We start from the raw sequence: 55468 nt of genomic DNA, 5'->3' as shown, positions 1-55468 counted from the left end.
TAAATTCGCAGCGTTGGCGTATCAGGAACAACGGTGAGCACACCATTGACCATGCTCCACCGAATATCGGTTTGCGCGGCAATTCGCTCTAAGATTTGTGGCAGCGTTTGATTAATCGCATTCAACGTCACCACGCCACTCACCGCCGGATGCACGTCAATATTGATGCGTGCATCTCGCGCTAAGGCAAACAATAAATCGTGTACGCCCAGCTGGCTGACCACCACGCTGTAAACCTCGAGTTGCTGGCGCGCATTGGGCTTGGGCAAAATCGGAATCGATGGCACCAGCTGCGGAATCGCGGCGATAGGCTCTGAAGCGACTGGGCTCGTTTGACTGATATGCCCAGTGGTTTGCAAACCGTTGGATGTTGAGCAAGCACTGCCAAATAACAAGAAACATCCCGCGATGCACAAAGCCTTTTTCATACTCAATTCTTTTTGTTAACTTACCTCAAGCTAGCATAGCTTTTAAAAATTGAAAGTTTCAGCGGCAGGCTTGTCAATCTAGTCGCGTAGCAACAACATTTCACCGCGCAACACACCGATCGTTTGGACTTTACTTTTACGCTGCGGATGCGCATGTTCAAGCCGCTGTGCCATGGCTTGCGCTTTGTTTATATCCGGATAAAGTCCAGCCAAAACGCCCCATGCCAAGCTGCCATTGAGTAAAGTCGGATACACCAACACCCGATTAGCGCCCAGATGGACTTCTAAATCACTCACTAACTGCTCTAAACGCAATAACTGATTTTGCGGCACTTTTGAAACCAAAATCGTCACGCTACTGGCATCCGCAGCGATCAATTTTTTATTTGAACGCATCACCCTTTCATTGAGCAATACCGGTGCGGTGGCGACACGCGCTTTGATTTCAGCGTTTTCACTGAGCGAAGCGAGCTTTGCCGATGTAGGCCACAGCAGTGGTGCGTTAATTTGCGATGCATTAGGATAAAAATGCCAAAATAGCAGCGACAAAGCCCCGATCAACAGTATTGCAAGCCATCGCCAAATCGGGCTAAAGCAAGTCCACGATGCAGACGGATCTTGCAATACGCTTTGCACATGCTTGGCCTCTACACGAACGGCATGATCGGTGCATGCCGCAAGCAGCGCCTGATCTGCAATCAAATTAATCTGCCGACTGAGCCCATGCGCCGCCTTAGCAATCAATTGCACTGCCGCCGCGCTAAACAAGGTTTCCCCTTGATAACCCGCTGCGGATAATCGACAAGCCAAATATTCAGTGACATCTTCTGTCGTGAATAAAGGCAAAACCAAGTTGTGACTGACTCGTTGCCGCAGCGAGCTAAACGCTGTATTCACCGACTGCTGCTCGAACTCTGGCCGCGCAAACAGTACCATTTGTAATAAGGGGCGCGATCTAACCGCCAAATCACTCAGTAAGCGCAATAGCTCAAACGATTCAAGCGGCATCGCATGCGCCGCATCCAGCAATAACACCACGCGTCGACCGGCGGCATGCCGACGGATCAGCTCAGTTTCGATTTGATCCATGACTTGATCGCAACTGCTTGCGTTGCGGTGGATCTGTAATTGCGCCGCAATCGTGATTAAAAACTCATGCTCAAGCGCAGCTTGATGGGACAAAAATATCGCATCAACCCGGCTCGATAGCCGTGCGAGCAACATTCGGCACAAGAGCGTTTTACCCGCACCGATTTCAGCGATCACTTGAATCAAGCCTTCTCCCGCCTCAATGGCACTCAGTACGGTATTGAGTACGTCGCCACGACCTGCGCCCAAGAAGAAAAAATCGGGATGCGAGGTCAAGCGAAACGGTGGGCTATGCAAACCAAAATACGTTTGATACAAAATGAAACCCCATCACATAAACCGCATTACAGCGGCTAAAAAATAAGATCTTGCCTGTCAAATAGCATAGCTTTTGTTTAAACAAATTGTAAGTATTCGTAAAGAAAGAATCTACGCCAGCAACACTTGCCAAGCATTGAGGGCAGGCAGCCGCAAGAGATACCTCAATTAGTCAGGTGTGAGAAAATTTATACACGGTATAATCGAGCTTTATGATTGAAGATCATACAAGCCAGTCATCAGCGCAATGACGGTGACGCGAGTTCTTTTGCTGCATCGCAGCATCAATAATGACCTCTAGCCTGTATACTTAGAAAGCCCTAAAATCCGTTTTCAATCACTCAGTTAAAATCCATGAACCTGCTTGAATTTCAAAATGTCAGCTTTTCCTATGCTGAAAACCAGATATTGCGCGACGTTTCTTTATCGGTACGCCGTGGTCAACTGGTGGCGATCATGGGCGGATCGGGTTCGGGTAAAACCACGCTGCTCAAATTAATTGGCGGCCAATTACAAGCACAAAAAGGTGCCATCTGGCTCGATGGACAAAATGTTGGCCAACTGAACGAGCACGATCTGTATCAAATGCGGCGTAAATTAGGCATGTTGTTTCAATTTGGGGCGTTATTTACTGATTTATCGGTGTTTGATAACGTGGCTTTTCCGCTGCGCGAGCGCACTCAATTGCCTGAATCGATGATTCAAGATTTGGTGCTGATGAAGCTCGAAGCGGTCGGTTTACGCGGCGCGGCGCAGCAAATGCCGTATGAATTATCCGGCGGCATGGCCAGACGCGTGGCTTTGGCGCGCGCCATTGCTTTAGACCCTGCGGTGATGCTGTATGACGAGCCGTTTACCGGTTTAGACCCAATTTCTTTGGCCACGGTGGGTAAGTTAATTCGTGAACTCAATGATGCCCTCGGTACGGCGTCGATTGTGGTGACGCATGATGTGGCCGAATCGCTGGCGATTGTCGATTACGTGTACTTCTTAGCCGATGGCTGCGTGGTGGCCGAAGGCACACCAGCAGAAGTCAAAGCGTCAACGCATCCCTTTGTGCAGCAATTTATCAATGCACGCCCCGATGGCCCTTTGCCATTTCATAAACCCGCTGCGCCGTATGCTGAACAACTGGGCTTGTCATGATCACGGCGCACACACAATCGCCGCGCAATGGCGGCAGGAGGTAGGGCTTGCTGTTTCATTTTTTTAGTCGTCTTGGCGCGCCACTGACCAACGTCTTGATTAAGCTAGGTTTTGCTTGCCGATTTTTAATCGCGATTTTGCGCCATTCTGCAAGCTGTCTGTTGCGCCCGCAATTGACGATGCGTGAAATTTGGTTTGCTGGTGTGTTATCGGTATTAATTATTTCGGTGTCGGGGCTATTTGTCGGCATGGTGTTGGCGTTACAAGGCTATGACACGCTACAACGCTTTGGCGCATCGAGCTCACTCGGAATTTTAGTGGCGTTATCTTTAGTTCGCGAATTGGGTCCGGTGGTTGCCGCGCTGCTTTTTGCTAGCCGCGCAGGCAGTGCCATCACCGCTGAAATTGGTTTAATGAAAACCACCGAGCAATTGTCAGCCATGGAAATGATGGCGGTTAATCCGATTGCCCGCGTAGTTGCGCCGCGCTTTTGGGGTGGCGTGATTTCAATGCCTTTACTGGCAGCGATCTTTAGCGCCATGGGGATTTTTGGCGGTTACTTGGTCGGCGTGCACTTATTGGGCTTGGACGACGGTAGTTTTTGGTCACAAATGCAAGGGGCGGTCGATTTTCGCCTTGATGTAATGAATGGCATCATCAAAAGTATTTTCTTTGGTTTTGCCGTTTCTTTAATCGCCGTTTTTGAAGGCTACGATGCACCGCCCACCGCAGAAGGTGTGTCGCGGGCAACGACGCGTACGGTAGTGACGAGTTCTTTAGTTATTTTGGCGCTGGACTTTATTTTGACCGCGTTTATGTTCCGAGGGGTTTAATAGTGAAACGAGGCATGATTGATTTTTGGGTGGGTTTGTTTGCCGCAGCCGGCATTGCCGCCCTGTTGTTTTTAGCGTTACAAGTCAGTAGCTCCAGCAGTTTACCCGCGACATCGAGCTATGAATTAAGCGCTGACTTTGAAAACATCGGCGGGCTCAAACCGCGCGCACCGATTAAAAGCGCCGGGGTAGTCGTTGGTCGCGTCAGCAGCATTAGCTTTGATAACGAGCGCTATGTCGCCAAAGTCGAAATGGCGATGGATAGCCGTTACCATTTTAGTAAAGACAGCTCGGCAGAGATTCTGACTTCAGGTCTATTGGGCGAGCAATATATCGGCATCACCCCAGGCGCAGACGAGAAAAACCTCGTCAATGGCGATCGTTTTAAAGTCACTTCTTCGGCCATTGTGCTGGAACAACTCATTAGTCGCTTTTTATTTAGCCAAGGCGACAAAGCCACCAACTCGGAGCAATAAAGTATGAATTCTTTTTTGAGTAAATTATTACTTCTTACCACATTAAGTTTTACCACTGCAGTCAGCGTTGCTAACGACACCCCAGAACAAATCGTGCGTAGCACCAGCAAAGACGTGCTCGATATCATTAAAAAAAATGACAAAGACAATAGCAAAATGCGCGATTTAGTCGATCAACGCCTATCGCCATTGGCCGACTACAATCGGATGACGTCGCTGGCGGTGGGTCGTTACTGGAAAAGCGCGACGCCCGCGCAGCAAGACGCGATTAGCAAAGAATTTCGCACCATGATGATTCGCACCTATTTGTCGGCGCTCACTTTATATAAAAACGCACAAATCAATGTGCGTGGTACGCGTGCTGGCAACGACGCTAGCGAGCAAACCGTGCGTACCGAAGTGAGCTTGCCGGGGCAAAAACCCATTCCGCTGGATTTTAGCTTTGAAAAAATTGGCAGCGAATGGAAGGTGTTTGATATCAGCGTTGAGGGCATTAGCTTTATCAATAATCATCGCAACCAATTTGGCGCAGTGATTCGCAAAGATGGCATTGATGGTTTGATTAAATCGCTCAGCGAAAAAAATAACACTTCACGTCAAAGCAAATGAAGACCGAAATCCGTATCGGCGCTCAATTAAACTTTGCGAGTAGCCCTGCCGCGCTCAATCTGCTCGACGCCTCGCTATCGCAAGCCGAGCTCACGCTCGATTTTAGCGATGTAACGCAAGTCGATTCGAGCGCCGTGGCCTTGCTGCTTGAATGGCAGCGCCGCGCCAACGCGGCACAATGCCAATTACGGCTAATTCATTTACCTGAAAATCTACTACAACTCATTGCCGTTTATGGCTTAAGTCATTTTTTTTATCATGCGACGTAAAGCAAATCGGGCTGAAAAAAAATGACTTCTATACTTTATCCATCTACCCGCTTTTTTGAGTCTGCCATGCTACGCCGCCTGATTGCTGTACCTTTATTGATGCTCGGCGCTTGTGCTACGCCGCAAAATAATTACGACCCACTCGAACCGATCAATCGCCCCATTTATCAAATGAATAAAGCGGTAGACGATGCGGTATTGCGCCCAGTGGCCAAAGGTTATGTGCGCTTTGTGCCGCCACCGCTGCGTAAAGGCGTGGATAACTTCTTTGAAAATATCGATGATTTATTCAGCATTCCCGCCGCCCTATTACAAGGCAAAGCCACGCCAGCGTCGAAAAGCTTTGGCCGCGTTTTGGTCAATTCAACCGTGGGCCTGGGCGGCCTCATTGATTGGGCCAGTGATTTACCGATTGAAAAACAAAATGAAGATCTAGGCCAAACCCTCGGTTATTGGGGTCTGCCTACTGGGCCTTATTTGATGGTGCCATTTTATGGCCCGACCACCTTGCGCGATAGCGTAGAGCCTTTGTCGCGCTTTATCTGGGGGCCGATTGACTACGCCGATGATTTAGCCGGGCAAATCGCTTATTACAGCGTCTACATCGTCAACGCCCGCGCGCAAATTTTGCCTTTAGACAAAATCATCGACGAGCAAGTGGATCCCTACGCGTTTATCCGCGACAGCTATTTACAGCGCCGTTGGTTTAAAATTCACGATGGCAACCCACCGTTTCCTTTACCCATGGGCTCTGCGGACGACTTAGACGCTGATGCAGGCCCTGAAAAAGCACTGAATGCCAGCGCCCCAACTGCAGTCACTCCGGAAACCCCATGAGCGCGATTATTTTTGATCGAGTCAGTAAACAATTTGGCGACTTTACCGCGCTGAACGACATTAGTTTTCGCGTTGAAGAAGGCGATTTTTTCGCCCTACTTGGCCCCAATGGCGCGGGCAAAACCACGCTGATTTCTATTCTTGCTGGCCTGAGTAAAGCCAGCCAAGGGCACACCAGCGTCATGGGCTACGACGTCAGCAGCGATTACCGTCAAGCGCGGCGTGCCGTCGGTATCGTGCCGCAAGAATTGGTGTTTGATCCTTTTTTTACCGTGCGCGAAACCTTGCAATTTCAATCGGGTTATTTTGGCTTAAAAAATAACAACGCTTGGATTGACGATATTCTCGAAAACCTCGGCCTAACGAGTAAAGCCGACGCCAATATGCGCGCCCTATCTGGGGGTATGAAGCGCCGCGTCATGGTAGCTCAAGCCTTGGTGCATAAACCCCCTGTTATCGTGCTTGATGAACCGACCGCAGGGGTCGATGTCGAGTTACGGCAAACATTGTGGGCCTTTATTCGCAGCCTGAATCAAGCTGGCCACACCATTGTGCTCACCACACACTACCTTGAAGAAGCGCAAACGCTGTGCAATCGCATCGCCATGCTCAAGCAAGGCCGCCTACTGGCCCTAGAAAACAAAGAGCAAATCATGAGCCGAGGCGCCGCGCGCACCGCACTGATCAAGCTCACTGCCGGACAATGGCCGGCGGCTTTGCAGTCGCTGTTACTGCGCGAGCGCGACAATGGCTTTGAAATCAAACTGGCGGACTGCAATGCACTGGAGCATATTTTAATGACCTTGCGCCAAGCAGGTCTCACGCTCAAAGACATTGAGATTGCCCAAGCTGATTTAGAAGACATTTTCGTTCAAATGATGAGTGCTTAACCGCGCACCACCGCCCCCTTACCGCATCACCTTAGGCAACGACAATGACCGGCTTTTACACGCTGTTTTATAAAGAAATATTACGTTTTTGGAAGGTTGGCTTTCAAACCGTCGCCGCGCCGATTTTAACGGCCTTGATGTATTTACTGGTGTTTTCACAAGTCTTAGCCGATCGCGTTCAGCCTTTAGCAGGCGTGAGCTATACCGCGTTTTTGATTCCCGGTTTAATGATGATGAGCATGCTGCAAAATGCTTTTGCCAATACCAGCTCGAGTATTATTCAATCCAAAATCACCGGCAGCATGGTGTTTGTTTTGCTACCACCGTTGTCGCACTTTGAGTTTTTCTCGGCCTATACGCTGGCCGCGATTGTACGTGGGCTGGTAGTCGGTCTAGGGGTATCGCTCACGGCACTAATATTTGACTTGCCTAGCCTTAAATACCCCCTATGGATTTTAACTTTTGCGCTATTAGGCTGCGGCATTATGGCAGTATTGGGCATGATTGCTGGGATTTGGGCCGAAAAATTTGATCAGCTGGCCGCGTTTCAAAACTTTTTGATTATGCCGCTGACTTTTTTATCTGGCGTGTTTTACTCGATTCATAGCTTGCCGCCATTTTGGCAGCACGTTTCGCACTTTAATCCGGTTTTTTATATGATTGACGGCTTTCGCTACGGATTTTTTGGTCAAAGTGATGTCAATCCCTGGCTTTCTTTGTCCGTAGTCGGATTTAGTTTACTTATTCTCGCCGCAATGGCCTTCTCCTTGATAAAATCGGGATACAAAATTCGCCGCTAACTTTTTACTCCAGCGATAATTTCATCGCCTAGAGTCGATTTGACCCCCTAAAGAGCATCATGACGCCAGAACAAGTACAAGCCCTTATTGCCCAAATCCTACCTTGCGAACAGCTCGATGTTGAAGGCGATGGTCATCATTTTTATGCCACGATTGTCTCAAGCCGCTTTGAAGGTTTGGGTTTATTGGCGCGGCATCGCTTAATCAACGACGGCCTAAAAGCCCATATCGACTCAGGCGAGCTGCACGCAATTTCAATGCGCGCGACCCTCACACCGGCTGAAATGGCCAAACGTTAATGGCCAACCCCGATAAACGTTTTGATTTATCGGCCATTGATGACGCCAAAGCCGTTATTGAACAAGCCAAAATCGACGCCAAAAAACCCCAAGATCGCCGTAGCATGGGCCGTTTAGTTGCACTGAGCAATTTGCCATGGCTAATGGGTATTGTTGCTTGGGTGTGGTGGACTTGGTTTAAATAAAACTTCACCGTCGCCAAGCCACTGCCAGCCAGCATGCGATCTCGCATTCGATGCTGCGTAAGCCATGCGCCGACGGATTTCATTGCCTATTTCGTTTTTAGAGAATTGATACATCATGGACAAATTAAGAATTATTGGTGGTCACCCACTGGCCGGTGAAATTACTATTTCTGGCGCAAAAAACGCCGCACTGCCAATTTTATGCGCCTGTTTACTGACTGCTGATACATTGCGCTTGACCAATGTGCCGCAATTGGCTGATGTGAAAACCACGCAAAAATTACTGCAAGGCATGGGCGTTCGCGTGATGACCGATAACGTCCATGAGTACGAGCTCACTGCCGCAGAACTGACTAGCCTCACTGCGCCGTATGAATTGGTTAAAACCATGCGCGCTTCAATTTTGGTCCTTGGCCCAACGTTGGCTCGCTTTGGTGAAGCGCAAGTGTCATTACCCGGCGGTTGCGCCATTGGCGCACGCCCTGTTGATCAGCACATCAAAGGCCTTGAAGCCATGGGCGCTGAGATCACCATTGAGCATGGCTACGTCAAAGCCAAAGGCCGCCTCAAAGGTGCGCGCATTGTATGCGATATGGTCACCGTCACCGGCACCGAAAACTTATTGATGGCGGCCACGCTAGCTGATGGGATTACCGTGATCGAAAATGCGGCACGTGAACCCGAAGTCGTTGATTTGGCGGAATGCCTGATCAAAATGGGCGCCAAAATCACCGGCCACGGTACCGACACCATTACCATTGAAGGCGTTGCCAGCTTGCATGGCGCAGAACACGCCATCATCGCCGACCGAATTGAAACCGGCACCTTCTTAGTCGCTGCCGCCGCCGCGCAAGGCAAAATTTTACTCAAAAATACCCGCGCTGATATTCTCGACGCCGTTCTGGATAAATTACGCGAAGCAGGCGCTTATATCGAAGCCGGTGAAACGTGGATTTCACTCGAAATGAAACACCGCGCTCGCGCAGTGAATTTACGCACGCTGCCGTATCCGGCCTTCCCAACCGATATGCAAGCGCAGTTTATGATGCTCAATTGTATTGCTGAAGGCACCGGCGTGGTGACTGAAACGATTTTTGAAAATCGCTTTATGCACGCCCCGGAATTGGTCCGGATGGGCGCAAAAATTAATACCGAAGGCAATACTGCCATCATCACCGGCGTTGAAAAACTCTCTGGTGCCGTGGTGATGGCCACTGATTTACGCGCTTCAGCCAGCTTAGTGATCGCCGGTTTGATTGCCGAAGGCGAAACCATTGTCGATCGCATCTACCATCTTGATCGCGGCTATGAGCATATTGAAACCAAACTCGCTGGCATTGGCGCAAGTATTGAGCGATTCCATTAATGTTCAATATCAACCCCAAGCCGGCAGGACAAGACAGCGACGGCAAAGTCAAACCACCGACGCAGGCAGAAAAAACCAGCGCCGTGATTTTGCATTTGTCCGGGCTATCTTGGTTACCGATTATGCCGCTGCAAGTGTTGGCACTGATCATTCCTTTTTTAGGTTTGCAATTTGCCCGCGCGCACTCGGAATTTGTTGAACAACACGCGGTGCAAGTGTGTAATTTTCAAATGCTAATGGCGTGTTTTTATGTCTTGGCGCTGATTGCAACTTTGTTCTTTAAAACGCCCATTTTTATTTGGTGGGTTGCCATTGGTGCGTCTTTGTTTTCGGTGTGGGAAGCGGCCAAAGCGATGAACGGTTGGCCTGCCAAATACCCTGCCGGCCTCAAACTATTTAAATAAAACCGTGGCGCTTGCGCCACTGCTGGAACCCTAATGATTACGATCGCGCTATCGAAAGGCCGTATTTTTGAAGAAACGCTACCGCTATTGGCTGCGGCAGGAATTGTGCCCAGTGAAGCCCCCGAAAGCACCCGCAAGCTGATCATCGGCACCAACCAAGCCGATGTGCAGCTGATTATCGTTCGTGCTTCCGATGTGCCAACTTATGTGCAATACGGCGCGGCCGATTTAGGCGTTGCCGGTAAAGATGTGTTGATCGAGCATGGCGGCCAAGGTTTGTATCAGCCACTGGATTTAGAAATCGCCAAATGCAGCCTGATGGTGGCAGTGCAAAATGGCTTTGATTATGCTGAAGCGGTGAAACAAGGCGCGCGTTTACGCATTGCCACCAAATACACCGAGCAGGCTAAAGAGCATTTTGCCAGCAAAGGCGTGCATATCGATTTAATCAAACTGTATGGTTCAATGGAATTAGCGCCCTTAGTCGGCTTGGCCGACGCCATTGTCGATCTGGTTTCGACCGGCAGTACGCTCAAAGCCAATGATTTAGTAGCGGTTGAGCATATTCGTGATATTTCAAGTCGTTTGGTCATTAATCAATCGGCACTCAAACTCAAGCAGGCGCGAATTCAACCCATGCTCGACGCGTTTACGACAACGGTTAATAGCCGGAAAAACTAAGCACGATGCCGTGGCGAAATTGGATTAGTTGGCGCAAAGCGCCATTTTATGCGCTGGCCATGATGTTTTGCTGGCCATGGCTATTGCAACTTTTCACCTTTACTCATATTAATGAGCGGCTGATTGTTTTTATCGTTGCCATTTACGCCAATTATTTTTACTTTATTTTTAGTATTGCCAAAGGGCAGCGCCTAAGCGATGGCGTGACCCCAGCGCATGCGGTTTGGTTGTTTGTCTTAAGCAATATCATTTTGGCCATGGTGTTTGCGATTGGTTGGCATCATTTTGCTGTATTTGGTCCACCGCTGCACTGCCTCAAAGCGCCAACTTTACTGCAAGCGATTTATTTCTCTGCCGAAATTTTTTCTACCGTCGGTTTTGGCGATTTACTGCCGTGCTCTGACCAAGGACAAATGTTATTTATTGCCGAGTCGCTGATTGGAACCACGCATTTTGGCGTATTTATGACGCTCATCTTTAGTCGGGTGATTTTTCCGCAGTCCAAACCCAAAACGCCGCGTAAGCCCAAAATCGACCCCACAACCGAACTCAGTCACGATCACGCGGTCAGTCAAACTGACCACCCCACTACTTCGAATTTATGAGGCCTTGCGAGATGAAACCCTCAACTGCATCCAATACCAAAACCCCGTTTATTTCCAAAATTATTTTTAATAGCCGCTGGCTACAACTGCCGATTTACTTAGGACTGATCATCGTACAGGGCGTGTATGCCTATAAGTTTTTAGCCGCTCTTTTTAATATGCTGATGAATTTAACCTCATTGAGCGAAACCCAAATTATGCTCGCCGTATTGGGTTTAATCGACGTGGTGATGATCGCCAATTTATTGCTCATGGTCACCGTTGGCGGCTATGAAACCTTTGTTTCTCGACTGCATATTGATAGTGATCCAGACCAACCCGAATGGCTAAATCACGTGAATGCCACGGTACTTAAAGTCAAACTCTCGATGGCGATTATCAGCATTTCGTCGATCCACCTATTGCAGACCTTTATCAACGCGGCACAAACCTCAGAGGCCACGATGAAATGGCAAGTGATTATTCATTTGTCTTTCCTGGTGTCTGCTGCGGCGCTCGCTTACACCGATAAACTGCTGCATTCGGTATCTAACCCGCACTAAACACCGCACCGCATACCCCGCGTCGTCCATCAATGACGGCGCGGGGTATGCGGCATCGAGCACGGCATCAAAAACAAACCACCACAGCCAAAGCGCCTTCAATCACGCCAATATTGAGTCTGGCGCTTACATGACAATTCGCTGGATCGCTGCCGATAGCAGGATAAGTCAGGGTATAATCAAGGCCATTCTTTCTTGCTTTGGGTCTACGCCATGATTCGCCGTTTTGATTCTACCTCGAACGATTTCCACGCCGAGCTCACCGCACTACTGGCTTTTGAAACGTCGCAAGACCCGCAAGTCGACCTTCGCGTTGCCGCCATTTTGGCCGATGTAAAACAGCGTGGCGACGCCGCAGTGATTGACTACACCAATCAGTTTGACGGCACAGCAGCACAATCGATGGCCGATTTGGAGCTAAGCCAAGAAGAACTCAAAGCCGCGTTTGAACGCCTGCCACAAGAGCAAGCCGCCGCATTACAAGCCGCTGCCGCGCGCGTGCGCAGCTTTCATGAAAAACAAAAAATGGCATCATGGTCGTATGAAGACGAAGACGGCACACTGCTCGGCCAGCAAGTGACCGCGCTCGATCGCGTGGGTATTTATGTTCCCGGCGGCAAAGCAACTTATCCATCTTCAGTTCTGATGAATGCCATTCCAGCCCACGTTGCTGGCGTTCAAGAAATCATCATGGTAGTGCCAACACCGCGTGGTGAGCGCAATGATATGGTGCTCGGTGCGGCGTATGTGGCCGGTGTGAGCCGTGCCTTTACCATTGGTGGCGCGCAAGCCGTTGGCGCATTGGCATTTGGCACGCAAACTGTGCCGCAAGTCGACAAAATCACCGGACCCGGCAATGCCTACGTGGCGGCCGCCAAACGCGCCGTATTTGGTATCGTTGGCATTGATATGGTGGCCGGCCCATCCGAAATTTTAGTGATTGCCGACGGCACAACGCCTGCCGATTGGGTGGCGATGGATTTGTTTAGCCAAGCCGAACACGATGAAATCGCGCAATCGATTCTGCTCTGTACCAACGCTGCTTACTTGGCCGAAGTTGAAGCCAGCATCGCTAAATTGCTACCAAACCAGCCGCGCAAAGACATTATCAGCGCATCACTGGCCAATCGCGGCGCGCTGATTTTGGTGAAAGACTTGGCTCAAGCCTGCGAAATCAGCAATTACATCGCACCAGAGCATTTGGAATTATCCGTCGCCGACCCTGATGCGCTATTGCCAAAAATCCGCCACGCAGGGGCGATTTTTATGGGGCAATTCACTTCAGAAAGCTTGGGCGATTATTGCGCAGGACCCAACCATGTGTTGCCAACCGCCCGCAGCGCGCGTTTTTCCAGCCCACTCGGGGTGTATGACTTCCAAAAGCGCTCGTCGATCATTAAAGTCTCTGCAGCTGGCGCCCAAAAACTCGGCAAAATCGCCAGCGTTTTGGCGCACGGTGAAGGGCTAACTGCGCATGCCAATGCCGCTGAACTGCGCTTTAAAGCCTAAAACAAACAGCCCCACAATCACGATTGCGGGGCTGTTGTATGGCAACTATAAAACAACAAGGTATTGCCATGTAAACCAATATAGGCATAGCCTACAATCATATACCCTAAATAAGCAATTCACTCAGACCGCTTAAATTGGGTGAAATATTCGGCACCATCGCCGCATTTAAATGCAGCAAAATAAAATTCACTCGACGCGCTAAATCATCGGCCAATTCAAACTGCCCCGTACTGCGGGCATAACGCTCAGCCTGTTCGCTTAAACGCATTTCTAAATGCCGTAAACCATCCGTTTTGGCAATCAACAAGCCACGCTGAATCATGGCCAGCGCCGATAAAGGCTGCCCTTTTTTCGCTATTAATTGCGCAGATAAAGCCAATAAATTGGCCTCAGCCCAATGATATGGCGTGCTAGCAACAATGGCTAAACCATCAGCAATCAAGCCTTCAGCAGTGATTAAATCCCCGGTTTCTAGTTTAATTTCAGCCAAGCGATATGAGCTTGTCGCCGCATAATGCGGTAAATTTTGCTGTAAACACTGATGTAAAGCGTCGCGTAATAATGCGGTCGCCGCCGCAATTTCACCGATTTTTTTTAAACTAACCGCCCAATTAATTTGAGCCTTCACCAATAAAAACACATCAGCATGGTCCGCCAATAGGCCATGGGCAAGACGCTGCATTTGCTCGGCCAAAACATAGTCACCACCAGCATCGCAAATCTGCCCCAAACCAATCAGCGCCAAGCTGCGCGTTTTTAAAAACGCGGCTTGTTTGCCACATAAAACAGCGCATTGCTGCCAATGTTCCAGCGCCTGGGGATAACACGCTTGCGAGTAATAGCAACGGCCGATTTGTTCGAGGATCTCTGGCATGCGCTGCGTTTGCTTAAATTCTTCGGCATACACCAGCGCCTCTGTTAAACAACGAATTGCTTGGTTTAAGTCGCCGAGCTGGTCTTCAATTTGTGAGAGCAATACCGCGCAATCAATCAAACAAGGCGCATCAAATACCGCTCTTGCTTCATCCAACAAAACCAGGCACTGCGAGCGCGCGCCAACCGGCTCAAGGAACATCGATTGCGCAACCGCCAACACCCGCTGTTGACGCATCACTTGCTCAGTTAATTGCAGCTCAATCACAGAATGGACTCACCTATTGTTTAGAACGAAAAATCAGATCGGCAGCACACGATATGACAATATCGTCATCAACAAATCCCCACTTCCCGGGTGATGAACGCATTGATGACTGACTTGCTATCGTCATCAATGGCCCAATACTTGAGCGCGCTCGAAAGATAAATGACATCAAAATAAAATATCGCGCCAGATTGAGTATTGCGTTTCAACCGTCGCTTTCCAACTATGAGAAAGAAAGCGCGTGGCATCAGTAACGATTCGGCGGATTCTGATAGAATAGTGCAACATCATTTTGGTCTGCGCATTTCTGCTCAATGCCCTTGTCCATTGCCAATCTCGAGAACAAATTCATGCGCCAAGTAACAGTTAGCCGCAATACCTTAGAAACTCAAATCACCATCACCCTCAATTTAGATGGCACTGGGATCAGCAAATTTGATACCGGCGTGCCTTTTTTTGAGCATATGCTCGACCAAGTCGCTCGCCACGGCCTATTTGACATCGAAATCAAAGCCGTTGGTGATTTGCATATTGACGCCCATCACACGGTTGAAGATGTTGGTATTACCTTGGGGCAAGCCTTTGCTCAAGCCGTTGGCGATAAAAAAGGCATTGTGCGCTACGGCCATAGCTATGTACCACTGGATGAAGCGCTCTCGCGCGTGGTCGTCGATTTATCGGGTCGCCCCTGTTTGGAATACGATTGCGAATACACTCGCGCAATGATTGGCGGTTTTGATGTCGATTTATTTGGTGAATTCTTCCGTGGTTTTGTCAACCATGCCGCAATCAGCTTACACATCGACAATCTCAAGGGCAAAAATGCCCATCACCAAGCTGAAACGATTTTCAAAGCACTGGGTCGCGCTTTGCGTATGGCCGTTGAGCACGACCCCCGCATGGCAGGCATCACGCCATCGACCAAGGGCACGCTAGTCGGCTAATTTGGCTAAAAACATTAACCACAGAGACACAGAGGCGCAGAGACAAACCAAGACGACCAATGAACACTCAATCGTTTTTGTTTTTCCACTACTCCCTCTGTGTCTCTGTGCCTCTGTGGTGAAATATTTAAAATGAAAATAGCAATCGTAGATTACGGCATGGGCAATTTGCATTCGGTGACCAAAGCATTGGAATTTGTCGCACAAGCCGATGCCGAAATCATCCTCACCGCCGACCCTGCTGTGGTGGCCAGTGCAGATAAAGTGGTCTTTCCTGGCCAAGGCGCCATGCCCGATTGTCTGCGCGAACTTGAGGCGAGCGGCTTAAAGCAAGCCGTACTGGATGCTGCGGCGAGCAAGCCTTTTTTAGGTATTTGCGTGGGTGCTCAGTTATTGTTTGAACATAGCGAAGAAGGCGATATGGATTGCCTTGGCGTATTTAAAGGCCAAGTCATTAAGTTCAAGCCCGAAAACATGCACGATGAGCAAGGCCAAAAACTCAAAGTGCCGCATATGGGCTGGAATGAAACATTCATTGTGCAAGATCATCCGCTATGGGCTGGCATTGCTGACAAAGAGCGCTTTTACTTCGTTCACAGCTATCATTTTGCACCGACCGAGCCGCACGACACCATCATTGAAACCGGCTACCCTAATCGCTTTGCTGTCGCCATCGCCAAAGACAATATCTTTGCAATCCAATGCCACCCCGAAAAAAGCCACACTGCGGGGCTGCAATTATTAAGAAATTTTGTGCATTGGGATGGTAAGCAATAAGCTAAGTTGATCTGCTGTTTTAAATCGCTTCGCTCAGTGCGGTTGGTTTTAACCTATACTGCTTACTTGGCTTTGACCTATTAACGACTCTTTTACTTTTACACGCTAACATCATGCTGATTATTCCTGCAATTGATTTAAAAGATGGCCAGTGCGTACGCCTGCGCCAAGGTGAAATGAACGATGCCACCGTATTTTCTGACGATCCAGCAAGCTTCGTCAGTCATTGGCTCGATCAAGGTGCGCGTCGGATGCATTTAGTCGATTTAAACGGTGCGTTTGCGGGTAAGCCAAAAAATTTGGCGGCAGTAAAAAAAATCCTCGCGGCAATCAATGGCGAAGTGCCAGTGCAATTGGGCGGCGGTATTCGCTCGCTGGAAACCATCGAAATGTATCTCGATGCCGGGATTGATTACGTCATTATTGGTACTGCCGCGATCAAACAACCGGGGTTTTTACACGAAGCGTGTGATGCTTTTCCGGGGCAAATCATCGTCGGTCTAGATGCCAAAGACGGCATGGTGGCCACCGATGGTTGGGCCAAAATCACCGATCACAATGTGATTGATCTGGCCAAACGCTTTGAAGGCTATGGCGTTGAAAGCATTATTTACACCGATATCGGCCGCGATGGCATGTTGTCTGGCGTGAATATCGAAGCCACGGTCAAATTAGCCCAAGCGTTAACCATCCCTGTGATTGCCTCTGGCGGCCTGACTAATTTGGACGATGTGCGTAAATTATGTGAAGTCGCTGATGAAGGCATTGAAGGCGTCATCACTGGCCGCGCCATTTATGAAGGCACCATCGATTTTGCCAAGGCACAAGATTTAGCGGATGAGCTTTCCGCCTAAATCATCAGCGAGGGCGCATGGAAAAACCAGACTGGTTCAATTGGGCAAGCGATGAGAGAAAAACGGGCGAATGGATACGCACGAATAATCCCGAATGGTTCGCCCAAATGTGCCAGATTTTGTTTGAACATGACCCGATGACAATTTCGCTGATTAGCGAGCCGGAAGGTTACGCCCCAGAAGTCGGCAGTATTCTGCGCAGTCTACCGCAGTGCTTGAACGTCGATGACGTTCAACAACTTCTTTTTAATGTTTTCACCCAATGGTTTACGCCAGAATTTGCTGGCAGCCGCAGCCAATACGCTGAAGCGGCCGCTGCCATTTGGGAAAACTGGAAACAGCAACAACTCGATTAATCTGCGGTGCCTCACCGCACGGAAATAAAATGCCTTTAGCCAAACGTATTATTCCCTGCCTTGATGTCACCGCTGGCCGTGTCGTCAAAGGTGTCAACTTCCTCGAACTACGTGATGCCGGAGACCCTGTCGAAATTGCGCGCCGTTATGACGCACAAGGCGCAGACGAGCTGACCTTTCTCGACATTACCGCCTCGAGCGATAACCGCGATTTAATTTTGCATGTGATTGAAGCGGTCGCTTCACAAGTTTTTATTCCGCTCACCGTTGGCGGTGGCGTTCGCGTACCTGACGACGTGCGTCGTTTACTTAACGCCGGCGCCGATAAAGTCAGCATCAATACCACCGCGGTGACCAATCCCGAAGTGGTCGAACAAGCTGCGAGTCGTTTTGGTAGCCAAGCCATTGTGGTGGCCATTGATGCTAAAGCCACCGATGCCACCAATAGCCGTTGGGAAGTCTTTACCCACGGCGGCCGCCGCGCAACTGGGCTTGATGCGGTGGAATGGGCGCTGAAAATGCAGCAGCTTGGCGCAGGTGAAATTTTACTCACCAGCATGGATAGAGATGGCACCAAGATCGGTTTTAATCTGCCACTGACGCGCGCCGTATCCGATGCAGTCAATATTCCGGTCATCGCCTCAGGTGGCGTGGGTAATTTGCAGCATTTGGTCGATGGCGTAAAGCAAGGCCATGCCGATGCCGTGTTGGCGGCGAGCATCTTCCATTTTGGCGAGTATTCAGTCCGAGACGCTAAGCTGGCGATGCAGGCTGCGGGCATTGAGGTGCGTTTATGAGCCACCCACTTTGGCTGGATGAAATCCAGTGGGATGACAAAGGTCTAGTGCCAGTCATCGCCCAAGATGAAACATCTGGACGCATCATGATGTTTGCATATGCCAATAGAGAGGCCGTTGCGCTTACTGCTGAGCGACATACCGCCCATTATTGGACTCGATCACGACAAAAGTTATGGCACAAAGGCGAAGAATCCGGGCATTTTCAACACGTATCCGCCATTGAGCTCGATTGCGATGGCGATGTCTTAATTTATAAAATTCGCCAAGAAGGCGGCATTGCCTGCCATACCGGCCGAGAAAGCTGCTTTTTCCGCACTTTGCAAAATGGCCAATGGATTGTTTCCGAAGCGGTTTTAAAAGATCCAAAGTCGATTTATGGTGCGAATCATCAACATTAAAAAATCTCACACCGTTACAATTGCCACGAACTTGTAACGTAAGCGCAATATAATCCCTCATGTTTGCTGTTTGGAGCTCGCTATGGTTTCCGCTGAAATTCTTGAACGTTTATCGACTACGCTGGCTGAGCGTCGTTTAGCCGATCCAACTTCGTCTTACGTTGCCAAGCTGTATCACAAAGGCACCGATGAAATTCTCAAGAAAATCGGCGAAGAAGCAGTCGAAACCATTATGGCGGCCAAAGATGGCGACAAACTGCATTTGGTGCGAGAAGTGGCTGATTTATGGTTTCACACTATGGTTTTGCTGGCGCATCAAGGCTTAAGCCATGAAGATGTACTGGCCGAATTAGCTAGACGTGAAGGCATATCGGGGATTGATGAAAAAGCGGCACGCAAATAAGTCCTCGTGCAAGCGTTAGATCACAAAACCGCGATGCACGAAAACTTTTGCTGATCTACTTAGGTCTAATGGGAAGCGCAATGAGCGATTGTTTATTTTGTAAGATTGTTGACAAACAGATTCCTGCGAAAATCATTTTTGAAGACGATGATGTCATCGCCTTCAACGATATTCGCCCAGCAGCCCCAGTGCATTTTTTAGTCATTCCCAAGCGGCATATTGACTCTTTGCTTGCTTGTACCGAGCAAGATCAAGTGTTATTGGGTCAACTTTTGGCACGAGTACCGCAAATCGCGCGTGAGCAAGGCCTACAAGCGGGCTTTAAAACGGCGATCAATACCGGTGAAGCAGGTGGGCAAGAAGTGTATCACTTGCATTTACATGTCTTGGGTACCCCAGAAGAGTCATAGACGCTCAGACGCAGATTAATTACCCTGCATCAATCTATCCACTTGTATTAATACAGAAATTTAGCATTTATCGGCGATCAATCGCCCTCTACTTATCGAGGCATATCATGGGTTCATTTAGTATTTGGCATTGGTTAGTGGTACTGGTCATTATCATCTTGGTTTTTGGCACCAAAAAACTCGGCTCTGTCGGCAAAGATTTGGGTTCCGCCGTCAAAGGCTTTAAAGACGGCTTAAAAGAAGGCGAACAAGCTGAAGTGGATGCCAAAAAACCAGCAGAAAAAGAAGTCGGTCGTGTCATTGATAACGACAAACCTTAAGCGTGCTTAGCACTCAGGTTTTCGCTCTTTTTATTCACTCTGCTTTTTTCTGGTAACGCCTGTGTTTGACATGAGTTTTGGTGAGTTATTAGTCATTAGTGCCGTCACTTTGATCGTGGTGGGGCCTGAACGCATGCCTAAAGTTGCAAGAACGGCCGGCATGCTGCTTGGCCGCTTGCAGCGCTTTATCGCCAATGTAAAATCTGAAATCCACCAAGAAATGCAAATGGGTGAGCTGGCCAAGCTAGAGGCTCAATTGCGCGAAGGGACCGATGATTTACGCAATTCAATTCATCAGCCCTTTGCCGATGCTGCCGCCATGCTAGCCGAAGGCGCGCAAATGCCGCCAACGGGCAGTGACGAGGACAGCCCCCCCATCCATACGCCTGAGCAAGCCATCGAAACACCGCCAGCATTCCCCAATAGCGCCTATCGCGATCGGCGCTAAGCGCGATGAATGACGCATCGTTCATCGCCTTGCTGCTGTGAATTAGACCCACCCCTTGCCGATAGCGAACAAGACATGATCGATAATCTACAGCCTTTATTTAGCCATTTATTAGAGTTACGCACCCGCTTAGTTCGCGGCGTGCTGGTTTTTTTACTTGGCTTTATCGTTGCCTTTGCTTTTTCGGCGCAACTTTACGATTTACTCGTCGCCCCCTTAGCGGCGGTACTCCCCGGCCAAAAGCTGGTCACGATTGGCATTGCCTCGCCATTTATGGTGCAGGTTAAAATCGCCGCCTTAGTCGCATTTGTCATTACCTTGCCGCACACTTTATTTCAAGTCTGGGCTTTTGTTGCGCCCGGCCTTTACCAGCACGAAAAAAAGCTGATTATTCCTTTGATTATCGCCTCCAGCTTATTGTTTGTTCTGGGTATGTCTTTTGCTTATTTTCTGGTATTTGGCGTCGTCTTTAAGTTTATCGTCTCGGTTGTGCCCGCGAGCATGCAATGGCTACCGGATTCAGGTGAATATCTAGATTTTGCCATTGGTATGTTTTTGGCTTTTGGCGTGACTTTTGAAGTACCGATTGCAGTGATTGTATTGGTCAAAATGGGCGTGGTCTCCATCGCAAAATTGCGTGAAATCCGCTCTTATGTCATTGTCGGCGCCTTTGTCATTGCTGCAATCGTCACCCCGCCCGATGTGGTATCGCAATTGATGCTCGCGATTCCGCTGTGTTTGCTCTATGAGCTGGGCGTGTTTATTGCCGCGATGTTATTTCGCCCCAAAGCGGTCGTAGCCGTTTGATTTTTCTCTGAGTTGATTATGCCGATCCAACTGCGCCTATTGCAGACCCTGTTATTTTTATTTGCCGCTGTGCCGTGTGGGATTCCTTTTCGCTGGAATCCCAATCCTGTTTTCCCTTCTGAGTTAGCCGCCTTTGTGTTATGCGTATTGATTACGCTCACATGTGCTTTTATTCCGAGTGATCACAAAGAAAAAATCAATCCACCGTGGACTAGTCTCTTTTGGCTGGCTTTTGCCAGTTTCATTGGGGTGCAAGCGGCCATTATTCAGCCGTATTACGCCACCGAGGTCGTTTATCCGCTGGTTTATGCGCTGGGCGCTGGCATGTTGGCGTGGTCTTTATCACGCGCCATGGCGGTGTATGGGCAAAAAGACATCGTCACCATGTTTGCTTGGGGTTTACTCGCAGGTGCGATTTTTAATTCTGGCCTGGCCGTCCCACAAATCATGCAATTGGTGCAAGAAGGCCCACGGCTAATTTTTGGCAATATCGGCCAAAAAAATATGTACGGGCATTACCTTGCTTGGGGCCTTGCGAGCGCGGCGTATTTAGTCACGCAAAAAAACGAGCTGCCCAAATGGATGTTTTGGATTGTTGCACCGTGGTTGGCGTTGTCGTTGGCATTTTGTGGCTCACGTTCGCCATTTTTGTACGCTATTGCATGGCTACCGGCGGGTTTATTCTTATGGTGGCGCGGTGGCGAAATCGTTCGCCAATTTGGTAAAGCACTGAGTATTGCTGCTGTTTTAATCATTGTGATGCAGTTTTTAGCGCCGCTAGTGAATGAATTACTGCAAGCACTGCTCAAAGCCAAAAATGAAGTGCCAACGGGCTTGGATCGTATTGATTCTAATGGCTCACGCCGCTTGGTGGAATGGGAAAAAGCTGGGTTAGCCTTTTTACAGCATCCATGGCTTGGCCTGGGTTGGGGCGCTTATGGTGCGCAAAGTATTGCGCTGCAAGTTCGGCCTGAATTTGCCATCGTCTCTGAGAGTGTTTTATTTACCCACGCGCATAATTCAGTACTGAATTTACTCGCTGAAACCGGCATTTTTGGTACTGCGATCATCGTCGCGGGGATTACTTGGGCGTTTGCTAATTTATGGCGCAACTGGAATCAACCGGTAGTCGTGTTTGGCGCTTCACTGGCCATTGTGTCGATTTTGCATAGCTTGGTGGAATATCCTCTGTGGTATTTCCACTTTTTAGGCCCCTTTGCCGTCGCCCTGCTCTTTTTGCGCAGCGATGGACCACAATGCCAAGTGCCAGCGATCGCAACGCGAATCAGCTGGACCATCTGGGCGGCAATGGCCTTGACGATTTCAGTGCTCGGCGCGCAGCTGTATCTCAAAATTTACCCGATTATGGATCCAGCCAAAGACGAAAAAATCAACGCGGCGCGAATTCAAACTTTAGAAGGGATGCGTAGCAATCCGTTAATCGACTTTTATGCTGACTTTGGTTTGTCCAATTACATCGTCGCCAGCCAGAGCGAGATGCCTTGGAAGCTCGGCATCTTACGTAATATCAATGCAATTCGCCCTTATCCAGGGCAAATGACCGATCAAGCGGTGATGGAAGCACTCAGTGGTAATCAAGCCCTCGCCCAGCAGCTGATGCGCCAAGCGGCTTTTGCTTACCCAGAAAGCTATGATTATTTCTACGAGACGTTGTTTAAATTTAATGAGCCGGCCGTGCGCGCCTTAGTGAAAGAAGTCGATGCAGGACGCGAGTTTTTTAACCACAACCTCGACTTCAAATTAAAGCGCCCCTTGCCCCCCGAAGACGAAATGCTGAACTAAATGAGTGAAGTCCAAGGCAGATCGCTAGATCTGCCTTTTTTCTAACTAAGCGCAGATCGCTAGATCTGCCCTTTTTATGACTGGCTGCAGATCACAAGATCCGCTTTTTTATGGTGATCCGCAGTGCAATCTGTTGTCTTTTCAGTCTTCACCGCCCGCCTTGCTGTTTATTTCATCAACGCCCCACATCCTTACGGCATAATTTACTGCAATAGCGCATCGACGCTAGGCCGTAACTTAAATCATGGATGAGACAATGTTGATCACCACCATCGCGCTATTGGCATTTATTTTGCTACTGGCCTCTATCGCCTTACGCGGCGTTTATGAATTTGGCCTATCTCTTGGCGACAACGCTGACGAGCACATGGCTTTATTTGCGCCGCGCCCCTTTGCTTTAAGCACCTCTCAACAACGCCATCCAATTTACGCCATTGTGTTACTGGTGCTCGGTGCGCGCTTAGCGACTTGGCTGCTGGCTTGGCTATTGTTTATCTTTCGAGAAAATCAGGTGGTTGGCTTTTTTGACAGCCTCAAAACCATTTGGTGGCGCTGGGATGCGGTGCATTATCTGAATATTGCGGCGCATGGCTATGTCACCGACGCGATGCCAGAAAAGCTCAATCTGGTGTTTTATCCACTCTACCCAGCCTTGGTCGCGCTGATTGGGCTCAGTGGCATACCATTGTTTGCGGCCAGCTTAATTGCGTCATTAGCCGCCTTTTGTGCCGCCACCATCGTGCTCTATCGTTTAGTCGAGCGCGAAAGCCAAAATCCACAGCTGGCTTGGGATTGCTGCAAAATCTTAGTGATTTTCCCGTTCTCGTTCTTTTTTGCCATGCCGTATACCGAGAGCTTATTTTTACTGCTCACCTTGCTGTCATTTTGGTATTTACGTGGAGGGTATTGGCTTCTGGCCGGCTTATTTGCTGCGCTAGCGGGCTTTACCCGCAATCAAGGAATTTTATTGTTGATTCCATTTGCCGTTGAAATCCTATTGCGCTGGCGCAATGGCGAGCTCAACCGCCCTTGGCGCGCACTACTAGGGCTGGCGTTGGTGCCGTTGGGTTTATTGGCTTATTTAGCCATCAACCACGTTGTGACCGGCAATTGGCTGCAGTTTTTAATTTATCAACGGCAAAATTGGTCACAAAGCTTTGGCTTTATGCCCAGCAATGTTGCCAACGCCTTTAGCAACCTGCTGCAAGGCGATTTAAACCTCGCGCTAGGCACTTGGCTGCCCACCGTGCTGTGTTACTTTGCTGCGATTGCCCTGCTGCTCACCTGTGGCCGGCAACTGCCACTGCCGTATTTAGCCTACTCGGCGGTGTATTTATGGGTATCGTATTCGCCAAGCTGGTTACTATCGGGCCCACGCTATTTGATGAGCTTATTTCCGCTAGTGATTGCCACCGGCATGTTGATGCAAAAAAATCGTTATTGGCATCAAGCCATCGAGCTCATCATGCTCTTCGGGCTGGGATTTTTCTTACTGATGTATATCCATTATCAAGTGTATTGATCAGGGCTAGCGAGCTATACCCTGCCAAGATACTAAATCGCCACCGCATCAATAAAAAATTCTCGATTGCCATCACCACCGGCAATCGGACTGGCGAAATAATTGAGCACGCGAAATTGATTCTCCGTTGCGGCGAGGCAAATTTTGCTTTCAACTTGTGGATACAGGCTGTCATCGCGAACGATGCCACCTTTACCCAAGGCCTGTGGGCCTAATTCAAATTGCGGCTTTACCAAAAACAATAATCGACCACCCACCGGTAACACTGAGCGCAATGCCGGCAACACCAAGCTCAGCGAGATAAACGACACATCCCCCACCACTAAATCCAGCGGCGCATCAAGCGCAGAGGCAATCATGGCTAAATTTAAATGCCGCGCATTGACGCCTTCAAACTGCGTCACTCGTTCATCAGCGGCCAAGCGCGGATGCAATTGATCATGCCCCACCTCAATGCCCACCACGCGCCGCGCACCGGACTGCAATAAGCAATCAGTAAAGCCGCCAGTCGAAATGCCGACATCCAGCGCCAAACAGCCGCTGACCTCCAAGCCTGCCGTGGCCAAAGCGCCCGCCAATTTAAGCCCGCCGCGTGATACATAGCGATCCAACTCATCCGGCGTTACGCTGATTTCAGACGCGGGAGAGACCTTGCTCGCCACCTTATGAATCTGCTGACCATCAACCCACACTCGTCCAGCCAAAATCATCGTTTGCGCCGCAGTGCGCGACGTGGCCAAACCCAATTCAAGCAGCCATAAATCAGCACGCATATTGCTTCCAAAAAAAAGATCCGCAGCGCGCCGATTAACGAAGCCACAACGGATGCACTACCAATCAAAACGCCCTCTAAAAAGAGGGCGATCAGCCAACAAACGCAGCGCCAAACGCTGGCCATCCAATCAAATAAACGATTCGTCTGGGCTTAAATAGCGCCATTGGCCGCGCGGTAAATCACCGAGCAAAATCCGGCCAACCCGAATCCGCTGCAAACCCACCACTTCCAAACCCACTAATTCACACATCCGGCGAATTTGGCGTTTTTTACCTTCACGCAAAATAAAGCGCAATTGATCGGTATTTTGCCACCAAACCCGCGCCGGTTTGAGTTTAGCGCCATCGAGCTCAAGGCCGTGATTGAGTAAACGTAAACCATCGGCTTTTAAATGCCCAGAAACACGCACTAGATATTCTTTTTCAACTTGAGAGTTTTCGCCGATCAAGGTTTTAGCCACCACGCCGTCTTGCGTCAACACCAAGAGTCCAACCGAATCAATATCCAAGCGCCCAGCTGGCGCGAGGCCTTGATAATGCACCGGCGAAAACGGAATGCCGCTATTGTCGCCAACCCAATGGTTTTCTGGCTTAAATAACACCACCGCTGGCTCGTAGCCGTCTTCGGCTTGACCGGACACATAACCTACCGGTTTATTAATCAAAATCGTTGCGCGGCCAGCTTGTACTTGAGCGGCAAATTTATGCAGCTCAATCTGCTGACTGGGTAAAATCTTTGTCCCGAGCACATCGACCACTTGGCCATCGACCAAGACCCAGCCACGGGCAATATATTCATCGGCCTCGCGACGCGAGCATAAGCCCAATTCGGCCATGCGTTTGGATAAGCGTAGGGGTTCTTCCATAATTTTTTCTGCTAATAAAGGCCGACAATGCAACATTTTACTGTTTTAATCGTCTAGGCATAAGACCTATTCATCACATCGAGACAAAAGCATGGAATATTATCTAGGCATTAAGCACTTGCACCTGACTTTAATTGGCCTTTCTGGCCTGCTGTTTTTATTGCGCGGCGTTTTAATGCTCAAGCAATCGGCAATGTTGCAACACCCCGTGTTACGCATCACCCCGCATATTATTGACACTGGGCTGCTAATTGCCGGTTTTAGTTTGGCACTGATGGCCGGCATGAAACCGGGTGAACAGCCATGGCTAATGGCCAAGCTGATTGCTTTGGCGCTGTATATTATTTTGGGAACGATTGCGATTAAACGCGGTAAAACCTACCGCACCCGCGTCATCGCCTTTATCGCAGCAATCGCGGTGTTTGTGTATATGATCGTTGTTGCGGTGAGCAAAAATCCGATGATTTGGGCTTAAGTCAAAACGAGAAACCGATTTGGGATTTGGGATTTGGGATTTGGGATTTGGGATTTGGGATTTGGGATTTGGGCAAAAGTAAACGCTGTTACCCAAATCGTTCAGAGACTTAAATCAGCGGCGTTGCTGACGCAGCGTCGCCTGACTCACTCAACCAATGCCCCGACTTACCGCCGATTTTTTCCAGCAGGCGAATATCGTTCATCACCATGCCTTTATCCACCGCTTTACACATATCGTAAATCGTGAGCAGGCCTACGTTAACGGCGGTTAAGGCTTCCATTTCGATGCCGGTTTTGCCGTAGGTTTCGCAAGTGACCATGCAGCGCACCGTCGATTTTTGTCGATCAATATGAAAATCAACACTCACTTTAGTCAGCGGTAAAGGATGGCATAGCGGGATTAAATCGCTGGTTTTTTTCGCCGCCATAATCGCCGCAATTCGCGCCACACCGAGCACATCGCCTTTTTTATTCGTGCCGTCTTCGATAATACGCAAGGTATCGGGCAACATCCGAATCTCGCCTTGCGCCGTGGCAATGCGATGCGTTTCGGCTTTTTTGCCCACGTCGACCATATGCGCGTCGCCCGCGCTATTAAAATGCGTTAAACCACCGGCCACTGGGATAGCTTCAACGCCAGACAAGCGCGCGGCCAAGCCAGCCAAATCGTCGGGGGTATTTAAATTGGGGAAACTGCCTTCTGCAAAAGTTAAACTCACTGCCTGAATACTCTCTAACCAATCCAACATCTTTAAACGACTACTTGATAAATGCTCAACCAAAGACGCAAGCACGCCTTTGCGTAGCAAACAAATCGTCGGGTGAATGCGGCCATCGGCGGTTTTGGCAACCACTGCGGGTGCGCCCGAGCGCGCCATTTCTGCACGTAATTTAAGTAATAAATCTGACGGTAAAAACGGCAAATCACAAGGAACGACCAGCATCATCTCTGCTGGAGATGCCAAAAATGCCGAATGAATCCCAGCCAAAGGCCCGGGATGGCTTGGATAAACATCGCGCAGCACCGCATAACCATAACGCGCATAATCTGGCAAATTGCGATTTGCAGAGATCAACACATGATCTACCGATACCGATTGACGCTGTAAACCCTCTAAGCACCATTCGATCAAAGGGCGGCCCGATAGCTCAACCAAGCCTTTATCGCGCCCGTCCATTCTACGCCCTTCACCACCGGCCAAGATTACCGCATCAACCATCATTATTACCCTTCCCAACGTTGCTTTGCCGTGCTGTCAGATTCGCGCGCATCAACCCAAATGCTGTGGTTGGCAGTCACTTCTTTCTTCCAAAACGGCGCCTCAGTTTTTAAGTAATCCATGATATACGCATTTGACATATAGGCTGAATCCCGATGTGCGCTGGCCGTTAAAACCAACACAATTTGCTCAGCGGGCTGCATCGGCCCTACGCGATGAATCACCGTCACCGCGCCTAAGTCCCAACGGGAACGCGCCTTGAGCACAATGGCATTGAGCGCTTTTTCGGTCATTTTGGGGTAATGCTCTAGCTCTAAAGCAATCAATTCTGGCTGTGGATTCAGATCACGCACGCGGCCAACAAACATCACCACCGCCCCCACCGTGGCATCACCGGCAAGGCGGGCGTACTCGGCGGCGACATCAAAATCCTGCGTTTGCACGCGTATCACATCCTGCATCTGTGTCATATCAGCCCCCCGTCACTGGCGGAAAAATCGCCACCTCAGCGCCATCGCTAATCGCATCGCTCAATTGCGCCATTTCTTGATTGATTGCCACGCGAAACACTTTGCCAGTCGCCAATTCGTCGTGCCAAACACCGCCGCGCGCCGCCAATAGCGCGATTAAATCGGCCACTGTGGCGGGCGTGCTGGGTAATACTTCTTCAGCGAGCCCAAAAACTTCTTTTAAACGAGCAAAATAAACCAAATTAATCATATTTAAACCCCTTAAACCAAGGCCGACAACGGCAAGTACTTCACCATATCACCGGCGCTAATCGTTTGCCCTGCTGCCAAATCCACCAAACCATCGCCCCACACCATCGACGTCAACACGCCCGATCCTTGTCGTGGGAATAACTCGACTTGCCCAGCCGCATTTAAACGCACTCGCAAGAACTCGCGGCGATCGCCGGCTTTTTTCCAATCAAATGCCGCGATCAGCGGCAAACTCACCGGATCAAGCGCCGTTACGCCTTGGCGCGCTAATAAGAACGGACGCACCAGCATTAAAAATGTCACCATGCTCGACACTGGATTACCCGGCAAACCAATAAAATCAGCCTCAGAAATTCGGCCATGGGCAAATGGTTTTCCCGGCTTCATAGCGATTTTCCATAGATCGAGTGAACCTAGGTATTCAACTGCAGCTTTTACATGGTCTTCTTCACCGACCGATACCCCACCAGACGTGATGACCACATCGTTTTGCTCAGCAGCTATCGTGAGTAATTCAATCGTCGCCGCGCTATCATCGCCGACAATGCCAAAATCAGTCACCGCGCAGCCCAAGGTTTGCAGCAAAGTATGCAGCGCATAGCGGTTGGAGTTATAAATCTGCCCCGCCGCCAATGGCTTGCCCGGCTCAACCAGCTCATCCCCAGTACTCAAAAGCGCCACTTTGAGTGGCTGCACCACCGGCAAAGTCGGCCAACCAATCGACGCCGCCAAACCGATCTCTGCCGCACCCAAACGCGTTCCGGCCGTCAACACCACCGATTGCGCGGCAATATCCTCACCGGCGCGGCGAATATTCGCGCCATTTTTCAGTGGCATCGTCACCGTGACTCGGCCATCGTTCACCGTGCAAACCTCTTGCATCGCCACCGCATTAGCACCAGCCGGAATCGGTGCTCCGGTAAAAATCCGCGCCGCCTCACCGACTGCGAGTGCCTGTCCTACTTCTCCTGCCGCAATGCGCTGGCTCAGCAAAAAATCGGCTGGCGGGGAGTTAAAATCGGCGATATTAAGCGCATATCCATCCATCGCGCTGTTATCAAAGCCGGGCACCGCCAACGGCGAAATCACGTCGTGCGCCAAAACTCGGCCATTGGCCGCTAATAAATCCAGATGTTCAAACTCGCGCACTCGGCGCGCTGCGGCCAGTAAGTTCGCCAAGGCAGTCGCAAAATCCAGCATAAAAAACTCCAATTAGTATTAAATTTTAAAACTGCGTTGGCGCTCAGCAGTCAACGTCCACCACGGCTGCGGCGCTTCGCCCGCCATCAATCGCGTCATTGAGATCAACACAGTGCAAGGCTTTGGCCCCATGAGGCATCACTCGTGATGCGCAATTTAAATTCAAATGCCGCGTGATTCGCTTGAAAAAAAAGCATAAATAAACTGCGCCAATGCCGGCACATCGTTCAAATTCAGATGGGGTATTGCCTGCTCAAGCTGGCTGTCTGTGGCAATGGCGACAATACTGGCATGATCTGGATACAACAGCGGCTTGCCATTGGCCTCGCGCCAGATTTCTATTTTGGGGATTTCTTCCGATTTAAAGCCTTCTAACAAGGTCAAATCCGCCGGCGCCAGCCGCGCAATTTGCTCAGCTAGCGTAGGTTCAGCCGCACCGCGTAGTTCGTGCACAATCGCGTAGCGAAACGGCGACACCACCATCACCTCGCCAGCACCAGCCGAGCGAAACCGCGCGCTATCTTTACGCGGCGGCTCTAGCTCCAAATCATGGTGCGAATGCTTAATCACATTCACCCGCCAACCCAGCTGAGCGAGTTCCGGCAGCAATGCTTCAATCAACGTGGTTTTACCCGAACCGGAATAACCAGTAATACCGAGGATGTGGGTCATCTCGCTCACTTTCAGTATTTAAATTTAAAATAATCACCATGCGCTTAGAAACGACAGTTTAACCTAGTCACTTCATTTGCTTCCAAGCATCGTCAGCGGCTATGCGCCGCGGCACTCACTTTTCTTGCTTCGCCAAGAAAAGTAAGCAAAAGAAGGCGACTCGAGACGAACTCGGCTCCGCCGTTCCCTCGCGTGGCGCGAGCCAAACGATCAAACTGTTCGTCTCGCTTCGTGCTCGGTGTTCGTTTTAACGGGACTTTAAGCCCCAGACCAAGCAGCGCGAAACAATCATGAGTATTGCCAGCAAAGCATTGCTGATCAAAGGCTACAATCAAATACATAATAAAAATTGGTAATGTTCAGGTTTGGTGTTGATTGTGCTTAGAGTCTCGCGGCATTCCCTCTCCCTTGATGGGAGAGGGCTAGGGTGAGGGTGATACAACGAAGTGCATTTTAAGCTCAACACCCCCATCCCAGCCTTCCCCCATCAAGGGGGAAGGGGCTGCAGTCGATCTGTTTAAACGCGTGCTATTTAAAATATCAACACCAAATCCAAACAAAACCTAAAAATTAAATCCCGAATCCCGAATCCCGAATCCCGAATCCCGAATCCCGAATCCCGAATCCCGAATCCAACCATGCTATGCCAAGCACATTACGCGACCAAGCACATTAATGGTGGCATCATAGTTTTCCATCCCGTCCAAGCGCACCGAGTGCGGAGCGAGACGAACGGTTTTTCGTTTGGCTCGCGACAATCGAGGGCATCGGGGACCGATGCGCGCTCGGGGCTCCTTTTCTTTCGTCTCTTTCTTTTGGAGAAGCAAAAGAAAGAGACCTGCCGCGCGGCAGCCCGCGCACCCAAACCACCGTGCCGCAGGCACATAAACTAAAAAAACAACTCACACTCTACACATTGAATTCAACAAGCACACTTCTCAAAACATCAAACAAAAAAATCGGACAAGGCCTGCGCCTTATCCGACCTACATACCAGCGTATATCAATACAAGCATTGACTGGCAATGGCCACAGCCCAATACCTAGCCACCCGTTTGCGACATAAAGCGGATAATCTTGCCGGGCTGCTCTTTAAACTCATGTTTTTCGGGTTTTAACTCAATCGCATGCTGCAAGGCGGCGAGGATTTCTTCATCCGTCGCGCCACCGCGCAATAAGGGCGCGAATTCAAATTTTTCTTCCTGCCCCAAACACATATACAAAGTGCCGTCGACCGACAAACGCACTCGATTACACGTGGCACAAAAATGCTGTGAAATTGGCGTGATAAAACCGACTCGGCCAGTGCCGTCTTGCGTTTGCCAGTAGCGTGCTGGTCCGCCGCCCAATTCAGCCACTTCAGGAATCAGGTCAAACTGCGACACCAATTGCTCACGGATTGGATTCAAATCCATATATTGCGCATTGCGGCCGGTGTCGCCCATCGGCATGGCTTCGATTAAGCGCAAAATAAAACCATTTTCGAGGCAAAACGCCACCATACGCTGAATTTCATGCTCGTTCACACCGCGCATGGCGACCATATTGAGCTTGATCGGCGCAAAGCCTGCGGCCTTGCCTGCCATAATTCCGGCCATAATCGCGTCGAAACTATCCCGACCAGTGATGGTATTAATACAGCCTTTATCCAGTGAATCCAGACTAACATTGATGCGCTTAACGCCGGCCGCTTTGAGCGCCACCGCGTGTTTGCCAAGCTGAGTGGCGTTGGTCGATAAAGACAGATCATCCACGCCGGGCAAAGCGGCTAAACGCGCGGCCAATTCTGGCAAATTGCGGCGTAATAAGGGCTCGCCGCCGGTTAAACGCACGCGCGATACCCCCGCTTTGGCAAAGATGGCGACTAAGCGGGTCATTTCATCAAAGTTGAGCCAGTTTTTCGGCTCTTCGTAATCGTCAAAACCCTTGGGCAAGCAGTAATTACAGCGCAAATCGCAGCGATCGGTAACCGATAGCCGCAAATAACGTATGGCACGGCCAAATCGGTCTTGCAAAGCGGTCGAACTCGATAAGGTGGACGTTGACATATTTTTCCTTTTGACTTCAGCAAGGGATTGCACGTAAATCGCACAGCATATTGACTCAGTCGAGCCATGAGCACCGTTCTGACAGTGTAGTCAAAACGGCCATCCACAGCGCAATTTTGCTGAGGTATATGGCTTCATCGGACGGCAGCAAAATTGATAAGGCGATTAGGGTCTGTTGACGTTTGGTTTGCCAACCGCGTTTGCGCGGATTTTGGCCTGAGGCAAGGCACGAAGCGCGCAACGTAGTCATTCTACGCCAGCGCTTTGTAACGCAGCATCAGGCCAAAAGCCGCCAAACCCTGCGGGCTGGGCGCTTTTCGCGGCGACTCAGCGTTGTAGCAAGCTCACATAGAATAACTATGCGTCGCTTACTACGCCTTGATTCGCCGCGAAAAGCACTCCAGCGCGGCGGGAAACCAAACGTCAACAGACCCTAGTGTCTCTACGCCTCTGTGGTGATCGATTTTGACCTGCTTGTGGACAATATTAGCGCAGCATCGGCCCCCAAGCAGGCTGACGAACTTCACCGTTAGGCGACTTCAAGCGTTGTTTGACTTTGCCATCGCTAGATACAATCGCCAATGTGCCACGGCGGCCAATATCAGTTTCGTACAAAATCATCGCGCTATTGGGCGCAAACGACGGAGAGTCGTCCATCGTGCTCGACGTTAGACTATTGCTACGCCGCGTATTCAAATCCATGACAGCAACACGATACCCGTTGTCGCGGGTAATGTAAGTCATATATTTACCATCGGGCGAGACTTTGGCGCTGGCATTGTAAGCGCCAGAAAAAGTCAGCCGCTCGGCGTTGCCGCCATTCAGGTTAGAACGATAAATTTGCGGGCTACCGCCACGATCCGAAGTAAATAGAATGCTCTGACCATCGGTAGTGAACGTCGGTTCCGTATTAATTTCACCGCCTTGGCTAACGCGGCGCGGATTACTGCCATCAACATTCACCAAAAAGATCTGGCTGCCGCCGTCTTTGGTCAACACCACCGCCAATTGACGACCATCGGGCGACCAAGCGGGCGCGGAATTACTGCCTTTAAAATTCGCTGCCGTCCAACGCTTACCGGTCGCCAACTCATGCACATACACCACCGGTTTTTCTAATTCAAACGACACATACGCCAGCTTGCCACCGTCGGGTGACCATTTTGGCGACATAATCGGCATTCTGGATTTCAATACCGTTTGCGCGCCATAGCCATCGGCATCGGCCACTTGCAATTGATAGCTCTTGCCGTTTTTCAACACATACGCAATGCGCGAAGCAAACGCACCTGGGTTGCCGGTGATTTTGGCGTAAATCATATCGGCGATTTGATGACTAATCCGGCGCAATTGATTCGGGCTACCGCGTTTTTCAAACGCAATCAGCTCTTGCTTGCTGGCCACATCAATCAACCAAAATTTAACCAGTATCTGCCCGCCATCATTGAGCAACTGCCCAATCACCGCATATTGCGCGCCACCGGCTTGCAAGGCGGAATAATTCAGCGTCGAAGGGGTATAGGCCTGCAAGCTAGGATCATTAAAGTTCAGCACCTTAAACACCCCACTGGTATTTAAATCACTGCCAATCACTGGCGTGACCGACTGGCGATCGAGCTGCTCATTTTGAAACGGCAAAATCGCAATCGGATACTGCTGGCTACCGACGCCAACGACTTCGATGGTCATGTCCGCTTGCGCCACACTGCTGGCGAGCAAGAGTAAAAAGGCCAAATGACGGAATACACGTTGCAGCACACTCTTCTCCTAAGTCATTACTCTTTGGGGGCAAATTCCCAGCGAATATCACGGTAATCATTAAATGTTGCGCCGGCTGGCGGTTTTGGGAATGGCGCATACAGCTGAATTGCGCGCTTCACCGCTTCATCCCATTTCGGGTCGCCACTGGCTTTGATCAACTCAATTTGGCGAATCTCACCGCTGGGCAATAAATGAATCTTATACGTCACGCGTGGATTTTGATTGCCTGGGGTATAAACAATCTTCTGTTTAATATCTTGCCCCACGCCACGCGCATAACCTTCACCCACACCCGAGCCCTTGCCTTTACCTGCGCCACCCGTAGCACCAACGGTGTCACCAGTGCCACCGACTTTACCGCCGGCTTTGGCGTTCGGATTAGGTTTGCTCTGCGTATCGGCACCTAATAAATTATCAAAACCCAATGCGCTTTCTAATTCGCTTTTTGGTTTTTTCACTTCGGCTTTTTTCGGCGCAGCGCTGGCTTTCGCTGGCGGCGGAACCACCACGCTTGGCTTAGCCGTCGCCACTGGGGTTGGCTGCACGGTAGGCTTGGCGCTCGGTTTAGCGGTCGGCTTAGCACTTGGCGTTGGCGTCGGTTTGGCCGTCGGCGTCGGCGTTGGTTTCACCGTTGGCGTTGGCTTAGCTTTGATTTTTTCCGTCACCACATCCGGCGCTTTGACTGGGTCAATTTGCGGCTCAACTTTGGCCACCACTTTACGCACTGGTTTGGCTTCAACCACCGACTGGCGTACCGGTGCTGGCGGCGGCGCGCCCCATAATTCGACCACTACCGGATCAGGCTGCTTGGTTTTCCATTGCACAGAAAACAGCAATAATCCGAGCAACAGCAAATGCATCGCAATGGCTAAAACCAGCGCCAGGCCTTGATGTTCAGACGGATAATTGGATTGATTTGGCTTCATTACTGCTGTGAGACCTGTAAAGCAACTCGGGGGATTTCAGCCATGCGTAGCGCATCGGTGGTTTGCATCACCGCGTCATAACGAACATTTTTATCTGCAGCGATTACCACAGGACGCTCAGTCCCGGCGGCAGCATCCACTTTGATTTTAATCGCCGCAGCGAGTGCCTTGGCGTCGGGATAAGACGTCACTTCTTGACCGTCTTTGAGCGAAATCGCGCCATCTTTATCAATATCCACCGTCATTGGATTGCCGGTCACTTGCTGGCTCGATTTGCCAGCCGAAGGCAGCTCAACCAAACCCGAGGGCATTCCCGGTGCGGCGACCATAAAGATCACCAACAACACCAACATCACATCAACATACGGCACGACATTAATTTCATTCTTAGCACGGCGAGGGCGACGAGCCATAAGATCAATCCTTAGAATATGGCGGCAATTTAAAGCCACGTCTTAAACCACCAAGACACCGAGGCACGGAGGCACGGAGAAATTCAAAATCGAAGTTGTTTTTCTCTGCGCCTCTGCGCCGCTGTAGTTCAATATTTTTTATACTTAGCGCCCAATTTGGCGTTGCAATACATTGGAGAATTCTTCAATAAACGTATCAAAACGTCCGGCTAAACGATCCACATCATGGGCAAAGCGGTTATACGCCACCACGGCAGGAATCGCGGCAAACAAACCAATCGCTGTAGCCACCAAAGCCTCGGCAATATGCGGTGCTACGGTGGCTAACGTCGCTTGGCCAACATTCCCCAAGCCTTTAAACGCATACATAATGCCCCACACCGTACCAAACAAACCGATATACGGGCTGACTGAACCGACCGAGGCCAAAAACGACGTGTGCTTATCTAAATAATCCAGTTCACGCTGGCAAGACGCCCGCATCGCGCGGCGGGTGCCTTCCATCACATCGGACAGTTCCATGCCCGATTTTTGGCGCAATTTTAAAAACTCGCTAAAACCGGCCATAAAGATTTTTTCCATGCCGATATTGTTGCGGCTGTGTTTCACCTGCTCATACAAGGCATTCAAATCCGAACCGCTCCAAAAGCGGTCTTCAAACTCATCGGTATGTTTTTTGGCGGTACTTAAAGTGAAATGCTTGGTAAAAATATGCCACCACGACATGAACGACAGCGCCAATAACAACACCATCACCATCTGAACGACCAAGCTCGCTTGCAAAACCAAGCTAATAATCGACATATCTTCAACAGGTGCCATGTAGCAAAACTCCAAATAGGACTCAGCAAACTCGAGTCACTGCTCGATTTCGCGTTCAAGGTAGAAAAATTGATTCGCCAACGAAGCGTACAACGCGGCTGCGATACTGCCAGACGGCGCAAACTTGGCATGCGGATGGATTTGGCCAAACGGCCGCGTCGGCAATAGGACGCGGTCACATTGCCAATTGGAGTGGCCAGACCACAAAAAGTTTACTTATTTTACGGGATTTATCATCGGCAAATCGATGAAGTTTTAATGGAATGGCATAAATTGCGTATTATTTACACGAAGATGTCGATCACTCCGTTTTTGGTGCTTCTAATCCAAAATGTAGATAAGCACTTAAAGTCGCCATGCGGCCACGCGGCGTGCGCTGCAAAAAGCCTTGTTGAATTAAATACGGCTCAATCACTTCTTCGATGGTATCGGACGATTCACCAATCGCCGCCGCCACATTGTCCAAGCCCACTGGACCACCGGCAAATTTATCCAAAATCGCGCGTAATACTTTTCTATCCATCACATCCAAACCGGCATGATCGACGTCGAGCATTTGCAGCGCCGCATCCGCCACTTCGCGCGTGACTTTGCCATCGTGTTTCACTTCAGCAAAATCGCGCACTCGCCGCAATAAACGATTGGCAATCCGCGGCGTGCCGCGTGAGCGCCGCGCCACTTCAAACGCGCCCGCTTCGTCCATCTCCACCTGCATCAAGCTAGCCGAACGCGTGACGATGCGGGTTAGCTCTTCAGGCGTATAAAACTCTAAACGCGCCACAATGCCAAAACGATCGCGCAGCGGATTGGTCAACATCCCAGCGCGCGTGGTCGCACCAATCAAGGTAAACGGTGGCAGATCGAGTTTGACTGAGCGCGCCGCAGGGCCTTCACCAATCATAATATCGAGCTGAAAGTCTTCGAGCGCTGGGTAGAGAATTTCTTCTACCACCGGCGAGAGTCGATGGATTTCATCAATAAACAGTACGTCGTGCGGCTCAAGATTGGTCAGCAATGCCGCCAAATCGCCAGCACGTTCCAACACCGGACCCGACGTTTGCCGCAAATTCACCCCCAATTCGCGGGAGATGATATGCGCCAGTGTGGTCTTGCCCAAACCCGGTGGGCCAAACAACAGCACATGATCCAGCGCTTCACCGCGCTTTTTCGCCGCTTCAATAAAAATCTCCAGCTGGCCGCGCGCCTTCATTTGCCCGACGTATTCGTCGAGCAATTTAGGCCGTAAAGCCCGCTCTTGCATGTCTTCATTGCTGGAAATCTTTTGCGCCGCAATCAATCGATCGGGCGGCGGAGCTGAAAACAGCGAGTCAGTTTCGATCATGATTTTTACTTTTAGTTGGGTATCTGAACCCAGCCATTGAAAATCAAAGGCTGCAGCTAAATACCATGCTGCTAAGTGGTATACGACGCCACACTGATTCTACGGGCGACTCAAAACGCCTTAGCCTTTGGCCAACGATTTAAGCGCCATGCGAATGCCAGTAGAAACATCGGCATCCAGCGGCAGCGTTTTCATCGCCATATTGGCTTCGCGCTCGTTGTAACCCAAGGCCAGCAAGGCGTTGAGAATATCACTTCGATCATCCGGCGTGGTCGCAAATGGCAGACCGCCTGGCGTACTGGTTAAGCTGCTGGTCGCCAACTTGCCGCGTAATTCGAGCACCAAACGCTCAGCAGTTTTTTTGCCAATGCCGGGGATAGTCGATAGGCGCTTAATGTCTTCGGCGGCCACCGCGCTGGCTAATTCGTCCGCGCCCATGCCCGATAAAATCGCCAAGGCAATTTTGGCGCCAATGCCCGAGACTTTAATTAAGGTACGAAAGCTGTTGCGCTCGTCTTTACTGGCAAAACCGTAGAGCAATTGCGCGTCTTCGCGCACCAATAAATGCGTAAACAGCGTGGTTTTTTCACCCAAATGCGGCAGCACATAAAATGTGCTCATCGGCACATCCACTTCATAACCAACGCCATTCACGTCAATCACAATATGCGGCGGCTGTTTTTCGAGAATAAGGCCAGTAAGACGTCCGATCATGCGCTGATTTCCTTAAAGTGGAGCAAAAGAGTCGCCGACTCATCGTCACGACAATCGACAACATGTCGGTCTCGGCCGACCCATGAATGCACTCAATTGTAACAGCGAATACCGGACGTTCGTTCACTTTGAAATCAGCGCACCGCAAATAAGCCGCTACGGGCTAAAAATCCTGCCGCGACTTGGCGTAGCGCATGACAAAAACCGCCACAATCAACGTGGCCGCTGCAAAGCCCGCCAGCACATCGCTAAAATAATGCACGCCTAAAACCACACGCGATAGACCACACACCACGGCGAAAAGCAGCGCCAAGCAATAAAAAAGGCTTTGTCGCTCGGGATAACGCTGAGCAAAAATAAACGCCAGCCCCATCGACAGCGACCACGCTGCCATCGAATGGCCACTGGGAAACGAGGGCGAACTGGCGTGCGCCAAATGCAAAATCTCGGGTCGGGGTCTTTGCACCGTGTATTTAATCGCCGCCGCCAAAGCCCAGCACGCGCCCACGCTCAGCGGTAAACCGATGGCGGCCAGCCGATCTGAGCGCCAAAAATACGCCGCCAGCCCCACGGCCAACACCAGCGAACCGCTAAAACTCATCAGCGCAGCCAAGATTTGGCTTAAGCGAACGGGTCCGTTATACAGCGCTTGGCTCATCGCCACGTCGAGGGTATTTAAGTAAGAATGGTCCAGTGACAAGATCAGTAGTAGCAATAGCGCCATACCGCCGATCGCCAGCCATTGAAAACGCCGCACGACCTGGGTGCGAGGATGTTGCCGTAAGCTAAAAGAACGCATTTTTCTTCGATCCAAATTAATTTTGCGCGATTTTAGCTGAAGCCAAAATAACAATACGGGTAATAAGTCATGCCCTTAAAACCAAGCGCCGCCATGCGCCCCCACCACGCCAGCACCAACGGTGAGCAAACTAAGCGCGAGTAAAGCGTAATGCAATCGCTGCAACAAGCGCATCGTTGCCGCTGGATCAAGCTGCGCTTTGCGCTTTAACCAACGATGGATTAGCCACGGCTCGAGCACAAACAACATCAACGTGAAGATACCCCACGTAACAATCATCGCCCACAGCCACCAGGTATCGGCCAAGCGCGACCAAGTATCGCTGAGATACAACATCGCCAAGCCCGAAATCAGCACAATTTGCGTACTGAATTTGGCCTGCAAACCAAAACGATGTTCGAGCTTCTCAAACAAAGCATAATCATTACCACTGCGGCGCAGCGCTGGAATCAGAATCGTCGTCACAAAGGCCACGCCACCAATCCACAACACCACGCCCAACACATGCAGCCCACGCCACAGCGCGTAATCATTGATAGTCATAGGTATTGGCCTTAAGGATGAATAATGAGTTTGAGTCCCAAGGCGATAAAAATCGACCCCGCAATTCGGTCTAACCACGCACTCGCTTTGGCATTGCGATTAAACCATTGCCCAATATGCCCAGCAAAAAACCCAAGCACCGCAAATAGCAGCATCGCTTGCACAGTGAATATCACCCCTAATTGGACAATCTGCCATGCGGCATCACCGCGAGCAGTCATCACAAATTGCGGCAAAAAAGCCAGAAAAAACAGCACTACTTTGGGGTTGATTGAATTGGCAATGACACCGCGTATAAATAATGTCCGCGTACTCTCTTGATGATGATTGCTTGTGATTTTTGAGCCGCCTCGACGCTTTAGTGCCTGCCAGCCTAAATAAATGAGGTACACACCACCGGCGATTTTGAGTGCAGTAAATGCAAACGGCGAAGCCGCAATCAAGGCACTCACGCCCAATGCCGCGAGTAAGGTATGACTTAAACAACCCAGCGCACAACCAAGGCCAAATGCCATCCCACGCAATCGACCTCGCGTCGCACCAATACTAAGTACCATTAAATTATCTGGGCCGGGCGAAAGCGTAATCAGTAATGCGGCACTCAAAAATGCAATGAATTGTTCTGGCGCAAGCAGCATGAAATCCTCAATTAATTCACAGGTATATAGACACAATGATGATTAGCCATGCCTCAGCGAGCAATACCCACACTACGCCATGCGGCCGCGTTTCATTGAAAGTTGATGTTCCATTAGTTTTTTGGCGATGCCGCCGCTGTGTTGGGCGTGAGTGAGGGCGACGCCGAGCGCGTCGGCGGCGTCGGCTTGTGGTACGCCCGAGAGGCGTAAATGCCGCTGCACCATCAGGCCCACTTGTTCTTTATCGGCGTGGCCATTGCCGACCACCGCCTGCTTGACTTGCAGCGCGGTGTAGTCAGCAACCGGCAAGTTAGCCAACACCAAGGCGGCCACCGCTGCGCCGCGCGCTTGGCCGAGCATCAAGGTGGCGGCAGGGTTAACGTTGACGAACACTTGCTCCACCGCCGATTCATCGGGCTGGTAGGTGCGGATAATTTCGGCGATGCCGTCGAGGATAATTTTAATCCGCTCGGGCAGCGGCCCGCCTTGGGTTTTGATACAGCCCGATGCCACATAAATACGATTTTGTCCCACCACATCAATCACGCCAAAACCAGTGGTGCGCGAACCGGGGTCGATACCGAGGATACGCATTAGTTTATCGACGTGGCTTGGCGCTCAAACGTCCACGTGCGGGTAATCACGAGAATTTGAGCGGGTTTACCGGCGGCATCGAGCATATCTGGCGGCAGTTTTTTAAACGGCGATGACATTTTTAAAATCCGTAATGCCGCAGCATCCAATTGTGAATTGCCCGATGATTTATCAATCTCGGCGTGCAGCAAACGGCCATCGGCGGCAATTTCGACGGTAACGCGCAGCTGGCCATAGATTTTATTGCCATGGCTGTCGACCGGATAAGCCAGTGTGCCGACTTTCTCGATTCTTTGCCGCCAATCGTCCATATACATGGCCACACTGGTTTGTCTGGCGCGCGCGCCGACAAACGCCTTGCGCGGTTTGCTTTGATAATCGTGATTTTGCTTATCAATTTGCGCGGCTAAACCGGCCATTTTTAGATCTTGTTGCTTACGCGTTTCTGCCGCCTGCCCCTGACCTTGCTGCTGATCGGGGCTATTTTTACCGGCATTGCTCAAGCTAGGATTATTTTTTAGCTGGGTTAATAGCTGCTCAGCGCGCGCTTCCAGCTGTTTTTGCTGCGCTTCAATTTGCTCTAACTCCGGCGATGGCACGCGGCTATCGGCAGGCAACGGTGATTTCACCCGATGATTGGCAGCATCGGTATTGCCCCCACCATCGAGATCGGCTTGCGCTTCAACGTCGGTTTTGGTTGGCCGAGTTTTGGTTTTTTGATTCACCAGCACAATATCCAAGGGCTGTTGCGATAAAAACTGCCGCGGATCGGGCATCACAAATTGGATGCCAAAAATCGGAAAGGCATGCGCAATGATTGAAAAACCAATGGCCATTGCCATAAAACGCTCCCGCCGATCCATTTTCTATTCCTAATCTAAACCCAAGCTTTAACCGCGCGAGTGTAGCACAGCCAACACGTCGCTTACGCAGACCCCTTGCTTTAGAGGAAGCGGAGTAGAATAAAGAGCACAGTTATTTTCATAAGGAATTTAATCATGTTTCGCATCATATTCATTTCAGCCTTACTCGCTACCCCCGTACTCGCCGCTGACGATGGCGCAAAAGTGGCGGCAAAATACAACTGTTTAGCGTGTCATTCTATCGACAAAAAAATTGTTGGCCCGTCGTATAAAGACGTCGCGGCCAAGTACAAAGGCCAAAAAGACGCCGAAGCAATGTTAATGGCTGAAGTCCGCAAAGGCTTGCCAGGCGGCAAATGGGGACCGATTCCGATGCCTGCCCAGCAAATCGACGACAAAGATTTACGCACTATCATTCGCTGGGTTTTAGCGCAATAAGAGAAAGGATTAACAAAAGTGTGATAAATGGTGTATTGCATAACAAAGCGTTGTTGATTAAGCTGCTTCCCCATTTACTGTTTCATCATATGTAAGCGCTGATCAGCAGCGATTACCTCAGTAATGGTTTACAGATAAGCGAGAAAGAAACATGGCCAAGCTCACAGAACAAGACATCATCAACTGGAAAGGTTCAGAAGATGATTATATGAATGCGGACCAACTCGAGTTTTTCCGCGAGCGTTTGGTGCAAATGAAAGATGAATTGGTCGCCAACGCGACACAAACCACCAATCATTTGCAAGAACAAGAAGCCACGCCTGATCCGGCAGATCGCGCAACACTCGAAGAAGAATACGCACTTGAATTGCGTACCCGTGATCGTGAGCGCAAATTGCTCATGAAAATCGACTCTACGCTGCGCAATATTGACGCCAACAACTACGGTTTCTGTGAAGACACTGGCGAACCGATTGGCCTATTGCGCCTCTTGGCTCGGCCAACCGCGTCTTTAACCGTTGAAGCGCAAGAACGCCGCGAACGTCAGAAAAAGCAATACGCAGATTAAAATGAACGAGACAGCGCAAGCGCAAGCGAGCGAACTGATCAAACAAACCCGCGCGCGCGTCACCGCAGCGCGGGTTAATATTTTGGCCGTTCTACTGACCGCCCAGCGCCCGTTGTCGCACCAAGATGTACTCGCCACGCTCGAGCCCGATGCCGATCGAGTCACGGTGTACCGCGTACTCGATTGGCTCACCGATATGGCTTTGGCGCATAAACTCGCCGGAGACGATCGCGTTTGGCGTTTTTCGGTCGCATCCAAACCGCATCAACACGCGCATTTTCAATGCACCCGCTGCGGACGCTTTTACTGCCTTGAGCACGTCAGCACTGATTTATCCCTCACTGTTCCACCACAATTTTTAATCGAGGCCGTTGAAATCACCGTCAAAGGCGTCTGCGCCAGCTGTTTAAAATAAGGCCCTCTCTCTAACCCCGCCGACTGCCGCCCATGGTTTATGCTCATTGGCTAATTAATGAAGCAACACCTTTGCAGGCTTTAATAGATATTTCCTTGAACTGACTAGCATTAGTCTTTAATCTAGGTCTTTTCTAAGAATAAATGCCGTCATGGCAGCCGCTGGCAGGGAAAGATCACATGCAATACCAAACCGACGACGTCCGTATCCGCGAAATTAAAGAATTACTACCGCCAGTGGCTGTGATTGAAAAATATCCAGTCAATGAGCGAGCTTCTACCGCTGTGTTTGAAACGCGCCAAGCGATTCATCACATGCTGACTAGCAAAGATGATCGCCTATTGGTGATTGTCGGCCCTTGCTCGATTCACGACACCCAATCGGCGATTGAATATGGTCAGCGCTTAGTCAAACTGCGCGAACAATATAAAGACCATCTTGAAATCGTGATGCGCGTTTATTTTGAAAAGCCGCGCACCACCGTTGGCTGGAAAGGGTTGATTAACGATCCTTTTCTCAATGGCAGCTTTAATATCAACGAAGGCTTACGCATCGCGCGCAAATTATTGGTTGATTTAAACAACCTCGGTCTACCGACTGCCGGTGAGTTTCTCGACATGATCACGCCGCAATACGTGGCCGATTTAATGAGCTGGGGCGCGATTGGCGCACGCACCACTGAATCACAAGTGCATCGCGAACTGGCATCGGGCTTGTCTTGCCCTGTGGGCTTTAAAAACGGCACCGATGGCAATCTAAAAATTGCTTTTGACGCGATTAAATCGGCCGGTCAGCCACATCATTTCTTGTCGGTCACCAAATACGGTCATTCCGCGATTGTTGGCACTGGCGGCAATCCCGATTGCCACGTGATTTTGCGCGGCGGTAAAGCGCCCAATTACGAAGAAAGCCATGTACGCGCCGCAGCAGAAGAGCTCAGCAAAGCCGGTTTAGCGGCTAAAATCATGATCGACTTTAGCCACGGCAATAGCAGCAAAGACTACCGCCGCCAAAGCGTGGTCTGCGCCGACACTTGCGCCCAAGTGGCCGCTGGCAATGCCGCAATTTTTGGCGTGATGATCGAAAGTCATCTGGTTGAAGGTCGCCAAGACGATGGCGCTGATAAAGAACTCACTTACGGTCAATCAATTACCGATGCCTGTATCGGCTGGGATAGCACCGAAACCGTACTCAGCGATCTAGCCGCCGCCGTCGCCCAACGCCGTGCTTTGGCTTAATTGACGTTGATTGCAGCGTAAAAATCGCCACCGGTCACTGCAGAAAATTTTTTGACGCAGAGACGCAAAGGCGCAGAGAAAAACCAATTCAGAACTCAAGCCGGTAGCAAACACGGCTATTTTTAGCTAATGTTTTGCGCTGGTTTGCTCTGCGTCTCTGTGCCTCTGCGTCGGTTTTTTGCGGTTTAATGCTCAATCGAAAAACCCTGAATTTCCTCCGCGTCTCTGCGCCTCTGCGTTGGGTTTCAGGGTTTGTCGTTAAGTGACTGTATTTCCAGTTGGCGGGTTTTTATTATTCCAGCGCGGTTTTTCGCAGCCGACGTAGCTGCTGCCACAGCACCAAGCCAATAATGCTACCCAGCAGCATATTTACCAGCGGCAAGGCGGTATAAATGCCGGTAACGCCCCACCATTGCGGCATCAGCCAGAGCGCCGGGATCAACAGTAGCGTTTTACCCAAGGTACCCACCATCGCCAAGCGCGTTAATGCCATCGCTTGCAAAGCAATCACCCCCACAATCAAAATGCCATCAAACGGCAAGGCAAATAAATGCCAGCGCAAAGCATCTGTCGCCAGTGCGATTAACACTGGATCATTGCCAACATATAGCGCAGCAATCGTTGCTGGGAACAACTGCACGGTTGCCAATAAACACACACCAATGACCACACTGACCCGCAAGCCATAGCGCAAAATCTGCACCAAGCGTTCGGCGTCTTTGGCACCAGTGGCATGGCTTAATAAGGGCTGCATTCCCATCGCCAAGCCGTGAATTAGCAAAATAAACACCGCCTCGGTATAAGCCGCAATCGCATACGCCGCCACATCGTTGCCCTTGCCGTATTCCAACAGCTGATAATTATGGGCAAACATCAACAGCGCCAGATTGGCTTCCATTAATAAGCTGGAAAACCCCAGCCCCAATATCGCCGGCATACTCGCCCAATCGGCGCGTAAATCGGCCAGCGCCAAGCGTAAATGCGCCAGCGGGCTAAAAAAATACAGCAAGCCAGCCAGCGTGATAAAGCCCTCGACCAGCAGCGTGGCCATTGCCGCGCCGGCCAAGCCCAACTGAAAGTGCACCAAAAATAGATAATTTAACGCGATATTACTCAGCGCACTGAACGCCACCAATAGCGTGGCTAATTTAGGCTGACCATCATTGCGAATCAAAAAAATCGCCGCAATCTGGCCGATATTCACCACGCCGCCCCACAGCATTAAGCGCAAATAAGCGCGTGCTTCGTGCAGCACATCGGCGGCATTATCCGCGTTCAGCAGTACCAGTATATGCTCCAACTGGCTGATGCCTATGGCGGGCAGAGCAATACCCAATAGGGCAATCATAATCAAGGTATTGGCCAATGTTTGCTTGGCGGCCACAACTTGCCCCGCGCCTTGCAAAATCGAAATCCGCGTTGCCGCGCCCATACTGATCATCGCGCCTAAACCGATCTGCAACATCACAATCGGATAAACCAACGTAATTGCCGCCAAAGCATGCGCGCCAACATAACGGCCCACAAAAATACCGTCGATTAAAACATTCGAGCTCACCACCAACATGCCCGCGATAGAAGGCACAACATAACGCCAAAATTGCGTATTGACCGGTAGTTGATTCAAATCAGCTCTTGCTTGTAACGACATACAATCTCAATGCACTCACGGTGCAAAGTCAATAAAGCCGCCATCGTAGCATTTAATCAGTCACCCACGATTAATTAAATCCATGCAATAATTACCGATTGATTAAGGGGCATTCATTCAGAGTCATCATGGCCAGAAAAACCAAAGCAGACGCACAAAAAACCCGTGATGCGATTTTAGACGCCGCCGAAAACGTGTTTTTTAAGCAAGGCATCGCCCAAACCACCATGGCCGACCTAGCCAATGCCGCCCAAGTATCACGCGGCGCAGTGTATGGGCATTACCCGAATAAAATCGATGTTTGCAAAGCCATGAGCGAGCGTATGCTGGCGCACACGGCAATGCAGTTCACGCCCAGCAGCAGTGACGCGCTGGAAGCCTTGGTGCAAACCGGCATGTATTATCTGAATTTATTTAATCAAGCCGATTCGATTCAAAAAGTGATTAGCATTTTGTATTACCGCTGCGAGCGCAGCGCAGAAAATATGCCGCTGATTCGGCACCGCGATCTGATTACCAAACGCTCGATGCACTACAGCCTGCGGCTATTACGCCGCGCCATCGCGCAGCAAGCCTTACCCAATACGCTCGATTTGCGGCTGAGTAATCTGTATCTGCATACGGTGTTTGATGGTTTGTATGATTTGCTGCAAGACTTTTACCCCGAGCGCCCCAACGCCGCCGCCAGCGATTGCGAACGCCTGCTACGCAATGCCGTCAGCAGCCTAAAAAATGCCCCGCATTTACAACGTAGCGCAGATTAGTCTGGCGTTTCAGATTACGGGTTGATGGTTTTAAGTGCCTGCGGCACGGTGGTTTTACAGTCGCAGTCCGCGACGGGCGCACATCCATAGTTGAACTGGCTTTTATCATCGGGTGATTTCAGATTTGATGCCGTGCCGCGCTCGTCGGTCTGGGGCTTAAACACCCGTCCAAGCGCACCGAGTGAGGAGAGAGACAAACAGCTTTATCGTTTGGCTCACGATCGATCGAGGGCACAGCGGAGCTAGGCGCGCTCGGGTCGCCTTTCTTTTCCCCTCTTTTCTTTGGCGAGACAAAGAAAAGAGGGTCCCCGTCGCGGACTGCGACTGTAAACAACCGTGCCGCAGGCACTTAAAACCATCAACACGTAATCTGAACATTGCCTTAATCGTATGGGTATTTGCTTGTGGCCAACATTCAAAAATGGCTGCAGCCATATACCTACAGCCAGCCCTTACGCTTAAAGAACCAATACGGTGAGATGCCAGACAAGACCATCAGCACCAAGGCGGCGGGGTAGCCCCAGTTTTCGGCGAGCTCGGGCATGTGGGCGAAATTCATGCCGTAGATGGACGCGACTAAGGTAGGCGGTAGAAACACCACGCTGGCAATCGAGAAAATCTTGATGATTTTATTTTGCGCCAGATTAATCAAACCCATCACCGCGTCCATCAAGAAGTTAATCTTGTCGAACAAAAACGCGCTGTGGTTATTCAATGACTCCAGATCGCGCAGCACCTCGCGCAAATCGCCCTCTTGCGCGGTGGCCAACACGCGGCTACGCAGCAAAAACGACAGCGCACGGCGCGTGTCCATTAAATCGAGGCGCACTTTACCGTTAATGTCTTCGTGGCCAGCCAACTCAGCCAGCGCTTGGCCCATGATTTCATCGGTCATTTCGGCGCTGCGATCGAGCACTCGGCGACTTACGCCATCGAGCTGGGTATAGATTGCTTCGAGCACATCGGCGTCGTACTCGACAGCGGCATCGTAAATCGCCAGCAAAATCTCTTGCGCGGTCGAGACAAAGCCCGGTTGAACCCGCGCGCGTAAGCGAAATAGTCGAAACACCGCCAGCTCGTCTTGGCGAATGGTCAGTAAGCGCCCTTGATTCAGCAAAAACGACACTGTGACGTTGGCGTATTCGTCTTCGGAGTGCGATAGAAAAAACGAGCTCATGTGCACGCCGTTTTCATCAACATAACAGCGCGCCGACTCTTCCAAGTCTTTGACTTCTTCGTCCTCGGGCAATTCGAGCTTAAACACCTTTTGCACCAATTCGCGTTCGTCGTCAGTGGGGTCGACCATATCGACCCACAACACTTCGGGGCGCGATAAATCCTCGGGCACCAAGGCAGGCACTTGGATTAAACGACCAGCAGACAGTACAAAGGCGTTGAGCATAATGAGCCTGTAAGGTGAAAGCAACAAACGCGCCGATTATACGCCGCGCAGCGGCTGCACAGCAGGCAATTTAGTCCGCCGCACATGACAAATTGCATCCATTGGTACCAGCCAAGCCACTAAAGTGCGTCTATTGAAGCGAACCCCAAAATCAGGGCCCGATTTGGGCGCGCTGGCGGCTGATTTGGGCCATCAGTAGGGCAATAGATACTGCCGATATTCGTCGGTATGTTGTCATGCTGGTGCAGGCAAAACGCCGCTGCGCAGCAAGAAAAGTCTGCCGCTTAAGTTTCACTTCATCTTCACGGCGCTTAATCCATGCTTGGGGCAACGCCTTGGCTGATGACATCAATACATCAGATCAACCACCCGCCACTCGCTCGCGCCAAGACCACGCTTTGCCGCCGTCTCGACCTTGCGGCTGGCGAGCCGCCGTCCAGCCATTGATCGCCACCGTATTTTGAGGACCGCCAGATGTATAACAAGCCCCTTCCGCTGATTTTGCTCATCAGCACGTTACTGTACTGCGCAACCACTTACTTACAAAACGGCATCCCCGCTAGCTATTGGCAATGGCGGCATGAGCTGGTGCTGCTCACTGGTGTGCAATTGATGACGGTGATGTCCGCCGCCATGCTGTTGGCCGTGCGTCCGGTATGGTTAGAAAGCACCCTCAATGGCCTGGATAAAATGTATGCGCTGCACAAGCAGCTCGGGATTACCGCCGGGATTTTGCTCGCCGCGCATTGGTTGATTAAGTTATCCCCCAAACTGGTCATGGCCATGGAATGGGCCGCGCCACGGATTCGCAGCGGCGCAAAAATCAAAGATCCGCTGCTAGATTGGGCCAAAGACGTCGGTGAATGGGCGGCATGGGCGATTTTGGCGATGGTGATTTTAGCGCTACTGCGCGCCGTGCCTTATCGCTATTGGCGCAAAGTGCATAAGCTGTTTGCCCCGTTGTTTTTAATGGGCGCATTTCATGGCCTGATTTTAATGCCGAGCGAATTTTGGCTGACGCCGGTGGGGGCTTTAATGGCGACCGCCTTGCTGACGGGCTCGCTGTGCGCGCTGTATGCCTTATTTGGCCAAATTGGCCAACGCCAACAACACCAAGGCCACATTCAAGCCATCGAACCACTGGCCGCCAATCAGCTCGCCGTCACTTGCCAACTCAATACTTGGCCCGGGCATACCGCTGGCCAGTTTGCACTGGTGAGTTTTGACCCCGCCGAGGGCGCTCATCCGTATACCATTGCCGCTGCTGACCATGGGTATGGCGAGCTGCGCTTTATCATTAAAGGGCTAGGTGACTATACCCAGACGCTAGCGCAAAAACTTCAGGTTGGCGCAGCAATGACGGTGGAAGGCCCGTATGGTCGCTTTAATGGCCAAGGCACTGGCGCGCAAGCGTGGATTGCCGGTGGCATTGGCGTAACACCGTTTTTGGCTTGGCTCGATAGCGCCGATTTTCAGCAGCAATCGATTGATTTTTATTACTGTGTCAGCAGCGCCAGCGCCGCCGCACGACTCGATGAAGTTCGCCAAGCCTGCGCCAGCAAGCAGATTCGGCTGCATTTAATCGAAAGCGATTCAGGACAAAGACTCGACATTCGCCAAATCAACGCCGAGCAACTGAGTGACATCTGGTATTGCGGCCCCGCCGGACTAGGGCAAGCCATTTGCCAGCATTTAAGCCAGCTTGGCAGCGCACCGCGCTTTCACCATGAAGTGTTTGCCATGCGCTAGCCAAACCCCAATGGCATTGAGCCAAGGCGCGAGTCGGGTCAATCCACCAAATCCGTCGCCGCCAGCTGTCGCACAAATTGATGCTTAATTAAGGTATCCGAAATAAAAAACACCGAAATACAGTGCTCATTTTGGATATACGCAGCACGAAAATTAATATTTTTTGGCAGCACAATTTTGTATTCATAAATCAGCCGCCCCGATCGCTTTAAGTGATATGCGGCTTTGATTTTGTCTGGCCGATGCAAAATAATCTCAGGCAATTCATTCGCAATATTGAGCCTTACTGCAGCAGCATGCTGCTTAAAGCGCTGAAAAAATCGTTCCAGATAACGATTACTTGCCAGTTGTACCTCTAGCATGTGCATGTCCTTCATCAAAAAGTTGGATTTCTACGGCGAAGGCGAAAAATAAAGCCCAATCAAGCAAAAGATTCATACCACCGTATTCTTTGCAAAGCCACAATGCAAGAACATCACCCAATTTGACCCCTCACAGACTGACCAGATCGTAAAGCCGTATAATCAGTACTCTTTGCCGCACTCACCGGATCGACCATGCCCAACACCCAGATCGCCGCAGCCGACAAACAAGCCGCCGCCAAACGCAGCACTTGGATTAGCGTGGTGGTGAATGTGGTGCTCACCGCCATTCAGCTATTTGCTGGCGTATTCGCGCATTCGCAAGCCTTGATCGCCGACGCGATTCATTCGCTATCGGACTTAATCGCCGATTTTGTGGTGCTATTTGCCAATCATCACAGCCAAAAAGACGCCGACGCCGACCATCATTACGGCCATCAACGCTATGAAAATGCCGCCTCGCTGGTGCTGGGCACCTTGCTGTTGGTGGTGGGCATTGGCATGTTGTGGTCGGCGCTGGGCAAAATCCAGCATCCCGAATCCATCGCCCCAGTCAAAAGCATTGCGCTGTGGGTGGCGCTGGCCGCGCTCTTGAGTAAAGAATTGCTGTTTCGCTATATGCTCGCCGTCGCCGAGCGCGTTCGCTCCAGCATGTTGGTCGCCAACGCATGGCACGCCCGCTCGGATGCCGCATCGTCTTTAGTGGTGGCGCTAGGCATTGGCGGCAATTTGCTCGGTTATCACTTTTTGGACCCCATCGCCGCGATGATTGTGGGCCTGATGGTTGGCAAAATGGGCTGGCGCTTTGCTTGGGATGCGATGAACGATTTAATGGATCGCGCCGTCGACGACGCCACCATTAGCGGCATTGAGCAAACCCTGAGCGAAACGCCCGAAGTATTGGGCATTCATGCGCTCAAAACCCGCAAAATGGGCGATTTAATCTTGGTCGACGTGCATATTGAGGTTGATCGCAGCATCAGCGTAGAGCAAGGCCACAACATCGCCGTCCTCGCCCGCCAACGCGTGTTGAACCAACACGTCGACGTGCTTAACGTCATGACCCACATCGACCCCGTCGACAAAAAATAAACTGCAGGCGTAACCCGCCACAAGACGCCAACATCACGACCGCTGTAGGGTGCCAATAAGCGTTAGCGCATTGCACCATATCGCAGCAGATAATGAGTTACTTGAGTAAGTTGGGCTAGGCCTGTGCAGCCCAACAATCGCGGGGTAACCGTTGGGCTTTCCAGCCCAAGCTGCCGTTCTGCTTGGTGATATCTAAATAATACGCCGCAGCGATTCTTTAACGCGGGATCGGCGGGTGTGACCCGCGGCACTCACTTTTCTTGCTTCGCCAAGAAAAGTAAGCAAAAGAAGGCGACCCGAACACGCCCCGCTCCGCGGTTCCCTCGATTGTCGCGAGCCAAACGATAAAACCGTTCGTCTCACTCCGCACTCGGTGCGCTTACACGGGATCTCAAGCCCCAGACCAACGATCAAGAAAAAACGTCGATGTATTGCCAGCAAAGCATTGAGAATCAAAGGCTATATTCAAATACCTCATACCGTAGGGCGTCAATGAGCACAGCGAATTGCGCCGCATCAGCCGCAAATAAGCATCGCAACAGTGCGATTCGCGTAGCTTTCAGCACCCTACGCTATTGCGCCGTACACGGTACAGTGCTTGCGCTTCGCTGACTGTGCTTTGAGCAAATCAAGCCGCCATTCATCACCGTCTTTCACCGTCTAAGCAGGCGCAATAATATTTCCCGCTCAACCGCCAAAACCGTTGAACCTTTCATCGCTGCCTTACTCTTATTGGCGCGGCCATTCGGGCTGCTTTTATAGAGATGCGACAGATGTTCAAGAAATTGTTTGCCGCCGTAGGTGTGGGCGGCGCGACGGTGGATACCGTACTCGACAACGCCAGTGTTTATCCCGGCAGTACGCTCAATGGTTATGTGTTGATTCGTGGCGGCAGCGTCGATCAGGCGATTGAATACGTCGACCTCGTGCTAATGACCGAAGCCGAACAAAAAGTCGGCGATAGCGAAGTGCGCGTAGCGCAAAACATCGGCCAATTTCGCGTCGCCAATACCTTTATCGCCACTGCAGGTGTCGAGCGTCGACTGCCGTTTTCTTTGACCTTACCGCTGGAAACCCCCGTCAATAACGCCTACGCCTTAGCCACACCGGGCTACGGCTATGCACCCAATGTCAAAGCGGCGGTGTGGATTCATACCGACTTGGCCATTGCCTCGGCCATTGACGCCAAAGATCGCGATTTTCTCGACGTGCAAGCGCTGCCGCAAATGCAGCGCCTGATTGCTGCGATGGGCAATCTGGGCTTTGCCCACGTCAGCAGCGATGTTGAAATCGGCACTGCGCGCATCGGCCAAGTGGCCAGCTCAATTGGCTGCTACCAAGAATTTGAGTTCCGCCCGATGCAACAAGGCTTTTCGCGAATCAAAGAAGTCGAAATCACCTGCATTAGCCGCGCCGATGGCGTGTATGTGTTGATCGAAGCCGACCGCAGCTTTCGCCGCGACAGCTATTGCAGCATGCATATGGATCAGCAATGGCAAAACGTCGATTGGGAAGGTCGTTTACGGATGATGTTGAGCTAAGGGGCGACGGATGAGCATGAAGCAAAAGCTGTTCTACGGCGCACTGAGCCTGTTACTCAAATGGGTGATGAAGAAAAAAGGCGGCAGCCACCAAGGCCAAACGCCCTATGGCAAAAAACCGTATCACAAAAAAAAACGCTGGTTTGATTAAACCGGCTCGCGCAGCAAATTGGATCGGGATAGTGAGTACCATAGGGCGGCTTAGCCGCAGGCATAACCCGCCATAAGGTGCCAACATCACGACACCGTAGGGCGTCAATGAGCACCGCGAATTGCGCCGAATGCACCGTAAATAAGCATCGCAACGGCGCGATTCGCGGTGCTCATCAGCACCCTACAATATTGCTTAGCAATTGCCTTTTTTAGCTTGGCCCGGCGGGCAATGTGCTTTGTTTTTGCCTTTACCGTGGTGTTTTTCCCAATACACCGGATCACGCCAATAATGGCCATCCCAATAATTGCCGCGCTGATCTTGATCGCCAAAGCGAATCGTCGTACTACCACTTTTAATCGTCATACCATCGATCGAAATATCGGCCGCAGTCGCCAATATCGGCGCGCTCAACATCAAGCACAGCAGAAGCATTTTTTTCATCATCGACTCCTTCATTAAAAAGCAACGTGGTTATAAAAATAATCATGAATTAATACCCGCATTGTCTTGCATCAGCTAGGGCGCACCTCACATTACCCGCTAACGCAACAGCGCCTTCATCACCTTGCTTGATGAGTATTGCAGCGCTCAAACCCGCCTACCCATACCAGCCCCAGCGCAATGCTCAAGCTATAACATTGAGGTATTGCCAGCAAAGCATTGATAATCAAGGGCTACAGCTAAATACATCAATAACATAAGGCGTCAATGCACACCGCCAATTGCGCCAAATGCGCCGCAATAAAACACCGCAACAGTGCGATTAGCGTCGCTATCAGCACCCTCGGCTATAGCGCCGTAGGCCCTGCTCGCTATTGCTTTCAAATCTGTCATCCACATGTCATATAGTCCGCCTAGTATTCGCCCTTTTATTCGGCGAATACTGCGATGAAACTCAGTCTGCTCAGCCTTGTTGCTGGTCTAGCTTTAAGCACTTCAATTCATGCTGCTCCCAAAGATCCGGTGGTGGCGTCGTTTGCCACGGTGGGTGATTCACGCGCCGAGCCGTCGGATAAGCTCAATGCGCAAGACAAAATCTGGCTGCAAAACACCAAAGCTTGGTCGCGCATTTTGCGCGAAATCCAAGCCCAAAAGCCGCACGCGCTGTTTTTTAATGGCGACATGATTATGGGCTACACCACCAATAAGGCCGAGCTGAACCGCCAATATGCTTACTGGCGCGGCATGGTGACCGGGCTGCAAGAAAGCGGCACCTATGTGGTACCAGTGCCGGGCAACCATGAAGTACAAGAAAAATTCAAAGACGAAGGCAAAACCAAAAAAATCGCTCGCCAAGGCAATGAAGACACATGGCGCGAAAATATGGGCGATTTGATCGTAGATTCAGCACGCTGGCAAACCGCCGTAGGCAGCAATCTGAGCGCCTTTGACGCGAAAAACGCCCCACAAATCGGTGGCGACGACAAAATCAGCACCGATCAATCGCAATTATCGTATTCATTTGATTTTGCTGGCTCGCATTACGTCGTCATCAATACCGACCCAGTTGGCAATGATGCACACGCGCCGGTTGCATGGTTAAAGGCCGACTTGGCGCAAGCCAAAGCCCGCGGCGCACAGCGTTTATTCGTGTTTGGCCATCGTCCGGCCTACACCTATTTCTTTAAACCGGGCATTGATTTGGAAGGCTTGGACAAAGATCCAGAGCACGCCAAAGCATTCTGGCAAGTGATCGAAGACGCGAACGCAACGTATTTCTGTGGTCACGAACATATTTATAACGCGATGCAGCCCGCCAAAACGCAAGGCGGCAAAGCGTGGCAAGTGATGGTGGGCTCAGGCGGATCGCCATTTAGCGCCGATCCGGGCGACAGCAACAATCCACATGATCGCACCTATGCATGGGCGCACGTCAAAGTACACGCCAGCGGTAAAGTGGAAGTTGATACTTATGGTTTTGACGATCAATACGGCCCGACGAAATTGCTCAAACACATTGAGATGTAAAAGCGAGTTTTGATCGAGGTATTGCCAGCAAAGCATTGAGCATCAAAGGCTAGATTCAAATACATCGACACCGTAGGGCGTCAATGAGCGCAGCGAATTGCGCCGAATGCGCCGCAAATAAGCATCGCAACGGCGCAATTCGCGTAGCTTTCAGCGCCCTACGATTGCGGCTTACGAGTTGCCGTCGTGACCCGCCACAAGCCGCCAGCATCACGACTGCTGTAGGGTGACAATAAGCATTAGCGCATTGCACCTTATCGCAGCAGCTAATGAGTAACTTGGGTAAGTTGGGCTAAGCCTACGCAACCCAACAAGCGCGGGTAAATGTTGAGCGGCAGCGCGGTTTCCAGCATTGCGCTCATGCCGCGCGGCACTTACTTTTAGCTGCGCAGAAACTTCGTTTTCTTGCTTCGCCAAGAAAAGTAAGCAAAAGAAGGCGACCCGAACGCGCCCAGCTCCG

67 protein-coding genes (1 of these 67 running past the window's edge) are annotated in these 55468 nt (G+C 50.7%); 41 read left to right on the top strand and 26 right to left on the bottom strand.

Features of this window, described 5'->3' with window-relative positions:
- Positions 1 to 428, bottom strand: the 5' portion of a protein-coding gene (locus LG219_RS09730) for a pilus (MSHA type) biogenesis protein MshL (RefSeq protein WP_226764293.1). The gene continues 1381 nt to the left of window position 1, outside the view; the window shows 428 of its 1809 coding nt (coding positions 1-428); the start codon lies at positions 426 to 428; its stop codon lies beyond the left edge, outside the window.
- A gap of 78 nt (positions 429 to 506) precedes the next feature.
- Entirely contained in the window at positions 507 to 1835 is a 1329-nt protein-coding gene (locus tag LG219_RS09725) for an ExeA family protein (RefSeq protein WP_226764292.1), read from the bottom strand.
- A gap of 354 nt (positions 1836 to 2189) precedes the next feature.
- Between LG219_RS09725 and LG219_RS09720 the strand changes: the two genes are divergently transcribed.
- The 16 genes from LG219_RS09720 (at position 2190) to hisD (ending at position 13286) form a co-directional block, all read left to right on the top strand.
- Positions 2190 to 2981: an ABC transporter ATP-binding protein gene (locus LG219_RS09720; RefSeq protein WP_226764291.1), complete on the top strand. Its 792-nt coding sequence runs from the start codon at positions 2190 to 2192 to the stop codon at positions 2979 to 2981.
- A gap of 47 nt (positions 2982 to 3028) precedes the next feature.
- Complete coding sequence (gene mlaE / locus LG219_RS09715) at positions 3029 to 3814, top strand: lipid asymmetry maintenance ABC transporter permease subunit MlaE (RefSeq protein ID WP_226764290.1); 786 nt, start codon at positions 3029 to 3031, stop codon at positions 3812 to 3814.
- Positions 3815 to 3816: 2 nt separating this feature from the next.
- A complete protein-coding gene (mlaD, locus tag LG219_RS09710) occupies positions 3817 to 4290 on the top strand; it encodes an outer membrane lipid asymmetry maintenance protein MlaD (protein WP_226764289.1) in 474 nt (157 codons plus the stop codon).
- Positions 4291 to 4293: 3 nt separating this feature from the next.
- Complete coding sequence (locus tag LG219_RS09705; protein WP_226764288.1) at positions 4294 to 4899, top strand: MlaC/ttg2D family ABC transporter substrate-binding protein; 606 nt, start codon at positions 4294 to 4296, stop codon at positions 4897 to 4899.
- A complete protein-coding gene (locus tag LG219_RS09700) occupies positions 4896 to 5168 on the top strand; it encodes an STAS domain-containing protein (RefSeq protein WP_226764287.1) in 273 nt (90 codons plus the stop codon). Before LG219_RS09705 ends, LG219_RS09700 begins: the two co-directional genes overlap by 4 nt.
- A gap of 21 nt (positions 5169 to 5189) precedes the next feature.
- Positions 5190 to 6005: an MlaA family lipoprotein gene (locus tag LG219_RS09695; protein ID WP_226764286.1), complete on the top strand. Its 816-nt coding sequence runs from the start codon at positions 5190 to 5192 to the stop codon at positions 6003 to 6005.
- Entirely contained in the window at positions 6002 to 6895 is an 894-nt protein-coding gene (locus LG219_RS09690) for an ABC transporter ATP-binding protein (RefSeq protein WP_226764285.1), read from the top strand. Before LG219_RS09695 ends, LG219_RS09690 begins: the two co-directional genes overlap by 4 nt.
- A 44-nt stretch (positions 6896 to 6939) precedes the next feature.
- Positions 6940 to 7695: an ABC transporter permease gene (locus tag LG219_RS09685; RefSeq protein WP_226764284.1), complete on the top strand. Its 756-nt coding sequence runs from the start codon at positions 6940 to 6942 to the stop codon at positions 7693 to 7695.
- Between the two features lie 56 nt (positions 7696 to 7751).
- On the top strand, positions 7752 to 7994 hold the full coding sequence (locus LG219_RS09680; RefSeq protein ID WP_226764369.1) for a BolA family protein: 243 nt from the start codon (positions 7752 to 7754) through the stop codon (positions 7992 to 7994).
- A complete protein-coding gene (locus tag LG219_RS09675; RefSeq protein WP_226764283.1) occupies positions 7994 to 8179 on the top strand; it encodes a hypothetical protein in 186 nt (61 codons plus the stop codon). Before LG219_RS09680 ends, LG219_RS09675 begins: the two co-directional genes overlap by 1 nt.
- 115 nt (positions 8180 to 8294) lie before the next feature.
- Entirely contained in the window at positions 8295 to 9545 is a 1251-nt protein-coding gene (gene murA / locus LG219_RS09670; RefSeq protein WP_226764282.1) for a UDP-N-acetylglucosamine 1-carboxyvinyltransferase, read from the top strand.
- Positions 9545 to 9949 (top strand): DUF4870 domain-containing protein, encoded by a 405-nt coding sequence (locus LG219_RS09665; RefSeq protein WP_226764281.1) that lies wholly within the window; start codon positions 9545 to 9547, stop codon positions 9947 to 9949. Before murA ends, LG219_RS09665 begins: the two co-directional genes overlap by 1 nt.
- Positions 9950 to 9982: 33 nt before the next feature.
- Entirely contained in the window at positions 9983 to 10630 is a 648-nt protein-coding gene (hisG, locus tag LG219_RS09660) for an ATP phosphoribosyltransferase (RefSeq protein WP_226764280.1), read from the top strand.
- Between the two features lie 5 nt (positions 10631 to 10635).
- The gene (locus LG219_RS09655; RefSeq protein WP_226764279.1) at positions 10636 to 11235 is read left to right on the top strand and encodes an ion channel; all 600 of its coding nucleotides are present in this window, start codon (positions 10636 to 10638) and stop codon (positions 11233 to 11235) included.
- Positions 11236 to 11246: 11 nt separating this feature from the next.
- The gene (locus LG219_RS09650; RefSeq protein WP_226764278.1) at positions 11247 to 11777 is read left to right on the top strand and encodes a TIGR00645 family protein; all 531 of its coding nucleotides are present in this window, start codon (positions 11247 to 11249) and stop codon (positions 11775 to 11777) included.
- 213 nt (positions 11778 to 11990) lie between these two features.
- Positions 11991 to 13286 carry a histidinol dehydrogenase gene (gene hisD / locus LG219_RS09645; RefSeq protein WP_250647270.1) on the top strand — a complete coding sequence of 432 codons (1296 nt, stop codon included), beginning with the start codon at positions 11991 to 11993 and terminating at the stop codon, positions 13284 to 13286.
- Between the two features lie 106 nt (positions 13287 to 13392).
- Here hisD and LG219_RS09640 read toward each other — a convergent pair whose 3' ends face one another.
- Complete coding sequence (locus tag LG219_RS09640; protein ID WP_226764277.1) at positions 13393 to 14430, bottom strand: tetratricopeptide repeat protein; 1038 nt, start codon at positions 14428 to 14430, stop codon at positions 13393 to 13395.
- A gap of 350 nt (positions 14431 to 14780) precedes the next feature.
- On the opposite strand from LG219_RS09640, the gene hisB reads away from it, so the two are divergent.
- The 13 genes from hisB (at position 14781) to LG219_RS09575 (ending at position 24272) form a co-directional block, all read left to right on the top strand.
- The gene (gene hisB / locus LG219_RS09635; protein ID WP_173532543.1) at positions 14781 to 15374 is read left to right on the top strand and encodes an imidazoleglycerol-phosphate dehydratase HisB; all 594 of its coding nucleotides are present in this window, start codon (positions 14781 to 14783) and stop codon (positions 15372 to 15374) included.
- A 132-nt stretch (positions 15375 to 15506) separates the two neighbouring features.
- Positions 15507 to 16151, top strand: coding sequence for an imidazole glycerol phosphate synthase subunit HisH (hisH, locus tag LG219_RS09630; RefSeq protein ID WP_226764276.1), 645 nt, complete (start codon positions 15507 to 15509; stop codon positions 16149 to 16151).
- A 113-nt stretch (positions 16152 to 16264) separates the two neighbouring features.
- Positions 16265 to 17005, top strand: coding sequence for a 1-(5-phosphoribosyl)-5-[(5-phosphoribosylamino)methylideneamino]imidazole-4-carboxamide isomerase (hisA, locus tag LG219_RS09625; protein WP_226764275.1), 741 nt, complete (start codon positions 16265 to 16267; stop codon positions 17003 to 17005).
- Positions 17006 to 17022: 17 nt separating this feature from the next.
- Positions 17023 to 17361: a hypothetical protein gene (locus LG219_RS09620; RefSeq protein WP_226764274.1), complete on the top strand. Its 339-nt coding sequence runs from the start codon at positions 17023 to 17025 to the stop codon at positions 17359 to 17361.
- Positions 17362 to 17390: 29 nt separating this feature from the next.
- Complete coding sequence (hisF, locus tag LG219_RS09615) at positions 17391 to 18158, top strand: imidazole glycerol phosphate synthase subunit HisF (protein ID WP_173532547.1); 768 nt, start codon at positions 17391 to 17393, stop codon at positions 18156 to 18158.
- On the top strand, positions 18155 to 18559 hold the full coding sequence (gene hisI / locus LG219_RS09610; protein WP_226764273.1) for a phosphoribosyl-AMP cyclohydrolase: 405 nt from the start codon (positions 18155 to 18157) through the stop codon (positions 18557 to 18559). Before hisF ends, hisI begins: the two co-directional genes overlap by 4 nt.
- Positions 18560 to 18641: 82 nt before the next feature.
- A complete protein-coding gene (locus tag LG219_RS09605) occupies positions 18642 to 18962 on the top strand; it encodes a phosphoribosyl-ATP diphosphatase (RefSeq protein ID WP_173532549.1) in 321 nt (106 codons plus the stop codon).
- Positions 18963 to 19042: 80 nt separating this feature from the next.
- Positions 19043 to 19372, top strand: coding sequence for a histidine triad nucleotide-binding protein (locus LG219_RS09600; protein ID WP_226764272.1), 330 nt, complete (start codon positions 19043 to 19045; stop codon positions 19370 to 19372).
- Between the two features lie 107 nt (positions 19373 to 19479).
- Complete coding sequence (tatA, locus tag LG219_RS09595; RefSeq protein WP_226764271.1) at positions 19480 to 19692, top strand: Sec-independent protein translocase subunit TatA; 213 nt, start codon at positions 19480 to 19482, stop codon at positions 19690 to 19692.
- A gap of 70 nt (positions 19693 to 19762) precedes the next feature.
- The gene (locus LG219_RS09590) at positions 19763 to 20140 is read left to right on the top strand and encodes a Sec-independent protein translocase subunit TatA/TatB (RefSeq protein WP_226764367.1); all 378 of its coding nucleotides are present in this window, start codon (positions 19763 to 19765) and stop codon (positions 20138 to 20140) included.
- 9 nt (positions 20141 to 20149) lie between these two features.
- Positions 20150 to 20947, top strand: a complete 798-nt coding sequence (tatC, locus tag LG219_RS09585; RefSeq protein WP_308444082.1) for a twin-arginine translocase subunit TatC — start codon at positions 20150 to 20152, stop codon at positions 20945 to 20947.
- Positions 20948 to 20965: 18 nt separating this feature from the next.
- Positions 20966 to 22750 (top strand): PglL family O-oligosaccharyltransferase, encoded by a 1785-nt coding sequence (locus tag LG219_RS09580; protein ID WP_226764270.1) that lies wholly within the window; start codon positions 20966 to 20968, stop codon positions 22748 to 22750.
- A 256-nt stretch (positions 22751 to 23006) separates the two neighbouring features.
- The gene (locus LG219_RS09575) at positions 23007 to 24272 is read left to right on the top strand and encodes a mannosyltransferase family protein (RefSeq protein WP_226764269.1); all 1266 of its coding nucleotides are present in this window, start codon (positions 23007 to 23009) and stop codon (positions 24270 to 24272) included.
- A 32-nt stretch (positions 24273 to 24304) separates the two neighbouring features.
- On the opposite strand, the gene LG219_RS09570 is transcribed toward LG219_RS09575, so the two are convergent.
- Both LG219_RS09570 and LG219_RS09565 read right to left on the bottom strand, forming a co-directional pair.
- Positions 24305 to 25045, bottom strand: coding sequence for a TlyA family RNA methyltransferase (locus LG219_RS09570; protein WP_226764268.1), 741 nt, complete (start codon positions 25043 to 25045; stop codon positions 24305 to 24307).
- 129 nt (positions 25046 to 25174) lie between these two features.
- On the bottom strand, positions 25175 to 25912 hold the full coding sequence (locus LG219_RS09565) for a pseudouridine synthase (protein WP_226764267.1): 738 nt from the start codon (positions 25910 to 25912) through the stop codon (positions 25175 to 25177).
- A gap of 91 nt (positions 25913 to 26003) precedes the next feature.
- Here LG219_RS09565 and LG219_RS09560 point away from each other — a divergent pair, with 91 nt between their 5' ends.
- Positions 26004 to 26387 carry a SirB2 family protein gene (locus LG219_RS09560; protein ID WP_226764266.1) on the top strand — a complete coding sequence of 128 codons (384 nt, stop codon included), beginning with the start codon at positions 26004 to 26006 and terminating at the stop codon, positions 26385 to 26387.
- A gap of 109 nt (positions 26388 to 26496) precedes the next feature.
- On the opposite strand, the gene moaC is transcribed toward LG219_RS09560, so the two are convergent.
- The 17 genes from moaC to LG219_RS09470 all read right to left on the bottom strand — a co-directional run bounded on the left by moaC (position 26497) and on the right by LG219_RS09470 (position 41645).
- Entirely contained in the window at positions 26497 to 27612 is a 1116-nt protein-coding gene (gene moaC / locus LG219_RS15620) for a cyclic pyranopterin monophosphate synthase MoaC (RefSeq protein ID WP_444542516.1), read from the bottom strand.
- 2 nt (positions 27613 to 27614) lie between these two features.
- Entirely contained in the window at positions 27615 to 28079 is a 465-nt protein-coding gene (moaE, locus tag LG219_RS09545) for a molybdopterin synthase catalytic subunit MoaE (protein ID WP_226764265.1), read from the bottom strand.
- Position 28080: 1 nt separating this feature from the next.
- Positions 28081 to 28329 (bottom strand): molybdopterin converting factor subunit 1, encoded by a 249-nt coding sequence (moaD, locus tag LG219_RS09540; protein ID WP_226764264.1) that lies wholly within the window; start codon positions 28327 to 28329, stop codon positions 28081 to 28083.
- 11 nt (positions 28330 to 28340) lie between these two features.
- Complete coding sequence (locus LG219_RS09535; RefSeq protein ID WP_226764263.1) at positions 28341 to 29531, bottom strand: molybdopterin molybdotransferase MoeA; 1191 nt, start codon at positions 29529 to 29531, stop codon at positions 28341 to 28343.
- Between the two features lie 162 nt (positions 29532 to 29693).
- Entirely contained in the window at positions 29694 to 30203 is a 510-nt protein-coding gene (mobB, locus tag LG219_RS09530) for a molybdopterin-guanine dinucleotide biosynthesis protein B (protein ID WP_226764262.1), read from the bottom strand.
- A gap of 1043 nt (positions 30204 to 31246) precedes the next feature.
- On the bottom strand, positions 31247 to 32251 hold the full coding sequence (gene moaA / locus LG219_RS09525) for a GTP 3',8-cyclase MoaA (RefSeq protein WP_226764261.1): 1005 nt from the start codon (positions 32249 to 32251) through the stop codon (positions 31247 to 31249).
- A gap of 486 nt (positions 32252 to 32737) precedes the next feature.
- On the bottom strand, positions 32738 to 34009 hold the full coding sequence (gene tolB, locus LG219_RS09520; protein WP_226764260.1) for a Tol-Pal system beta propeller repeat protein TolB: 1272 nt from the start codon (positions 34007 to 34009) through the stop codon (positions 32738 to 32740).
- A gap of 17 nt (positions 34010 to 34026) precedes the next feature.
- A complete protein-coding gene (gene tolA, locus LG219_RS09515; RefSeq protein ID WP_226764259.1) occupies positions 34027 to 34938 on the bottom strand; it encodes a cell envelope integrity protein TolA in 912 nt (303 codons plus the stop codon).
- Positions 34938 to 35351: a biopolymer transporter ExbD gene (locus LG219_RS09510; RefSeq protein WP_221021689.1), complete on the bottom strand. Its 414-nt coding sequence runs from the start codon at positions 35349 to 35351 to the stop codon at positions 34938 to 34940. Before LG219_RS09510 ends, tolA begins: the two co-directional genes overlap by 1 nt.
- A gap of 144 nt (positions 35352 to 35495) precedes the next feature.
- Entirely contained in the window at positions 35496 to 36173 is a 678-nt protein-coding gene (gene tolQ, locus LG219_RS09505; RefSeq protein WP_226764258.1) for a protein TolQ, read from the bottom strand.
- Positions 36174 to 36474: 301 nt separating this feature from the next.
- Entirely contained in the window at positions 36475 to 37515 is a 1041-nt protein-coding gene (gene ruvB / locus LG219_RS09500) for a Holliday junction branch migration DNA helicase RuvB (protein ID WP_226764257.1), read from the bottom strand.
- 120 nt (positions 37516 to 37635) lie between these two features.
- Entirely contained in the window at positions 37636 to 38229 is a 594-nt protein-coding gene (gene ruvA / locus LG219_RS09495; protein WP_173532721.1) for a Holliday junction branch migration protein RuvA, read from the bottom strand.
- A 163-nt stretch (positions 38230 to 38392) separates the two neighbouring features.
- The gene (locus LG219_RS09490; protein ID WP_226764256.1) at positions 38393 to 39028 is read right to left on the bottom strand and encodes a phosphatase PAP2 family protein; all 636 of its coding nucleotides are present in this window, start codon (positions 39026 to 39028) and stop codon (positions 38393 to 38395) included.
- 75 nt (positions 39029 to 39103) lie between these two features.
- Positions 39104 to 39571, bottom strand: a complete 468-nt coding sequence (locus LG219_RS09485) for a DUF4149 domain-containing protein (protein ID WP_226764255.1) — start codon at positions 39569 to 39571, stop codon at positions 39104 to 39106.
- A gap of 11 nt (positions 39572 to 39582) precedes the next feature.
- Positions 39583 to 40209, bottom strand: coding sequence for a LysE family translocator (locus LG219_RS09480; RefSeq protein ID WP_226764254.1), 627 nt, complete (start codon positions 40207 to 40209; stop codon positions 39583 to 39585).
- Positions 40210 to 40281: 72 nt separating this feature from the next.
- The gene (gene ruvC / locus LG219_RS09475; RefSeq protein ID WP_226764253.1) at positions 40282 to 40803 is read right to left on the bottom strand and encodes a crossover junction endodeoxyribonuclease RuvC; all 522 of its coding nucleotides are present in this window, start codon (positions 40801 to 40803) and stop codon (positions 40282 to 40284) included.
- Positions 40803 to 41645, bottom strand: coding sequence for an energy transducer TonB (locus tag LG219_RS09470; protein WP_226764252.1), 843 nt, complete (start codon positions 41643 to 41645; stop codon positions 40803 to 40805). Before LG219_RS09470 ends, ruvC begins: the two co-directional genes overlap by 1 nt.
- Positions 41646 to 41801: 156 nt before the next feature.
- Between LG219_RS09470 and LG219_RS09465 the strand changes: the two genes are divergently transcribed.
- The 4 genes from LG219_RS09465 to aroG all read left to right on the top strand — a co-directional run bounded on the left by LG219_RS09465 (position 41802) and on the right by aroG (position 44325).
- The gene (locus LG219_RS09465; protein ID WP_226764251.1) at positions 41802 to 42104 is read left to right on the top strand and encodes a c-type cytochrome; all 303 of its coding nucleotides are present in this window, start codon (positions 41802 to 41804) and stop codon (positions 42102 to 42104) included.
- Positions 42105 to 42255: 151 nt separating this feature from the next.
- Positions 42256 to 42672, top strand: coding sequence for an RNA polymerase-binding protein DksA (dksA, locus tag LG219_RS09460; RefSeq protein ID WP_226764250.1), 417 nt, complete (start codon positions 42256 to 42258; stop codon positions 42670 to 42672).
- A 1-nt stretch (position 42673) separates the two neighbouring features.
- Entirely contained in the window at positions 42674 to 43087 is a 414-nt protein-coding gene (locus LG219_RS09455; RefSeq protein ID WP_226764249.1) for a Fur family transcriptional regulator, read from the top strand.
- Between the two features lie 179 nt (positions 43088 to 43266).
- Entirely contained in the window at positions 43267 to 44325 is a 1059-nt protein-coding gene (gene aroG, locus LG219_RS09450; protein ID WP_226764248.1) for a 3-deoxy-7-phosphoheptulonate synthase AroG, read from the top strand.
- A 292-nt stretch (positions 44326 to 44617) separates the two neighbouring features.
- Here aroG and LG219_RS09445 read toward each other — a convergent pair whose 3' ends face one another.
- Positions 44618 to 45976: an MATE family efflux transporter gene (locus LG219_RS09445; RefSeq protein ID WP_226764247.1), complete on the bottom strand. Its 1359-nt coding sequence runs from the start codon at positions 45974 to 45976 to the stop codon at positions 44618 to 44620.
- Positions 45977 to 46104: 128 nt separating this feature from the next.
- Between LG219_RS09445 and LG219_RS09440 the strand changes: the two genes are divergently transcribed.
- Positions 46105 to 46740, top strand: coding sequence for a TetR family transcriptional regulator (locus LG219_RS09440; RefSeq protein WP_226764246.1), 636 nt, complete (start codon positions 46105 to 46107; stop codon positions 46738 to 46740).
- Positions 46741 to 47179: 439 nt separating this feature from the next.
- On the opposite strand, the gene corA is transcribed toward LG219_RS09440, so the two are convergent.
- Entirely contained in the window at positions 47180 to 48142 is a 963-nt protein-coding gene (gene corA / locus LG219_RS09435) for a magnesium/cobalt transporter CorA (RefSeq protein ID WP_226764245.1), read from the bottom strand.
- Between the two features lie 236 nt (positions 48143 to 48378).
- On the opposite strand from corA, the gene LG219_RS09430 reads away from it, so the two are divergent.
- Positions 48379 to 48606 (top strand): hypothetical protein, encoded by a 228-nt coding sequence (locus LG219_RS09430; RefSeq protein ID WP_226764244.1) that lies wholly within the window; start codon positions 48379 to 48381, stop codon positions 48604 to 48606.
- Between the two features lie 10 nt (positions 48607 to 48616).
- Positions 48617 to 49891 carry a ferredoxin reductase family protein gene (locus tag LG219_RS09425; protein ID WP_226764243.1) on the top strand — a complete coding sequence of 425 codons (1275 nt, stop codon included), beginning with the start codon at positions 48617 to 48619 and terminating at the stop codon, positions 49889 to 49891.
- A gap of 38 nt (positions 49892 to 49929) precedes the next feature.
- Here LG219_RS09425 and LG219_RS09420 read toward each other — a convergent pair whose 3' ends face one another.
- Positions 49930 to 50253, bottom strand: coding sequence for a hypothetical protein (locus tag LG219_RS09420; protein WP_226764242.1), 324 nt, complete (start codon positions 50251 to 50253; stop codon positions 49930 to 49932).
- 195 nt (positions 50254 to 50448) lie between these two features.
- Between LG219_RS09420 and LG219_RS09415 the strand changes: the two genes are divergently transcribed.
- From LG219_RS09415 to LG219_RS09405, 3 genes are all read left to right on the top strand, one after another.
- Positions 50449 to 51345 (top strand): cation diffusion facilitator family transporter, encoded by an 897-nt coding sequence (locus LG219_RS09415; protein WP_226764241.1) that lies wholly within the window; start codon positions 50449 to 50451, stop codon positions 51343 to 51345.
- Positions 51346 to 52118: 773 nt separating this feature from the next.
- Positions 52119 to 52886, top strand: a complete 768-nt coding sequence (locus tag LG219_RS09410) for a sporulation protein (RefSeq protein WP_226764240.1) — start codon at positions 52119 to 52121, stop codon at positions 52884 to 52886.
- 10 nt (positions 52887 to 52896) lie between these two features.
- Positions 52897 to 53037: a hypothetical protein gene (locus LG219_RS09405; RefSeq protein WP_226764239.1), complete on the top strand. Its 141-nt coding sequence runs from the start codon at positions 52897 to 52899 to the stop codon at positions 53035 to 53037.
- A gap of 195 nt (positions 53038 to 53232) precedes the next feature.
- Here the strand turns inward: LG219_RS09405 and LG219_RS09400 are convergent, their stop codons facing one another.
- The gene (locus LG219_RS09400) at positions 53233 to 53481 is read right to left on the bottom strand and encodes a DUF2502 domain-containing protein (protein ID WP_226764238.1); all 249 of its coding nucleotides are present in this window, start codon (positions 53479 to 53481) and stop codon (positions 53233 to 53235) included.
- Between the two features lie 447 nt (positions 53482 to 53928).
- On the opposite strand from LG219_RS09400, the gene LG219_RS09395 reads away from it, so the two are divergent.
- Positions 53929 to 55008 carry a metallophosphoesterase family protein gene (locus LG219_RS09395; protein WP_226764237.1) on the top strand — a complete coding sequence of 360 codons (1080 nt, stop codon included), beginning with the start codon at positions 53929 to 53931 and terminating at the stop codon, positions 55006 to 55008.
- The last annotated feature ends 460 nt before the right edge of the window (positions 55009 to 55468 follow it).

It is taken from the genome of Deefgea salmonis, assembly GCF_020531905.1.
Taxonomy (GTDB): domain Bacteria; phylum Pseudomonadota; class Gammaproteobacteria; order Burkholderiales; family Chitinibacteraceae; genus Deefgea; species Deefgea salmonis.
Note: the sequence above shows the minus strand (reverse complement) of the source record. Positions and strands in the feature narration are given on the sequence as shown.

What these genes read in the sequence shown, in the direction of transcription:
- LG219_RS09510 (WP_221021689.1), bottom strand. Translation starts at nt 35,351, where the DNA reads ATGGCTCGTCGCCCTCGCCGTGCTAAGAATGAAATTAATGTCGTGCCG.
- tolQ (WP_226764258.1), bottom strand. Translation starts at nt 36,173, where the DNA reads ATGGCACCTGTTGAAGATATGTCGATTATTAGCTTGGTTTTGCAAGCG.
- LG219_RS09620 (WP_226764274.1), top strand. Translation starts at nt 17,023, where the DNA reads ATGGAAAAACCAGACTGGTTCAATTGGGCAAGCGATGAGAGAAAAACG.
- LG219_RS09565 (WP_226764267.1), bottom strand. Translation starts at nt 25,912, where the DNA reads ATGGAAGAACCCCTACGCTTATCCAAACGCATGGCCGAATTGGGCTTA.
- LG219_RS09690 (WP_226764285.1), top strand. Translation starts at nt 6,002, where the DNA reads ATGAGCGCGATTATTTTTGATCGAGTCAGTAAACAATTTGGCGACTTT.
- LG219_RS09430 (WP_226764244.1), top strand. Translation starts at nt 48,379, where the DNA reads ATGCTGGTGCAGGCAAAACGCCGCTGCGCAGCAAGAAAAGTCTGCCGC.
- LG219_RS09590 (WP_226764367.1), top strand. Translation starts at nt 19,763, where the DNA reads ATGAGTTTTGGTGAGTTATTAGTCATTAGTGCCGTCACTTTGATCGTG.
- LG219_RS09485 (WP_226764255.1), bottom strand. Translation starts at nt 39,571, where the DNA reads ATGACTATCAATGATTACGCGCTGTGGCGTGGGCTGCATGTGTTGGGC.
- LG219_RS09655 (WP_226764279.1), top strand. Translation starts at nt 10,636, where the DNA reads ATGCCGTGGCGAAATTGGATTAGTTGGCGCAAAGCGCCATTTTATGCG.
- LG219_RS09405 (WP_226764239.1), top strand. Translation starts at nt 52,897, where the DNA reads ATGAGCATGAAGCAAAAGCTGTTCTACGGCGCACTGAGCCTGTTACTC.
- LG219_RS09415 (WP_226764241.1), top strand. Translation starts at nt 50,449, where the DNA reads ATGCCCAACACCCAGATCGCCGCAGCCGACAAACAAGCCGCCGCCAAA.
- LG219_RS09695 (WP_226764286.1), top strand. Translation starts at nt 5,190, where the DNA reads ATGACTTCTATACTTTATCCATCTACCCGCTTTTTTGAGTCTGCCATG.
- hisD (WP_250647270.1), top strand. Translation starts at nt 11,991, where the DNA reads ATGATTCGCCGTTTTGATTCTACCTCGAACGATTTCCACGCCGAGCTC.
- tolA (WP_226764259.1), bottom strand. Translation starts at nt 34,938, where the DNA reads ATGAAGCCAAATCAATCCAATTATCCGTCTGAACATCAAGGCCTGGCG.
- LG219_RS09455 (WP_226764249.1), top strand. Translation starts at nt 42,674, where the DNA reads ATGAACGAGACAGCGCAAGCGCAAGCGAGCGAACTGATCAAACAAACC.
- moaD (WP_226764264.1), bottom strand. Translation starts at nt 28,329, where the DNA reads ATGATTAATTTGGTTTATTTTGCTCGTTTAAAAGAAGTTTTTGGGCTC.
- hisG (WP_226764280.1), top strand. Translation starts at nt 9,983, where the DNA reads ATGATTACGATCGCGCTATCGAAAGGCCGTATTTTTGAAGAAACGCTA.
- murA (WP_226764282.1), top strand. Translation starts at nt 8,295, where the DNA reads ATGGACAAATTAAGAATTATTGGTGGTCACCCACTGGCCGGTGAAATT.
- LG219_RS09420 (WP_226764242.1), bottom strand. Translation starts at nt 50,253, where the DNA reads ATGCTAGAGGTACAACTGGCAAGTAATCGTTATCTGGAACGATTTTTT.
- LG219_RS09410 (WP_226764240.1), top strand. Translation starts at nt 52,119, where the DNA reads ATGTTCAAGAAATTGTTTGCCGCCGTAGGTGTGGGCGGCGCGACGGTG.
- LG219_RS09480 (WP_226764254.1), bottom strand. Translation starts at nt 40,209, where the DNA reads ATGCTGCTTGCGCCAGAACAATTCATTGCATTTTTGAGTGCCGCATTA.
- tatC (WP_308444082.1), top strand. Translation starts at nt 20,150, where the DNA reads ATGACGCATCGTTCATCGCCTTGCTGCTGTGAATTAGACCCACCCCTT.
- LG219_RS09650 (WP_226764278.1), top strand. Translation starts at nt 11,247, where the DNA reads ATGAAACCCTCAACTGCATCCAATACCAAAACCCCGTTTATTTCCAAA.
- mobB (WP_226764262.1), bottom strand. Translation starts at nt 30,203, where the DNA reads ATGACCCACATCCTCGGTATTACTGGTTATTCCGGTTCGGGTAAAACC.
- LG219_RS09665 (WP_226764281.1), top strand. Translation starts at nt 9,545, where the DNA reads ATGTTCAATATCAACCCCAAGCCGGCAGGACAAGACAGCGACGGCAAA.
- LG219_RS09685 (WP_226764284.1), top strand. Translation starts at nt 6,940, where the DNA reads ATGACCGGCTTTTACACGCTGTTTTATAAAGAAATATTACGTTTTTGG.
- hisI (WP_226764273.1), top strand. Translation starts at nt 18,155, where the DNA reads ATGAGCCACCCACTTTGGCTGGATGAAATCCAGTGGGATGACAAAGGT.
- moaA (WP_226764261.1), bottom strand. Translation starts at nt 32,251, where the DNA reads ATGTCAACGTCCACCTTATCGAGTTCGACCGCTTTGCAAGACCGATTT.
- LG219_RS09575 (WP_226764269.1), top strand. Translation starts at nt 23,007, where the DNA reads ATGTTGATCACCACCATCGCGCTATTGGCATTTATTTTGCTACTGGCC.
- LG219_RS09440 (WP_226764246.1), top strand. Translation starts at nt 46,105, where the DNA reads ATGGCCAGAAAAACCAAAGCAGACGCACAAAAAACCCGTGATGCGATT.
- LG219_RS09470 (WP_226764252.1), bottom strand. Translation starts at nt 41,645, where the DNA reads ATGGCAATGGCCATTGGTTTTTCAATCATTGCGCATGCCTTTCCGATT.
- ruvB (WP_226764257.1), bottom strand. Translation starts at nt 37,515, where the DNA reads ATGATCGAAACTGACTCGCTGTTTTCAGCTCCGCCGCCCGATCGATTG.
- aroG (WP_226764248.1), top strand. Translation starts at nt 43,267, where the DNA reads ATGCAATACCAAACCGACGACGTCCGTATCCGCGAAATTAAAGAATTA.
- LG219_RS09395 (WP_226764237.1), top strand. Translation starts at nt 53,929, where the DNA reads ATGAAACTCAGTCTGCTCAGCCTTGTTGCTGGTCTAGCTTTAAGCACT.
- LG219_RS09535 (WP_226764263.1), bottom strand. Translation starts at nt 29,531, where the DNA reads ATGCTGGATTTTGCGACTGCCTTGGCGAACTTACTGGCCGCAGCGCGC.
- dksA (WP_226764250.1), top strand. Translation starts at nt 42,256, where the DNA reads ATGGCCAAGCTCACAGAACAAGACATCATCAACTGGAAAGGTTCAGAA.
- corA (WP_226764245.1), bottom strand. Translation starts at nt 48,142, where the DNA reads ATGCTCAACGCCTTTGTACTGTCTGCTGGTCGTTTAATCCAAGTGCCT.
- LG219_RS09720 (WP_226764291.1), top strand. Translation starts at nt 2,190, where the DNA reads ATGAACCTGCTTGAATTTCAAAATGTCAGCTTTTCCTATGCTGAAAAC.
- tatA (WP_226764271.1), top strand. Translation starts at nt 19,480, where the DNA reads ATGGGTTCATTTAGTATTTGGCATTGGTTAGTGGTACTGGTCATTATC.
- ruvC (WP_226764253.1), bottom strand. Translation starts at nt 40,803, where the DNA reads ATGCGTATCCTCGGTATCGACCCCGGTTCGCGCACCACTGGTTTTGGC.
- hisF (WP_173532547.1), top strand. Translation starts at nt 17,391, where the DNA reads ATGCCTTTAGCCAAACGTATTATTCCCTGCCTTGATGTCACCGCTGGC.
- LG219_RS09490 (WP_226764256.1), bottom strand. Translation starts at nt 39,028, where the DNA reads ATGCGTTCTTTTAGCTTACGGCAACATCCTCGCACCCAGGTCGTGCGG.
- LG219_RS09605 (WP_173532549.1), top strand. Translation starts at nt 18,642, where the DNA reads ATGGTTTCCGCTGAAATTCTTGAACGTTTATCGACTACGCTGGCTGAG.
- LG219_RS09675 (WP_226764283.1), top strand. Translation starts at nt 7,994, where the DNA reads ATGGCCAACCCCGATAAACGTTTTGATTTATCGGCCATTGATGACGCC.
- LG219_RS09700 (WP_226764287.1), top strand. Translation starts at nt 4,896, where the DNA reads ATGAAGACCGAAATCCGTATCGGCGCTCAATTAAACTTTGCGAGTAGC.
- moaE (WP_226764265.1), bottom strand. Translation starts at nt 28,079, where the DNA reads ATGACACAGATGCAGGATGTGATACGCGTGCAAACGCAGGATTTTGAT.
- LG219_RS09570 (WP_226764268.1), bottom strand. Translation starts at nt 25,045, where the DNA reads ATGCGTGCTGATTTATGGCTGCTTGAATTGGGTTTGGCCACGTCGCGC.
- ruvA (WP_173532721.1), bottom strand. Translation starts at nt 38,229, where the DNA reads ATGATCGGACGTCTTACTGGCCTTATTCTCGAAAAACAGCCGCCGCAT.
- LG219_RS09465 (WP_226764251.1), top strand. Translation starts at nt 41,802, where the DNA reads ATGTTTCGCATCATATTCATTTCAGCCTTACTCGCTACCCCCGTACTC.
- moaC (WP_444542516.1), bottom strand. Translation starts at nt 27,612, where the DNA reads ATGATGGTTGATGCGGTAATCTTGGCCGGTGGTGAAGGGCGTAGAATG.
- LG219_RS09445 (WP_226764247.1), bottom strand. Translation starts at nt 45,976, where the DNA reads ATGTCGTTACAAGCAAGAGCTGATTTGAATCAACTACCGGTCAATACG.
- LG219_RS09560 (WP_226764266.1), top strand. Translation starts at nt 26,004, where the DNA reads ATGGAATATTATCTAGGCATTAAGCACTTGCACCTGACTTTAATTGGC.
- LG219_RS09705 (WP_226764288.1), top strand. Translation starts at nt 4,294, where the DNA reads ATGAATTCTTTTTTGAGTAAATTATTACTTCTTACCACATTAAGTTTT.
- LG219_RS09580 (WP_226764270.1), top strand. Translation starts at nt 20,966, where the DNA reads ATGCCGATCCAACTGCGCCTATTGCAGACCCTGTTATTTTTATTTGCC.
- hisA (WP_226764275.1), top strand. Translation starts at nt 16,265, where the DNA reads ATGCTGATTATTCCTGCAATTGATTTAAAAGATGGCCAGTGCGTACGC.
- LG219_RS09400 (WP_226764238.1), bottom strand. Translation starts at nt 53,481, where the DNA reads ATGAAAAAAATGCTTCTGCTGTGCTTGATGTTGAGCGCGCCGATATTG.
- LG219_RS09600 (WP_226764272.1), top strand. Translation starts at nt 19,043, where the DNA reads ATGAGCGATTGTTTATTTTGTAAGATTGTTGACAAACAGATTCCTGCG.
- LG219_RS09425 (WP_226764243.1), top strand. Translation starts at nt 48,617, where the DNA reads ATGTATAACAAGCCCCTTCCGCTGATTTTGCTCATCAGCACGTTACTG.
- hisB (WP_173532543.1), top strand. Translation starts at nt 14,781, where the DNA reads ATGCGCCAAGTAACAGTTAGCCGCAATACCTTAGAAACTCAAATCACC.
- hisH (WP_226764276.1), top strand. Translation starts at nt 15,507, where the DNA reads ATGAAAATAGCAATCGTAGATTACGGCATGGGCAATTTGCATTCGGTG.